Here is a 56,311-nt window from a genome sequence, read left to right on the forward strand (position 1 = left end):
TGCCCCAGCCCCGCTCCTTGATCCACGCCCCTGTTGCCGGGCGCTCTTATAGCGACAATGGAGCGGCGATCTCCGCCCACACGATCTTTCCCGAGCCGGCCGGACGTGTCCCCCACCGGGAAGCGATCAGGGATACCAGTTCAAGGCCACGACCGCCCTCGTCGTCAAAGTCCGCATGACGCCGCCGGGGCAGCCGTGGATCACCGTCCGCGACCTCCACGATCACTCTCGATGCGGTCCGGCGCAGCCGCACGGACAGCGGGGGCCGGCCGTGCACCAGCGCGTTGGTGACAAGCTCGGACATCAGCAGCACCACCGAGTCGGTGATGTCGGCCTCCACCAACCACATCGTCAGCAGGTCGTGGGCGTGCCCGCGGGCCTCGCCCAGGCCGGCCGGCCCCGCCGGTACAGCGATCTCGGCGAACCGGGCCGCCCCGCCTGAGTCGCTGTCGGCAAGTCCGACCAGCAGCAGCGCCACATCGTCGTCGTGGCCCTCCGCCCGGCCGAGCGCGGCCAGTGCGTGGTCCGCCCGGCTGCCCACCGATCCGCCCTGGCGCGAGAGCACCGCCGCCAGGTCTGACACCCCTGTGTCGATGTCACGATCCCGGCTTTCCACCAGTCCGTCGGTGAACAGCACCAGCAACGCTCCCCGGTGCAGCCGGACGGTGTATTCCCGGATGTCACCGCGGCCGAGGCCCAGCGGGGTACCGGCCTCCATGTAGAGCCGCGACACCAGCCCGTCCGGGGCGACGACCAGGGGCGGCGGATGGCCCGCGTTGGCGAGCGTCAGCAGGCCGGTGTGTGGTTCGACGACAGCGTAGATACAGGTCGCGATCTGGCCTTCGTCGATCTCGCAGACAATGCTGTCCAGCAGCGTCAGCACCTCGTATGGCGACAGTTCCAGGCGCGCGCAGGTCCGCACCGCGGTCCGCAGCTGACCCATGATCGCCGCTGCCCGGACCCCCCGGCCCATGACGTCACCGATGACCAGCCCCACCCGGCCCGCGCCGAGGTCGATGACATCGAACCAGTCACCGCCTACCTCGGTGTCGGCAACGCCCGGCACGTAGCGGGCAGCGATCTCAAGCCCCTCAGGCTCGGCCACGGTCAACGGCAGGAGACTGCGTTGCAGCGTCAGCGCGGTGTCCCGGCTGTGGCGATAGAGCTCGGCGTGTTCGACCGCGACCGCGGCGCGCGCCGCGAGTTCCTCCAGGAACGCCACGTCCGCCCCGGTGAACGGCGCACGGTCCCCGGCTGCCATGAGGCTGAGCACACCCGCCACCTGGCCGCGCAGGATCAGCGGCACAGCGGCGAGGGTGTGTGCCCCCACGTGCCGCATCCATCGGGCCATCTCCGTGGATGACAACCACGACGCGCCGCTCAGCGGCTCGATACGGCTGTGCCCGGTGAGCGCGGCGAGGGTGACCGGGCTGTCGTTCGGCCACGGACCGGTACGGGCCCGCGGCATCGGCAGCCGGGTGAGGCCGGGACGGACAGCGGCGGCCGCCCGCCGCAGGACTGGGGCACCCGGCGGCACGGCGGTTGCGCCGGCGGGTTCGTCCTGATCGCTTTGACCGGAGCCGGCCGGCTGGGTCGGCTGGGTCGGCTGGGTCGGCCCCAGCAGATACACCGCGCAGGAATCAGCGAGTTCGCCGACAACGACGTCGGTGAGTGCCCGCAGAGCCCGCTCGGGTTCGAGCGCGCTCGAGACCGCTCCGGTCGCGCGGGCCAGTAGTTCCAGGCGACGGCCTGCCTCGCGCGCGGCGCCCTCGGCGATCCGTGCCATCTCCTCCGCCCGGCGGCCCGCCTGTGCCTCGACGAGAACCCGCTCGAACAGCGTGGCGCGCTCAAGCGCCTGGGCACACTGGCCGGCAAGCGCGGTCAGGAAGGCGCGGTCCTCCGGCGAGAACTCGCGCGGCGCGCGGAAGCCGAAAAACAGCGCGCCGAACGGGGCGTCGGTGGTGGCCAGTGGAAGTACCGCCCACGCGTGCTCATCGGCATCGGTGACGCTCGCGACCAGCGCTGGCACAGGCCAGCGTCCGGCGAGTTCCGCCCGGCCGGACAGAAACAACGCGCGACCACCTCGAATGGCCTCCGACAGCGGGTGGATCGCGCCCAGGTTGATGTCAGACCAGCTGCTGACGAACCATGGCGGATAGCCGAGCAGGGACCGGAAGCGCAGGCAGCCGCTGCTCTGGTCGACCAACGCCACCCCCCTGCCGGCCGCGTCCAAGGCCTGCTGCCCGGCTTCGAGCACGACGGTGGCCACCTCGTCGACGGTCACTGCACGTGACAACGCGGCAGTGACGAGCCGCAGGCGCTCGTTCCATTCAGCCGCGCTCCGCGCACGCGCCGCCAGCGCGCTGTGGGCGCTGGCGATCGCGCGTGCCTCGGTGACGTCGCGGCTCGTGCCCACCCACTCGACCAAACGATCATCACTTGTAACCGGCAGGAGCCGCAGGGCGAGGATGTGATCCGTGCCATCCGCACCGGCGAGGCGGAACTCCGTCTCAAAGACGCCGCGCCGCTCGACCGCCTGCCGCCAGGCCCGCGCGACCCGGTCGCGGTCCTCGGCGTGCACCGCGTCAAGCCAGCCGAATCCGACGATCTCCGAACGCCGCTGGCCCGTGATCGCTCGCCACCGCGGCAGGTCGGCGTCCAGGCCGCCATGGGCATCCGTGTGGAAGACATCCGCGGCCACAGCCTCGACCAGCGCCTGGCACCTGGCCTCACCGCGGGCCGCCTCGCCGCGGGCGTCGCTCAACGCGGTGATATCCGTGGCGACGAAGGCCACGCCGAGCAGCGCGCCTCGGGCATCGGTCGCCGGGTACCAGCTGACAGTCCAGGTCCGCGGCGGCTGCGGGCCGTCGGCCGCGACACTGACCTCCAGGTCCACCACGGGATCACCGGTGGTGACCACCCGCTGAAGCACCTCGTCCATCTCGCGGCCGATGTCCCCCAGCAGTTCCGCCGTGGTGCGACCGATGTGCTCCGCGGCAGGGCGGCCGTTCAACCTGGCCAGGACGTCGTTGACCCGCACATAACGCCCCGCGGTGTCGTAGAGGGCGAGACCGACCGGCGCCTGGGCGACGAGCGCCGCCAGGAGCTCGACAGTCGGCTCCGCCGCGCCGTTCGTGCCCTCACCGCCAGCCGCTGGGCCGAGCCCGCGGGGCTCGCCATCACCGTCGTCGGCCCGATCGCCTGTCGACCCAGCCGACGAAGGTCCGGACGGCTCCTCGAGGAACGGCGTCGTCATGGGAAAAGATTGTGGACGGTGGGGCAACGTTGTGCTCAATGCCCTACCCCTGACATTTCCGGCCATCGTTTGGTTGCCACCCGGTCACGAACACGGCCCGCCATGGAGCTGTCCCGGGCCCGGGACAGCTCCGACGTCGCGTGCGGATCCGGTCACCTCCGGAGCATCTTCATGGACGTACCCGCTGGCGTCGTCCAGCCCGTGCTTTGGTGTGGGTGCCCACAGTTTGCGCGGCCCGGCGTCCGCGCGGGGCAGCCCGCGGCCCACGACGACCTCCGCGGACAACACCGTGACCGACGACTTCGAGACAATGACCGGGTTCAGCGTGAGGGATGCCACCTCCGGCAGGTCGTCCGCGAGCCGCGCGACCCGCATGAGCAGCAGCTCAAGGGCTGCGACGTCGACGGTCTCCGCTCCCCGGTAACCGAACAGCAGGGGGGCGGCCCGGACCGACCGCACCAGCCGTGCCGCGTCGGAGTCGGTGAGCGGCAGGATGTGGTGGGCACGGTCACCCAGCAGATCGGTGGCGGGCCCAGCCAGCCCGAAGGACACCAGCGGCCCGTATCGCGGATGCTCGAGGGAACCGACCACCACCGCGACCCCTGCCGGGGCCATCCGCTGCACGACGAATGACCCGCTGGCGGCGAGCTGTGCGTCACCGCCGTTCCCGTCACCGAGCCGCGCCAGCATCGACGACCAGGCGGTCCGCAACGCCGCCGGGCCGAACAGGTCGAGCCGCTGCCCACCGAGCTCGGGGCGGTGCCGATATGGGCGGGCACGCGCTTTGAGGGCCACCGGCCACCCGAGCCGTTCCGCGGCCAGTACCGCCTCATCAGCGGACGTGACCGTGCTGAACGGCTGGACGTCGATGCCGTAACAGTCGAGCAGATCGGCCACCCGGTCGTCGTCGATCGGACCGGAAACGCCGGCGAGCAGCGCACGGGCCGCCTTGGCCCGCCGGGTGATCTCAGGCACCGAGCCGGCCGGCTCCGCGCGCCACTCAGCGTATGAGACAGCCCGCACCAAGGCCGCCACGGCGCCCTCCGGCGACGGGTAACCCGGCACGCCAGCGAGATCCGGTGGTACCTCGGTGCCCAGAACCGTCGCGAGGACGGGCACGTCGACAACCTTCGCTGCGGCCGCGACCGCCCTCGCGACCGGGCCGGGTTCAGCCGGCGCCAGCCGCACCACCGTCGCGATCAGCGCGTCCGCACGGCCAGCCGCGTCGATGAGAACCTCGGTGAACGTCTCGGGCGGGGTGCCACCCGGCAGCAGGATCCGCTCCACCGCGAGCCCGGACGCCTCCGCGGCCTGGCAGGTCAGCCAGACCAGTGCCCGGGAGTCGCCGACGACCGCGACCCGCCGCCCGGCCGGCAGCGGCTGGGCGGTCAGCAGCAGCGCCACATCGAAGCCCTGGGAGATCCGATCAACCCTGATCACGCCCGTCTGGCGCAGTAACGCGTCATCCAGGGGCGAGCGGCCGCTGGTCACCACCACGACCGGCGTGCGCCGTCCGACCCGGCGGGCCAGCCGGGCGAACTTCCGCGGGTTGCCGAAGGTCTCCACGTGCATGAAGACCACGTCGGTGGCTGGATCCTCCTCCCAGAACTGCAGAAGGTCGTTGCCACTCACGTCGACTCGGTCACCCGCTGAGACAAAACAGGACAGCCCAACCCCGCGGGCAGCCGCCGCCTCCAGCAGCGCCGCGCCGAGCGGGCCGGACTGTGAGTAGCAGCCGACCCGCCCAGGGGCGGGCATCCGGCCTGCCAACGACGCGTTGAGCCCGGTGGCGAGGTTCTGGATGCCCAGGCTCGCCGGCCCCACCACGCGCATGCCGGATGCGCGGGCCGCGGCTGTGACCTCGATCTCCGCCTGGTAGTCGCCGAGGTCGGTGAGCACCACCAGACCGCGAACGCCCTTACGGCCGCACTGGTCTATGATCTCGGGCACGTTACGCGGTGGCACGCACACCACGGCCAGGTCCACCGGGCCGTCGATGTCGGCCACCGAGGCGACCGCCCGTACCGACGCGACCGCGCCCCCGACGTCAGCCGCGGCGGGGTTGACCGGATAGACCGGGCCGGCGAACCCACCGGCCAACAGGTGCCGGAAGACCGTGTGCCCCACCGCGTCGCGATCCCGGGAAGCCCCGATCACCGCGACGGACCGCGGGTGCAGCAGCCGGACGATCGACGCGGCCTCCGCGTGGTGCTCACGGGCACGCATGACGTCCACCGAGGTCTGCGTGGGTGCGATCTCAAAGGACAGCCGGACCGCCCCACTGTCCCACGCTCGTGACACACTGTAACCGGCGTCCAGAAAAACCCCGATCATCTGACGGTTCTCGCTGAGCACATCGGCGTCGAAACGACGGATCCCGCGTTCGGACGCAGCCGCCGCCAGATGTTCCAGCAGGACCGATCCGAGGCCGCGGCCCTGGTGGGCGTCTTCTACGAGAAAAGCGACCTCCGCGGCCAACGCCGGACGCCGCGCCCCCGGTGGCGGCTCCTCCGCATCCGTCCGATCATGTTCGGCCGCCGGCGCCGGTGCGCCCTCCCAGTGGGCGATGGCCACGATCTCGTCCCCGATGAGCGCGACCAACGCTCCACGCACCCACTGGTCGACAACGGTCATCCGCCGGATGTCGGCATCGGTGAGCGGCCCGCGTGCGCTGAAGTAGCGGAAGTAGATGCTGCGCATCGACAGACGGCCCCAGAACGCGCGCAGTCGCTCACCGTCACCAGGTACGACCGGACGAAGCCGGGCAGTACCCCCGTCGGCGAGGATGACGTCCGCCTCCCACCTCGCCGGGTAGCTTGCCCCGGCGTCGGCCCGCATCCCGTCGTCATGCCTCGGCGGCACGGTGTCACTCATCTGTCGACGAGGGGGTCGAGGCCATGCAGCGGAAGGATCTCTCGCCGGGTGGCCGCCACCGCCCGGTCCAGGGGGTCGTCCGGATCACCCTCGCCTGCTTCCCAGGGATGGAAGGCGATGTCGACGCCGTCGCCGAAACGGTCGGGCGCGGGACCGCCAGCGACGGCCGTGCCGGTGGCCTCCCGCACGCGGGCGTCAGCCGCGTGCCGCCACTCCGCCGGCAGCGGTCGCGAGCAGTCCAGCGGCACGTGGCCGGCAATGGCCAACAGGTGCGTCCAGGCGCGTGGCACCACCGACGCGAGCGCGTAGCCACCGCCCCCGCAGGCAACCCATCGTCCGCCGCACACTTCATGTGCCAGATCGTGCAGGGCCTGGTAGGAAGCACGCTGTCCGTCGACCGACAGTGTCAGATCCCCGAGCGGATCGAGGAAATGTGTGTCACACCCGTGCTGGGTGACCAGGATCTCAGGGGCGAACTCACGCAGCAGCACCGGAACCACCCCGCTGAACGCCCGCAGCCATCCGGCGTCTCCGGTGCGCGGCGGCAGCGCGACGTTGACCGACATACCGCTGGCCTCCCCCGCCCCGGACTCGTCCGGGAAACCGGTGCCGGGAAACAGGGTCCGGCCGGACTGGTGCAAGGAGATCGTCAGTACCCGTGGGTCATCGTAGAAAGCGGTCTGGACACCGTCACCGTGATGAACGTCGACGTCGACGTAGGCCACCCGAGCGGCCCCGTTGCGCAGCAACCAGGCGATCGCCACCGCCGGGTCGTTGTAGACGCAGAACCCACTGGCGGCGAGACGCATCGCATGGTGGAGCCCGCCCGCGGGAGCCACGGCATGGCCGTGCCGTCCCGTCCACACGGCGTCGGCCGCGGCCAGCGTCCCACCGGTAATCCGGGCGGCGGCGGTGTGCATGGACTCGAAGACCGGGTTGTCCGGTGTTCCCAGACCGAACATGGCCGCCAATCCGCGCGCGGCGTACCGCGGCGCCTGGCGCACCGCCTGCACGTACGCGGGGTCGTGCACAAGTTCGATCAACTCATCCGTCGCGAGCTGAGGCGACCGGACCGCCATCTGGGGGCCGTCCAGAACTCCGGTACGCGCGGCGAGGTCCATGGTCAGCTGGAGCCGCACAGGATGCAGCGGGTGTCTGCGCCCGAAGCCGTAGTCGGCCAGCTCAGAATCCCACATGACCAGCGTTGGCCCGGGATCACCACCGTCAGCGGAACCGTTCGGCCGCGAAGTACCGCCCATGATTCGACCCTACGGCGTGTTTCGGAAGCCGTCATTCGATCAGGGAGCCGCGTCCAGGTGGTTCCTGGCAAGGCCGCAGGCCACACCGATACCGGAGCTGTATCGGTGTGGCCGAGAGCGTAGCCAGGGGCCGCCTGGACGCGGCGAGCCGGACAGACGGCTTCCGAAACACGCCCCCAGGCCAACGGCGGGCCGATCATCCTCTGTAGAGCGACCGGCAATAGGGGATGCAGCGTCGCCAGCGGCACAGTCCGGCCAGTCCCACCGACCACGCCAACCAGGCCAACCAGGCCAAAGGCGGCGGCTGGTCGCACGGCGTGATTTTTTCGACGCACCCCGGCCGTCGAGTGGACCATTTCGGCCTCCCGTATTCGTTAGGGTCTGAGTCCGTGGCTGTTGGACACGATGATGAACACGAGATTGCGCCAGATGCCGGACCCAGGATGGATATCGCGGGACGGCGGCTGTGGACGCCATCTCCCCAGCGGGTCCGCGCCGCCGGGGTCACCGCCTATCTGGACTGGCTGGCCACCGAACGCGACCGGAAGCTGAGCGGTGCCACGGCTTTGTGGCAGTGGTCGGTGGACGACCTTGACGGGTTCTGGGACTCGATCTGGGATTTCTGCGCGGTCGAGGGCGAGCGGGGGGACGGCCCCGCCCTTGCCGACGCCCGGATGCCGGGCGCTCAGTGGTTCCCGACCGCCCGCGTGAACTATGCCGAGAACGCTTTAACGCGACATGGCCCCGCACCCGCGGTGATCGCCGTCCGCGAGGACTCGACCACCGCCGTGGTCTCCTGGGACGAACTTCGCCGCGAGGTCGCGGCAGCTGCGGCGGGGCTGCGGCGCCTGGGTGTGCGTCCCGGCGACCGGGTCTGCGCCGTGCTGCCGAACTGCGTCCATGCCGTGGTGGCCATGCTCGCCACGACCAGCGTCGGCGCGGTCTGGTCGTGCTGTTCCCCGGATTTCGGGCCCTCCGCCATTGCCGACCGTTTCGCTCAGATCACCCCTACGGTGCTCATCGGGGTGGACGGCTACACCTACGGCGGAAAGTCCTTTGACACGCTCGGCGCGCTCGGTGGCGTGGCCGACCGTCTGCCAGACCTGCGGGCAATGGTCGTGATTCCATACCTGGCCGCGGATGCCGTCGAGCGTGCCCACAAGGCCCACCTACCGGCTGTCATCTCCTGGGCGGACCTGCTCGCCGGCTGCGATGACCAGGTCCCCGCCTTCCACCGGGTCCCCTTCGACTCGCCACTGTGGATCCTGTACTCCTCGGGTTCGACCGGCCGCCCGAAACCGATCGTGCAGGGCCATGGCGGCATCCTGTTGGAACACCTCAAGTCGCTGGTGCTCCATCTCGATCTGGGACCTGACGATCGCTTCCTGTGGGTGACAAGCACCGGCTGGATGATGTGGAACCTGCTCGTGTCCGGCCTGCTGGCCGGGGCGACCGTCGTGCTTTTCGACGGCAGCCCGAAGTTCCCCGACCTGGGGACCCTGTGGCGGCTCGCCGAGGCCGTCCGCATCACCTGCCTGGGAGCAAGTCCCGGCCTGCTGGCCGCGTGTGAACGCTCGGGCATCGTCCCGCGGGAGATCGCCGACCTCTCCGCGATACGTACCATCGGTTCCACCGGCTCGCCGTTGTCCTCGGCCGGGTACGCCTGGGTGTACGACGCGGTCGGCTCCGACCTGATGCTCTCGTCGATCAGTGGCGGCACGGACATGTGCACGGCGGTCGCGGCGGGCCTGCCCACGCTGGCAGTGCACGCCGGGGAAATCTCCATGCGCGGGCTCGGTTGCGCGGTGAGCACCTTCGACGGCGACGGCAAGGAGCTCGTCGACGAGATCGGCGAACTGGTGCTCACCGCGCCCATGCCCTCGATGCCGCTCTTCTTCTGGGGCGACGATGACGGCTCGCTGCTGCGCGCGTCCTACTTCTCGACCTACCACGGCGTGTGGCGCCACGGCGACTGGGCCAGGATCACCCCGACCGGATCGGTGATCATATATGGCCGCTCGGACGCGACCCTGAACCGCGGCGGAGTCCGGCTGGGTACCGCCGAGTTCTACCAGGTGCTGGACAGCATTCCCGGCGTGGCGGACAGCATGATCATCGATACCTCGACCGCTGAGCGACCAGGTGAGCTCGTGCTGTACGTCGTGCTGGAGGACAGCGGAACGCTTACCGACTCCTTCATCAGCACCCTGCTGACGACGATCAGAAGGGAGCTGAGCCCCCGGCATGTGCCTGACCGCGTCGAACAGATCTCCGCGATTCCCCGCACCTACAACGGCAAGAAACTGGAAGTGCCGGTTCGTCGCCTGCTGCTGGGCGCAGCCCTGGAGCAGGCCGTCAGCCTCGGCATGGTCGCGAATCCCGAGGCGTTGCTGCCGTTCATCCCGCCCGCGGCCAGCTGACCGGCGGCGGCCGGCAGTCCTCGCCTTCGCCTTCGCGCCAAAAAAAGATCCCCTGCCCGGTGACCGGGCAGGGGATCTCCACCACGACGACGCACTACATCCCGGACGCGCTACATCCCCGGATGCGTCAGTCGAGAAACTCGCGCAACCTGCTCGCGACCGCCGGCTTACGCAGTTCGCGAAGGGTGTCGCGCTCAATCTGGCGAATCCGCTCACGGGTCAGCCCGAGACGGTTACCGACCTCGGCAAGCGTGTGCTGCTTGCCGTCGGCAAGGCCGAAGCGCAGCCGCATGACCTCACGTTCACGCGGTGTGAGCCCACTCAACACGCCCTCGATCTCGTCCTGCATGGCGCCGTAGGAGGCGGCGTCCGCGGGAGAGGTGGCATCCGCATCCTCGATGAAGTCACCGAGGACCGAATCCCCGTCGTCGCCCACCGCGGTCTCCAGGCTGACCGTGTCCTGGGCGTACCGGCGCAGTTCGACGACCTGCTCGATCGGCATGTCGAGCTCCAGAGCCAGCTCCTCGTCAGTCGGTTCCCGACCGAGTGTGGAGACGAGCTGACGCTGCAGTCGAGTGATCTTGTTGATCTGCTCGACGACATGGACCGGGATCCGGATCGTCCTGGCCTGATCGGCCAGTGCCCGACCGATGGCCTGCCTGATCCACCAGGTGGCGTAGGTCGAGAACTTGTAGCCCTTGGCGTAGTCGAACTTCTCGACCGCGCGGATCAGCCCGAGGTTTCCCTCCTGAACCAGGTCGAGCAAGGTCATGCCACGACCGCTGTACTTCTTGGCGACCGAAACCACCAGGCGCAGGTTCGCCGAGACCAGCTGCTGTTTTGCCGCATGCCCGTCCCGGACCAGAGTCCCGAGGTCGCGCCGCAGCGCCGGCTCCAGGTCGGAGTCGGTGTCCAGCTTGTACTCGGCAAACAGGCCGGCTTCGACCCGCTTGGACAGCTCGACTTCCTGCGCGGCATTGAGCAGGGGTACCTTGCCGATCTCGCGCAGGTACATGCGCACGAGATCGGCCGTTCCGGCATGCTCCGAGGTTGCGCGGGCAGCCGGCGCTCCACCTGTTGGCTCCTCCTCGTCGAGAACCTCGACGCCAAGGGCTGTCAACCGGGCAATCAGGACGGGAAGTAGTTCAAGACCGAGGTCAGCGGTCTCGAGCGCTTCGCGAAGTTCGGCGCGGCTCAATTCGCCGGATTCGCGCCCACGCGCGACAAGCTCGGCGACCTGAGTAACGTCGAGTTCGTCGGTATCATCGGGCACGGCGGCCAGGCCACGGCCGGGCACCGTGCGTGCAGGAGTGGCCGACCGGCGGGTGCGCCGCGTACTTGTGGCACGCGTACGCGGCTCGTCGGGGCGCTCATGAAGTTCCAGGGCAGGCAGCGTCATCAGTAGCAGATCCGAAGGTCGGTGCGGGTGGCGGGTCTTGGTGCTTGCACGTATGGGCAACGCCTGACGGCGTCCCTCCCATTCCGCGTTCAGACACAACCGGACGTAAGCGATCGCCGGGTCTACGAAGCAGTGTAGACCCTCGCTCTCGGGACGCCGCACCCGCTGTCGCGAAGACTACCCTGCGGACCGGCCGGTGTGTCGCGAATAACTAACTATCTCTTCAGGCCCGCTCTTCAGACCTCCGCAGCCACGATGCCAATACCGAGCCCAGGAACAACAAATCGCCAATACAGCACCAACCTCCATCGAAACCCATAAGGGTGGCTACGGTATGGCGCCGCACCCGCCGCACAGTGACCACTCGCGCCAAACAGGGGTCCGCTGATCAGAATTCGAGAGTGGTAGCGCGAGCGCGACGCGCCGCCCCAGCCATGGCCTAGCTGCAGCCGCTGGTGGAGCCACATTGCTCGCACACGTAGCAGCTACCGGCCGGCCGCATGGTCACCCCGCAGGTGAAACACAGCGGCGCGTCCACGGCGTTCTGCGCCGACAGCGACTCTCCCACCGGGACCTCCGCCGGCAACGACCCCCGCACCTGGACCGTCGACCGCACAACCGGGAAGGCATGCTCGTGCCCGGCCTGCCGCGCCTCCGTCATTGGGCCGGCCCCGGTCAACCGGTCAGCGGAGAGCTCGGCGCCGACCGTGTCGACCGGCTCCGGAGCTGACGCTACTGATGACACTGACGCCGACGCAGGCTCCACGAGAGCATCAGATACGTCCACCGCGCCCGGCCCGCCATACTGCCCGGTGAGCTGACGCGCCCGCTCCTGGGCGCTCAGCACACCGAGTTCCGCGCGGGTTTCCTGAGGCAGGTAGTCCAGCGCCAAGCGGCGGAAGAGGTAGTCCATCACGGACTGGGCCATCCGGACATCCGGGTCGTCGGTCATGCCGGCCGGCTCGAAACGCATGTTGATGAACTTGCGGACGTAGGCGTCCAGCGGGACACCGTACTGAAGCGCGATCGAGATCGCAATGGAAAACGCGTCCATGACACCTGACAGGGTGGAGCCCTGCTTCGACATCTTGATGAAGACCTCGCCGAGACCGTCATCGGGATAGGACCCAGCGGTCATGTAGCCTTCCGCGCCACCGACGGAGAAGGACACCGTCCGGGAAGGCCGGATCTTCGGCAGGCGGCGACGGACGGGCTGGTACTCCTCCGGCAGCCCGCCGACAGCCACCGCGGCTGCCGTGCCGGTGCCCGCGGCCGCTCCCGCGGACCTCTTCGCGCCACGCAGGTCGGACAGCGGCTGGCCGACCTTGCAGTTGTCCCGGTAGATGGCCAGGGCCTTCAGCCCGAGCCGCCAGCCCTCGAGGTAGATCCGCTCGACGTCCTCGACGGTTGCCGAGGACGGCATGTTGACAGTCTTCGAAATAGCTCCGGACAGAAACGGCTGGACCGCCGCCATCATCCGGATATGCCCCATGGGGCTGATCGCCCGCTCGCCGATCGCGCAGTCGAACACCTCGTAGTGCTCGCGGCGCAGGCCCGGCGCGTCGATGACATGGCCGTGCTCGGCCACGTACTCGACGATCGCCTCGACCGTCTCCTCGGCGTAGCCGAGAGCCCGCAGCGCGGCGGGAACCGTCTGGTTGACGATCCGCATGCTCGATCCGCCCACCATCTTCTTCATCTTCACCAACGCGAGGTCGGGTTCGATGCCGGTGGTGTCGCAGTCCATCGCCAGCCCGATCGTGCCGGTCGGAGGGAGCAGGCTGACCTGCGCATTACGCCATCCGTGCTTCTCGCCCAAGGCGTGCGCACGGGCCCATTCAGCGGCGGCCAGGGCGAGCACCCGGGCGTCATCCGCTCCGGCGTTGCGGACCGTGTCCGTCGCGGCGGCGTGCTTACGGATCACCCGGCGATGGGCCTCGGCGTTGCGCGCGAAGCCCTCGTACGCCCCCATGACGCCCGCGAGCTGCGCCGAGCGCCGGTAGGCCGCCGCGGTCATCAGCGCGGTGATCGCGCCAGCCATCGCCCGGCCGCCCTCGGAGTCATACGCGCGGCCTGTCGCCATGAGCAGCGCACCGAGATTTGCGTAGCCGATCCCGAGCTGGCGGAACGCCCGGGTCACCCGGGTGATCTCCGGGGTCGGGAAGTCAGCGAAACAGATCGAGATGTCCATCGCGGTGATAACCAGCTCGACGGCGGCGACGAACGCCTCCGCGTCGAAGGTCAGATCGTCGCGCAGGAACCGCATCAGGTTCAGCGAGGCCAGGTTGCAGCTGGAGTTGTCCAGGTGCACGTACTCGCTGCACGGATTGCTGGCGCTGATCCGGCCGGACTCCGGGCAGGTGTGCCAGTCGTTGATCGTGTCGTCGTACTGGATCCCGGGATCCGCGCAGTCCCACGCGGCCTGCGCGATGGTGCGGAACAGCGGCCGCGCCCCGATGGTCTCGATGATCCGCCCGTCGATCCGGGCCCGCAGGTGGAAGTCGGTGCCGTCGAGCACCGCCCGCATGAACTCGTCCGTCACCCGGACCGAGTTGTTGGCGTTCTGGTACTGCACCGAGACGATGTCACGGCCGCCGAGGTCCATGTCGAAGCCGGCGTCCCGCAACGCTCGGATCTTGCTCTCCTCACGGGCCTTGCTCTCGACGAAGTCGACGATGTCGGGGTGGTCGACGTCAAGCACGACCATCTTCGCGGCTCGTCGGGTCGCGCCACCTGATTTGATCGTCCCGGCCGAGGCGTCGGCTCCACGCATGAAGCTGACCGGGCCGGACGCGGTACCGCCGGAGGAGAGCAGCTCCCTGGACGAGCGGATGCGTGACAGGTTCAGCCCGGCACCCGAGCCACCTTTGAAGATCAGGCCCTCTTCCCGGTACCAGTTGAGGATCGACTCCATCGTGTCGTCGACGGACAGGATGAAACAGGCCGAGACCTGCTGTGGCGCCGAGGTGCCGACGTTGAACCACACGGGGCTGTTGAAGCTGAAGACCTGGTGCAGGAGCATCCAGGTCAGCTCCTGCGCAAAGACCTCGGCGTCGGTCTCCGACGCGAAGTACCCGTTCTGCTGCCCGGCGGCCGCGTAGGTGCGCACGACCCGGTCGATGAGCTGGCGCAGCGACCATTCGCGCGTGGCAGCGCCCAACGCGCCGCGGAAGTACTTGCTCGTGACGATGTTCGTGGCGTTCACCGACCAGAAGTCAGGGAACTCCACCCCGCGCTGCTCGAAGTTGACCGAACCGTCCCGCCAGTTGGTCATCACGACGTCCCGCAGCTCCCAGGTGACCTCGTCGTAGGGATGTACACCGGGTGACGTGTAGACACGTCCTACTTTCAGGCCGGTGGTCTTACCAGCGGGCCGGGTCGACTTCGTGCCGCGGGTCTCGGTCATGGCGCTCCTCGTCTGGCGGATACGGCATTGGGCGGCGACTAGGGCGTGTTTCGACAGTCACCTGGACGCGGCTCCCTGATCGAACGACGACTTCCGAAACACGCCGTAACCAGCTGGTGAACTACCTGGCCTGCGTCCGAAGACCGGCGATCGCGGTCTCGAAGTCCGCCAGGGAGTCGAAGGCCAGGTACACCGAGGCGAACCTCAGGTAGGCGACCTCGTCAAGATCTCGCAGTGGGCCGAGAATCGCTCGGCCGATCTCGTCCGAGGGAATCTCGGCCGCTCCGGACGCACGCAGCGTGTCCTCGACCAGCTGAGCAAGCTGGGCCAGCGCGTCCGTCTCCACCGGGCGGCCCTGGCACGCCCGGCGCACCCCCGCCACCACCTTCGCGCGGCTGAACGGCTCGGTGACCCCGCTGCGTTTGATGACCCGTAGTGATGCCTCCTCGATCGTCGTGAACCGGCGGCCGCAGGACGAACACGATCGCCGACGGCGGATCACGGCACCTTCCTCGGTCTCGCGGCTGTCGACAACCCTGCTGTCCGGGTGTCGACAAAACGGGCATCGCACGGACGATCCCCCAAGATCTTGATGACTTACACCTTCGTAACTACCACATGTTGTGGTGGACGATAGAGTCAGCCACCACGGCCTGGCAAACCCGCCGGCGTGTCCAACGGTCAGGGCAGGCGAAGCGCCTGACCCGGAACAAGATCGGTGGTGTCGAGCTGATTCATACCGGCCAGCCGCGCCACAACCACCCGGGTGTCACCCTCAGGCGCCAGCCCACGCGCTATCCCCCACAGGGTCTCCCCGGACTGGACCACATGAACACGCGCCGGCCCGCCGCCCCCACGCGACGAGGCCAACGAGGTCACCCGCGCGAGCGACAGGACCAGACAGAAGACAGCCGCGACGAGGACGACCAGGACCGCCCGACCTCTCCTGGTCAACCTCAGTGGAGGCTCAGCCGACCTCTCCACCACACACTCCTTCAACCTCCGAGATCGCAAACGACGAACATCCGTTCGATCGAACTCCCGATCGAGTTTCTACCGCACGACCCCGACGGAATCGCCACGACACGCTCGAACAGACGTTTGAGAAATTCGGTCACGGCAGTTACGGTCGTACCGATGAGATGTCGGTTGTGACCACCAGCGCCGGTTCCTGGCAAAACCACCGGGTCCGCCGGGAGCGGAGTCTGCCACGACCGCGAAACGAAGGAGAACGGCAGGTATGACCACCGACCCCAACCGCGCCCGACGTGGCCGGCCACCACGCGGCAGCGTGCGCGACCTGCCGGACGGGCCGGCGGACGCGTCGGGCCTGACCCCCCGCCAGCGCAAGGTGCTGGAGGTGATCCGCAATGCCGTCGAGCGCCGCGGATACCCCCCCAGCGTGCGCGAGATCGGCCAAGCGGTCGGGCTGACCAGCACAAGCAGCGTCGCGCATCAGCTCAGGATGCTGGAGGAGAAGGGCTTCCTACGGCGTGACCCCCACCGCCCGCGGGCCATGGAGGTACTTTCCGCGGACGCACCGGTCCGCCCGGCGGCACGTGACAGCCTCCGTCTCGGGGCACCAGCGACGCCGGCTGCCGGTGCCGACGGATCGGTGGTCCCGCCGGACGGCCGTCGCGACGCGGCCTACGTACCCGTCCTCGGCCGCATCGCGGCGGGCGGGCCGATTCTTGCCGAACAGGCGGTTGAGGAGATCTTCCCTCTTCCCCGGGAAATCGTCGGCGAGGGCACCCTGTTCATGCTACGCGTTGTCGGGGATTCCATGGTCGATGCCGCGATCTGCGACGGGGACTGGGTGGTCGTCCGGCAACAGCCGGTCGCGGACAGCGGCGAGATCGTCGCCGCAATGATCGATGGCGAGGCCACGGTCAAGACCTTGCGTCACCGTGATGGCCATGCATGGCTCCAACCACAGAACCCGGCCTATGCCGATATTCCGGGTGACGAGGCGGCGATCCTCGGCCGGATCGTCGCGGTTCTGCGCCGGGTCTGATCGTGGCTGGCTGTGCCGACCGGGAGAAAGCCGGACGCATGGTGGCGGTCGTCGGGCCGACCGCGGCCGGCAAAAGCGAACTCGCGATCGACCTTGCCGCCGTACTCGGCGGTGAGGTCGTCAATGCCGACTCCATGCAGCTCTACCGCGGCATGGACATCGGCACAGCCAAAGTACCGACGCGGGAGCGCAGAGACGTCCCGCACCATCTGCTTGACATCTGGGAAATCACCCATGCCGCTGACGTGGCGTCCTACCAGGCCAGAGCACGAACCGTCATCGACGATCTGCTGAGTGCCGGCCGGACCCCGGTGCTCGTCGGCGGCTCAGGGCTCTACATCAGGGCTGTCATCGACGACCTCAGGTTTCCTGGCACCGACCCGGCGGTACGCGCGCGCCTTGAACAGGAGCTGTCCGAACGCGGGGCGGCCGCGTTGCACGCCGACCTGACCGCGCGGGCGCCCAGAGCGGCTGCCGCCATCCTGGCCAGCAATGGTCGCCGCATCGTGCGCGCGCTGGAAGTGCTGGAGCTCACCGGCGGCTTCGCCGCCTCCCTACCGGAACACCGCGCGGTCTATGACGTCGTTCAGATCGGCCTCGACCATCATGACCTTGATATCCGAGTCGCCGACCGCGTGGCGGAGATGTGGGCTGCCGGCATGGTCGAAGAGGTTCAGACGCTCGCCGGTCTGGGCCTGCGGAAAGGACGCACCGCCTCACGCGCCCTGGGCTACGCCCAGGTCCTGGCGTGGTTGGATGGCGAGATCGAATCCAGTGAAGCCGCCCGGCTCGCGACAATTGCCGCGACGCGCCGATTCGTCCGCAGACAAAGGTCGTGGTTTCGCCGCGATCCCCGCATAATTTGGCTAGACCATCCCGACGTCGATCAGGTGGCGGGCATGGTCAGCTCAGCCTGACATGCGATGGGTACCGGCGACCCGTTCATCCCGGCGTCTGGAGACATCTGTGACCGCGCTCGAGCTGAACCTCGTCCCGGCCCTGTGCGCCGCATTCGACGACGGATCGTTGCAGCTGCATTACCAGCCCGAGGTTGACCTGCACAACGGGTCGGTCCCGGCAATGGAGGCGTTTCTGCGTTGGCAGCATCCCGATCGTGGGTTGATGCGCCCGTCACAGTTCATGCCGGTCGCCGAAGCGGCCGGCCTGTCCGAACAGGTCGGACGCTGGGTGCTGCGGACCGCCGTGACGGAGGCTCGGACGTGGCACGAGATGGCTTCAGGGACCATGATCCGCCCACCTCGCCTGTGGGTGAACGTCACTGCCGACCAGCTGACCAGGCCGGATTTCGCGGCCGAGGTGGAACACCTCGTGCGTGACCGGGGGCTGCCGCCGGGAGCCCTCGGGCTGGAGTTCACCGAACAGACTCTTGGGCTGGCGCACATCGGGGTCCCCCGCCTGTTGGCCCAGCTACGCTCGTTCGGGCCAGCGATCGGTGTTGACGGGTTCGGCACCTGGTATGCTTCGATGTCGACTCTTGATGTCCTGCCGCTGGACATGGTGAAGATCGACGGTCGGTTCCTTCATGCGATGCAGCGGGACCTGGAAGGTGAAGCCGTACTGGCCTCGATCATTACGCTGGCTCACCGACGCCGGCTGATGGTGGCGGCAGAAGGCGTCGACAGCGCGGTCATCGCATCCAGGTTGGCGGCGATGAACTGTGACCGCGGCGCCGGCCGGCTGTTCTGCCCACCCGTTCCCACCGACGACGCCCGGATGATCGCGCTCGGCCGCGGCCGGCCAGACCGGTGGCAGCAGCGATCGGGTCCATCCGCGGCGTCTTCCCGCCCCACGTCCCGCCACGCCGCCACCGTACCGATGCGCGCACCCGCCGGTGCCGGCTGAGTAACGGATCGACCATCCGCATGCAACCGTGTGTCAGAGAAGGGCAAATATGACGCTTCCCGCCGTTGAGGACACCATCCGCGACCAGTTCTTCGACGCCACCGGCGAGGGACTCGATCTCGTCGATCGAGCGGCCCTACGCCGAGTTCCGGGTCTGACGACCGAACTCGACGACGTCACCGAGGTCGAATACCGCCAGCTCCGGCTGGAACGAGTCGTCCTCATCGGCGTGTGGACCACCGGGACCGCCACCGACGTCCAGACCTCCATGACCGAGCTCGCGGCACTCGCGACCACGGCGGGCTCGGTCATCCTGGACGCGCTCGTCCAGCGCCGTGACACTCCCGACGCCGCGACATACGTCGGTTCCGGCAAGGCCCGGGAACTGAGCGAGGTCGTTGCCGCTGTCGGCGCCGACACCGTTGTCTGTGACGGGGAACTGACCCCCGGCCAGCTGCGCCAGCTGGAGGATGTCGTAAAGGTCAAGGTCATCGACCGGACCGCGCTGATCCTGGATATTTTTGCCCAGCACGCGACCTCCCGGGAAGGCAAGGCGCAGGTCGAGCTTGCTCAACTGCAGTACATGCTGCCGCGACTGCGCGGCTGGGGTGAGTCGATGTCACGGTCCGGCGGCGGCATCGGCACCCGGGGCCCCGGTGAAACAAAGATCGAAACCGACCGGCGGCGCCTGCGCGCGCGCATGACCAAACTCCGCCGGGAACTCGCCGACATGAAGACGGTCCGGGCGACGAAGCGGTCCTCACGGCAACGCAGCAGTGTACCCGCGGTCACGATCGCCGGATACACCAACGCCGGCAAGTCCTCGCTGCTCAACCGCCTGACCGGCGCGGGCGTGCTCGTCGAGGATGCGCTGTTCGCCACGCTTGATCCAACGGTACGGCGGGCCACACTCCCGGACGGCCGGATCTTCACCCTCGCGGACACCGTCGGCTTCGTCCGCCATCTGCCGCACCAGATCGTCGAGGCGTTCCGCTCGACCTTGGAGGAGGTCGCGGACGCCGATCTTCTCCTGCACGTGGTCGATGGTTCGCATCCCGATCCGATGTCACAGATTTCGGCTGTCCGCACGGTGATCAACGATGTCGACGCCGGTGACGTCCCCGAGCTGATCGTGGTGAACAAAACCGACCTGGCGGACCCGGCGGTACTGGCTCGGCTACGCCGAGAAATCCCAACCGCGGTCTTCGTGTCGGCCCGCACCGGCGAGGGCCTGACCACCCTGGTGGAGGCGCTGACCGAACATGTACCGCACCCCGCGGTTGACGTGCGTGTGCTGGTGCCCTTCGCCCGCGGGGATCTGGTGTCCCGGGTCTACGCCGACGGCGAGGTCCTCGATCTCGGGCACACAGCGGACGGCACCATTCTGCGGGCTCGGGTACCGGTCGGCCTCGCCGCCCAGCTCGCCGTGTTCCAGCTCGAACCAGCCTGAAAACGGATGGGCAAGCCGACCGGTCGAGCTCGTGTAGCTATGCCGCCCGCTGGCCGACGGCCTCGCGCCAGAAATCGATCAGCACCGCCGCGGTAGCCGGTGGATTTTCGGTCGCGGGTGAGTGCGCGGCGTCAGGGATCACTTCGTAGCGGGCACCGACACGCACGGCCATGTCCGCCTGCAGATGCGGCGGCCAGGCGTCATCGGCGATGCCGTGCGCAACCAGAACAGGCGCGGCGGCCTCGCGGATCACAGCCGCGAGCTCGCCGACCCGGTCAGGCTCGCCAAGAAGCTGCTCACCCATGACCCGCAGGCCAATGTCGCTGCTGGCGAAGAACCTGCGCTCGAGGAACTCCAAACCACCCGGTGGATAGACGGTGGTGTCCGCGACGCGCACCGCGGCCCACACCGCGTCGCGACCGCTGCGGTCGTAGACGATCCGCATGGCTCGCAACGCGATCCGGCGGGCGCCGACGATGCCCGCGGGACCCGAGCTGAGCAACACCAGGCTGGCCATGATCGAAGGCCGGTTAATGACCGCGGCACGGGCGACCAGACCGCCAAAGGAATGGCCGAGCAGATGCACCGGCCGGCCGATCTCGTCGACCACGCGCCCTACGTCCGCAGCCAGTGCCTCGACCATGCAGTCCCGTTCCGGATCGGCGGCCGGCGACTCGTACTGGCCACGCTGGTCGATCGCGATGACATTGAACCCCGCCTGCGCCAGCCCTTTCATGATCAGCAGATAGTCCTCCTTGCTCCCGGTGTACCCGGGCAGCAGGACGACCGGTGGATCAGCTGGTGAGCCAGCTCGCAGTGCCGCCAGACCCGCGTAGGTCAAGCGCCGCACTCCCGGTGGCAGTTCCGTCGACGTCAAGAGCATTACTAGTGACTCCCCCATTTCCAGCAGGCGACCACGTACCCCACACCGTAAGGCGCACCAACGTACTCAGCGTAAGATATCCATGACCGTTCGTGCGTGTCACTCGGCCTGGAAACAAGACTCGCGCCAGCCAGTACCTGCCACGAGGCACGGCCCGCCGCCATCAGCTCACGGGAGAGAGCGGGCTCGAGCCGCAGCAACCCGGGCGCGTCAGCCGCGGCCAACGCCGCAGCCACCGTGTCGTCATGAGCCGCGGCGCGTTCATCAAAGCCGCCGGGAGCGCCGACCGTCCGCCGCGCGCTGCCGTCCGCCATCACCAGGAACGCGACCCTGGCCGCACGTTGAGCCAACGTGACGCCGATGGTGGCAGCCTCCCGCGGGACGGTCATCGCGCTCACGCCGAATCCGGCCACGTCCCCCTGCCATGCCGTCTGTTCGAGCAGCCAGGCTCCGACCGTCAACGACAACGGCAACGTCGGCCGGTCCGGGCATTGCTGACCAGGTTGGCTTGCCTGTCCCAGAGTCACCGAGCGGGACACCCCGAAACCGGTCAGGGATCCCGACTGGCCGGCCGCATATGCCGCCGTTCGTGGGGCATCGCCGACAACCACGAGAAGGTCCGGCTCCCATGCGACCAGCCGACGAACGGCCTGGATTGCCGGTTCTCGCACAGCTACCGGCTCGCCTCGCGCCACCTCGGGAATGAGCAACGGTGGATGCGGGCAGGTCACCGCCGCGAGCAGCATTACCGGTGGCGCGTGGGCATACCGAGGTCGGTCAGCCGCCGCGTCATCCCGGTCTCCCCAGCATCGCTCGGTGTGTGCCGCGCGATCTGCCAGAGGTCACCCGCTCTGGTCCGTCGATGGGTCAGTGGCGGATCGTCCGCCACAAGATGGTGCGGCGCGCCTCTGGTGATCACAGTTTCGATCACATCACCGGGCCGGATCCCTGGGTCCGCGCTGTCGGAAACAGCCGGTGGCCGGAGGTGGACAAGCCGGCCGTCACGGGCACGGCCAGATCGTCGCCCGGTGGCGGCATCCTTGCGCCCCTCGCCCTCGACGACCAGTACCTCCACCCGCTGGCCGACGAGCATGCGGTTGGCCTCCCAGGAGATCTCCTCCTGAACGGCCACCAGCCGGTCATAGCGGTCCTGAACAACTGCCCGGTCCACCTGGCCGGCCATGGTCGCCGCCGGAGTCCCGGCTCGCTGGGAGTACTGGAACGTGAAGGCGCTGGCGAACCGCGCCTCGCGTACCACCTGCAGGGTATCGGCGAAGTCGGCCTCGGTCTCCCCAGGGAAACCGACAATGATGTCGGTGGTGATCGCGGCGTGGGGCAATGCCGCCCGCACCCGCTCGACGATCCCGAGGAACCGGTCCTGACGATAGGAACGACGCATCCGCCGCAGCACCGCGTCCGATCCCGACTGCAACGGCATGTGCAGCTGTGGGCAGACCGCCTCCGTCGCCGCCATCGCCTCGATCACATCGTCGGTGAAGTCGCGTGGATGCGGCGAGGTAAACCGGACCCGCTCCAGGCCATCAACCGTCCCGCAGGCGCGCAGCAGTTTCGCGAATGCTCCCGGGTCACCCAGTGACCGGCCATAGGAGTTCACGTTCTGGCCGAGCAGCGTAATCTCCAGAACACCCTCGGCGACCAGGGCATCGACCTCGGCGAGGATCTCCCCGGGCCGACGGTCGGTCTCCCTGCCCCGCAGGCTCGGAACGATACAGAACGTGCAGGTATTGTCACAGCCAACACTGATACTTACCCAGGCCGAATGATGGGCTGCCCGCTTGACGGGAAGTGCGCTGGGGAAGACCTCCAAGGCTTCAGCGATCTCGACCTCGGCCACCGCGTTGTGCCGAGCGCGCTCCAGCAGCACGGGCAGCCGGTGGAGATTGTGCGTCCCAAAGACGACGTCCACCCAGGGCGCACGTTCGGCGATCAGCCCGCGGTCCTTCTGCGCGAGGCAGCCGCCGACGGCGATCTGCATTCCCGGGTGACGCTGCTTGGCCGGAAACATCTGGCCGAGGTTGCCGTAGAGCCGGTTGTCGGCGTTCTCCCGCACAGCGCACGTGTTGAAGACCACCAGATCAGGAGTGACGTCAACGCCAATTTCAGCTGGCACGTAGCCAGCGGCCTCAAGCATGCCGGCGATGCGTTCGGAATCATGGACGTTCATCTGGCAGCCAAACGTCCGGACCTGATAGCTGCGGGGACTCACGCAGCCAGCCTACGGTGCGCAACCCGGACCTTCCTGGTCCGCCAGCCCCAATGCCGTCGAGGCCGGGGTCAGCGGCGGGGTGCGTGAGCGCGGGACCTCGCCGCCCAGGATGACGGAACGCCGCCGTCACCACCATCGATCATGGTAGAGACGGATCAGCGGGCAACCTCAACGGCGCGGGTCTCCCGGACGACGGTGACCCGGATCTGGCCGGGGTAGGTCAGCTCGTCCTCGATCTGCTTGGCGACATCACGAGCCAACATGTGGGCGGCAATGTCATCGACCTGGTCCGGGACGACCATCACCCGGACCTCACGACCGGCCTGCATCGCGAACACCCTTTCAACGCCCGGACGCCCAGCGGCGATCTGCTCGATGCGTTCGAGGCGTTTGACGTAGGATTCCAGGCTCTCCCGGCGAGCACCCGGTCGCCCACCGGAAATCTGGTCAGCGGCCTGGGTGAGAACGGCTTCGATCGAACGCGGCTCAACCTCGTTGTGATGCGCCTCGACCGCATGCACCACATCCTCGTCCTCACCGTAACGGCGGGCGATCTCGGCGCCGATGAGGGCATGGCTGCCCTCCACCTCGTGGGTCAGCGCCTTGCCGAGATCGTGCAGCAGCGTTCCCCGCTTGGCCAGAGCTGGTGGCAGCCGCAGCTCAGCCGCCATGATCCCCGCCAGATGGGCGGACTCGACGAGGTGCGCGAGAACGTTCTGGCCGTAGCTGGTCCGATACCGCAGGCGTCCGAGCAGGGCGATCAACTCGGGGTGCATCTCCGCGATCCCGGTCTGCATAAGCGCGTCCTCGCCAGCGCGGACGCAGCGAGCCTCAACCTCACGCCTGGCCCTTTGGTACTCCTCCTCGATGCGGTGTGGATGAATACGCCCATCCGAGACCAGGGCCTCCAAGGTGATTTTTCCGACCTCACGCCGCACCGGATCGAAACAACTCAACAGGACCGCCTCCGGCGTGTCATCGATAATGACATTCACCCCGGTGACCGACTCGAACGAGCGGATGTTGCGTCCCTCGCGGCCGATGATGCGGCCTTTCATCTCGTCGTTGGGCAGGTGCAGCACGGAAACGACCGATTCCGTGGTCGCTTCCGCGGCGACGCGCTGAATCGCCAACGTCACGATTTTCCGGGCCCGGTCCTCGCCCTGCTCACGAGCTTGCGCCTCAATATCGCGGACAAGCACGGCGGCATCTCGACGAGCATCGGCCTCGACAAGTTTGACGAGCTCGGCACGCGCCTGGGTCGCGGTGAGCCGGGCCGTGCTCTCCAGCGTCTGGCGACGCTCCTCCTCCAGATCAACAAGTTCAGCTCGACGCCTGGCGAGATCAATTTCTCGAGCGGCAAGATCACGATCTCGGGTCTCGAGCTCGCGTGCCTGCTCGTCAATCACGGCCGCGCGAACCTCCAGGCGCTGTTCGCGCTGGACGAGCCGAGCATCCTGCGCGTGGAGCTCGGATCGCAGTTGCCGCACCTCCGCCTCGGCCTGCGCCCGGAACGTCTCGACCGACTTGCGGCCTAATTCGCGTGCTTCCGCCTCAACAAGGGAGGCCCGCAACACAGATTCGGCCTCCGCCCGCTCCTGCACCGCCCGTGCCCCCTCCTCAGCCCGGCGTAGCAGTTCGGCGCCATCCCGCTCCGCCTGTTGGATGTCAAGAAGCTCGGCCAACTCCTCATGATCCGTACCGGGACGATGCGCCGTCAGCGCGCCCGAGCCCAATACACGAACAAGCAGTACGGCTATGACCACCAAACCCACGAGCAGGCAGGCCCCAAGCACAGCGAGGAGAACACCCATCGGTCCTCCTCCCGCTGCCGGCCATGGCCCGCAACTAGCGGGCCGGAGCGGCGAGGGGCCCACGAAACGGGCCGTTCCGAAACTTCAACCCGTGTCGTTGCGGACGGCCGGGTTGAGCCCAAACGAACGCGACGACGTCCACAGACATCGCGATCCGGGCCAACCACCCTCGTGTGAAGTTGTTTCACGCTATCGGAACCGCGTCACCGCGGGAGCCCTCTCACCTTCGGTGAGAGTAGGTCTGCGGCTCTCGAACGGTCAAGAAATGCTAGTCCTCCACGCTCCCCTCCAGTTCCTCCATGACCACCCGCAGCACCAGGTCCGAGGGATAGCCACGACGATCGAGTAACGCGGCCAGACGCCGGGCCCGCACCGGTGTGGGCAGGTCGTCCATCGCTGCCAGCCGGCGTCGTACCAGGCTCCGCGCGGTGGCCTCCTCGTCGTCGCCGTCCACGGCCTGCAGAGCCACCGACGAGATCTCCGGATCCACTCCTCGGCGCCGCAGCTCGTGAGCAAGAGCACGCCGACCGAGGCCACGGTTCACCTGGGCAGCGGAAACCAGCATGGCAGCGAACGCCCTGTCGTCCACCAGACCCACCTCGGCCAGGCGGTTCAGCACAACCTCGGCCACTTCTTGATCAATCCTATGACGATCAAGTACAGCGGCCAGTTCCGCGCGGCTTCGCGGACGGGTTTCAAGCTGGCGCAGGCATATCTCCCGCGCCCTGCCCATCGAGTCCGCCCCTTCTCCTCGATCACGATCCACAGCCGTCACCACCGGCTATGATCCACCATCGCCCGAAGATCGACAAAAAGATCAGCTCAGAGATCGGCTGGCGGCTGATCCGCGTCGATCGACGGCACCAGACCGAGCGTTTCCTTGATTCGCTTCTCGACCTCATTCGCGATGTCGGGATTATCACGCATGAAGGAACGAGCGTTTTCCTTGCCCTGCCCCAGCTGATCACCATCGTAGGTGTACCAGGCCCCCGACTTGCGGATGATGCCGTGTTCAACCCCCATGTCAATGAGGGAGCCCTCACGGCTTATACCACCGCCATAGACAATGTCGAACTCAGCCGTCCGAAACGGCGGCGCCATCTTGTTCTTCACAACTTTTACGCGGGTTCGGTTACCTACAGCATCCGTACCGTCCTTCAGGGTCTCGATGCGACGGACATCCAGCCGCACGGACGCATAGAATTTCAGCGCCTTCCCACCCGTAGTCGTCTCGGGCGAACCAAACATGACACCAACCTTCTCGCGGAGCTGGTTGATGAAAACAGCGGTGGTGCCCGAATGCGAAAGAGCACCGGTGAGCTTGCGCAGCGCCTGAGACATCAGCCTGGCCTGAAGGCCGACATGACTGTCGCCCATCTCACCTTCGATCTCGGCCCTGGGCACGAGAGCGGCCACCGAGTCGATGACGATGATATCGATCGCGCCGGACCGGATGAGCATGTCCGCGATCTCCAGTGCCTGCTCACCGGTATCGGGCTGGGAGACCAGCAGCGCGTCGGTGTTGACCCCGAGCTTGGTCGCGTAGTCGGGGTCGAGTGCGTGCTCGGCGTCGATGAAGGCTGCGATCCCGCCGGCGGCCTGGGCGTTCGCGACCGCGTGCAGAGCGACGGTCGTCTTGCCGGACGATTCCGGACCGTAGATCTCCACTATGCGTCCTCGTGGCAGCCCGCCGATGCCGAGCGCCACATCCAGCGCGATGGAACCGGTCGGGATGACCTGGATCGGTGGACGGGTTTCGTCACCGAGCCGCATAACCGAGCCCTTGCCGAACTGCTTGTCGATCTGTGCGAGAGCGTTCTCCAACGCCTTCTCACGGTCGAGTCCTGCCATGGGAGTCACTCCAGGCTGAGGTCGTCGAGTCTTGGCCACGTTGGTGACGGTAGGGGGCAGGTCCGACAGTTTCGAGCGCCGGGCCAGATCTGTGGACAACCGAACGGCCGCGGATGACGCGATCATGGCCTTCTCCCGCCGTCAGCGGCCCTGGCGGACCTGGACGCCTGCCATCCAGGATAGCCGAACACTCGTTCGATGCCATGGTCAACACGCCGCACATCCGGTCAACGGTCGTGCGCGGGTAACTCGAACTCGTCGCACACAGCCCGCCAGACATCCTTGACATCGTCACCACGGGCGAGGGCATCGTGCACCGTCACCCCACCGAGCCTGGCGACCACATGGTCGCGGGCAACCGACTCGGCATACCCGGTACCGAACTGTTTGTTCATCCGCGCCCAGAACTCGGTCAGTCGCACGCCTCTCAGTGTGTCGGACCGGCGAGGCAGACTCGGAACACGGCCGCCCGATCCCGGCTCACGTCGTCCTCAGGACCCACCCGGAGCCGCTTCCCGCCGCATTTGAGTCAGCGCTTGAGATCGCGCATACCCTCAGCGAAGGCGCGCAGCGTGGCGGTCTGGCGGTCAAGACTGTCGAGCTGCCCCGGCGTCAGCTGTGTCGACACCGTCGAGGCGAGCAGGTCGCTGGCGGCGGCCAACATGTTGTCCAACGCCCGCACCCCGGTGTTCATCGAGCTCACCAGCTCCGAGACCGTCGATATGATCTCGGTCCGACGATCGACGTCCGTGACCACCCGGGCCGCCGATTCGCACGCAAGAACACGCTGTGCCCGATTCCGGAGGGTGTCCACCACCTCCGCGGCTGATGCCATCGCCGTGCGGACCGCCTCGGCCGCGGGTCCCGGCGGCGACGCCTGCATGATCGCTGTAAGAGCGGCCATGGCGGCCTCACCACGTTGCATCGGCTCCGCCGCGGCCGATCCGGACAGTCGTGCCCGTGACAGCAGCGGCAGCGCCGACGGTGACGACGATACGGCGAGCTGGGCCTGTCGCCAGGCAAGGCCAGCGCGGGCCAACGCGCCGGCTCCCACCACCAGCCACCCCCAGCTGTCCTCCAGCACCGCCATCGTCGGCGCGGCGATGGCCACCCCGGCCCACAGCCGGGTGGACCGCGTTGCCCGCCGCCGACGTCGGTCATAAGCGCGAACGAGCCGTTGCTCACCGCGTATCAGGCGCTGGCGTTCGATGTCGGCGCGGAGCCGGTCCGGCAGATAGCTCACGAGCATCGCGTCAGGGCTCCAGTTGGTCCGGCGAAGGCCGGTCCGGCGAGCCCCTGTCGGCGGACAGTGCCGTGCGGATCTCCGTCAGGCGCTTGGCCGCCTTCGCATCCAGCGCCGCCCTGCGGATCTCCAGCATCTGGGCCTCCACGCCCTGGGAGGCAAGCTCGTGACGTCCCAGCGATACCGCGTAGCGCTGCTCGACCTTGTCGCGGACCTGCGCCAACGTCGGGGTGTCACCTGGCGGAGTCAGCTGGGACATTCCGTCGAGGGCCTTGCTCAGCTGCTCCTGCATGGCGGCATGCTCGATCTGGGTCAGCAGGCGCGCGCGCTCGGCAAGCTGTCCCTGCAACCGCATGGTGTTGTCCTCAACGGCGCGGCGGGCCTGCTCGGCCGAATAGGAAGCCTGCTGGTGGAGGCCTTTGAGCTCCGCCAGGGAACCTTCCGCGGCCACCAGCTGGCTGGCGAAGGCCTGAGCTGTCTGCTCGTGACGATCAGCGGCGACCGCGTCACCACTCGCGTTGGCCTTGTCCGCGAGCATGACGGCCTGACGCGCGGAGTCGGCCAGGTTCTCCACCTCATCGATCTGACGTGCCATCCGCATCTCCAGCTGCCGCTGGTTGCCCACCACAGCGGCGGCCTGGCCTACCAGCGCCTGGTGCTGCCGCTGGGCCTCGGTGATCGCCTGATCGATCTGTACCCGCGGATCGGCCTTTTCGTCCAGCTTCCGGTTCGCCGAAGCCGACAGGTAGCGGTAGAACTTGCGGACGACGTTCGCCATGCACCAATCGTCCCACGCCGACGCTGCGCAGCGAAGCCAGGGCGCGCCTGATCGATCTTCGACCACGCGGATGGATGCTCACCTCGAACAAGATCCATCAGACAGGCCCTAGGCGGCGCGCTCCACCACTGCGGTGGATGTACCGCCGCGTGCGGGCATGCCCGCCATCGGCGGCATACCCGTCATCGGGACACCAACCCGCGCCGGCCCGCCAACGGCGAACTCGGCGAGCTCCAGGTCGTCGCTCACCTCACGGAGCAGGTCGGCGAGACGGACACCGAGCGCGGCACAGATCGCGGCGAGCAGTTCCGAACTCGCCTCCTTCTGCCCGCGCTCGATCTCGGACAGGTATCCGAGCGAGACTCTCGCGGCAGAGGACACCTCGCGGAGGGTCCGATGTTGATCTTGACGGCGGCGGCGCAATGCCTCGCCGAGCATGCGTCGGAGCAGGACCATCGTGCCTCCTCCTTCGTCCTCAGGCTGGGCCTTACCGTATACCCGTCGTCCACCGGGATGGCCGGCCGTTGATACGAATGTAACTATGTAAGCAATCCGCGTCCACGATTCATCCCGGCTGGCATGGGTGAACTGCCAGGGTACGCCGAAGAGCGTCCAATGCCTGGACGACCGCGTAAGCACGGTTCCGTGGACGGTCCCCGGGCAGCTGAACGGACCTGGTCAGCGCGCCGAACGGCCCCACCATACCGATGTGCAGGGTCCCGACCGGTTTGCCCTCCAGCTCGGTGGGGCCGGCCACGCCGGTCACGGCGAGCCCGTGGGTTGTCCCGAGGAGGTCCCGGACGCCCGCGGCCATCGCCTCGGCCGCCTGCGTCGACACCGCGCCGCTGGTGGCCAGGAGCTCGGCGTCGACGCCGAGCAGCGACGCCTTGGCATCGGTTGCGTAGGTGACCACACCGCCCCGGAACACCGCGCTCGCGCCCGGGACGTCCGTGAGCCGCCCCGCGAGCAGACCGCCCGTCAACGATTCGGCAACCGCGAGCGTCTCCCCCCGGTCCGCGAGCAGCCGCAGGACCGTCCCCTCCAACGAGTCGTCGTCGACGCCGTAGAGCCCGATGCCCAGCGCGATCCGCGCCGCCTCCTCGACGGGTTCAATAATCTTGTAGGCTGCGGCCCTGTCACTGGCACGGGCACTGATCCGGATTCGGGTCTGGCCGTTGCTGGCGAGAAAAGCGATCGTGGGGTTGCCGATCGGGGCGAGCCGGTCGATCTCCCCGGCGAGGGCCTGGGCGACGACCGACTCCCAGACGCCGGCTGTCCGCAACACCCGATGTACCACAACCGCGGGTTCCCCGGCCCGGCGAAGCAGGTCCGGCAGGACCGACTCGGTGAACATCGGGTACATCTCGTGCGGAACGCCGGGCATCGCATAGACCACGCCGTCCATGATCTTCATACGGATACCGGGCGCCGTGCCCACCTCGTTGGGTAACGGCTCCGCGCCCTCGGGCACGTCCGCCTGCCGGTAGTTCATCTCCGGCGCCTGGCTGCCGGCGGCGGGGCCCTCCCGGGCAAGCGCCCGGAAACGCCGACGCAGCATCGCCTCCAGGAAGGCGTCCCGACGCAGGCCCACCCCGGCCGCCCGGGCGATTCCCTCACGGGTCAGATCGTCCTGCGTCGGCCCCAGCCCACCGGTCAGAATGACGGCGTCCGCACGGCCAAGACCCTCGGTGATCCTGGTCGCGATCATCTCGACATCGTCACCCACCACGGTGGACATCCTCAGCCGCGCGCCTACATCGGCAAGCTGCCGCCCCAGCCAGGCCGCGTTGCCGTTGACAATGTCCCCAAAGAGCAGTTCGTCTCCCACGGCCAGCAGTTCAACCCGCATCGCTGTCCTCCAGTACCTCTTCGGTGAGCCGCGCCGGCTGCCGCCGCAGGGCCAGTGCCCGGCCCACATAGTCCAGACCCGTGACGACCGCGACAAGCACGCCGAGAGCCAGCATGACCGCCCGGACCGAAGCACCCGCGCCTGCCAGCGGCAGCACATAAAGACCGATCGCGCAGTTAAGCAACAGGGTCTTCAGTTTGCCACCGCGACTGGCCGCCATCACACCACGCCGGATCACCCACAGCCGCAGCAGCGTCACGCCGATCTCCCGGACCGCGACCACGGCAGTCACCAGCCACGGCAGCTCGCCCAGCAGCGAGAGGGACACCAGCGCGGCACCGGTGAGCGCCTTGTCCGCAATCGGGTCAAGGATGATCCCGAAATCGGTGACAATGCTCCGGCTGCGGGCGACGTACCCGTCGACCTGGTCTGTGACCGCCGCGATCGCGTACGCGGCAAAGGCGGCCACCCGCCAGCCGGCGACGTGGCCACCAGCGGCGAACATCAACAGCACGAATACCGGAACGAGCGCAAGCCGCACGACGGTCAACGCGTTGGCCAGGTTCATCCGGCTGACAGCGGCACCCGGCTCGGGTGCGCTCACCCTGACACGGCATCAACGACGTCGACGAAATCAGCGATCAGATCAACGCCCTCAGTCGCCACCACCTTGGCACTCACCAGATCCCCCACTCGAAGGTCCCGGAGCTGCCCGGCCGGCAGCGCGACAGTGCATGCTCCGTCAACCTCGGGCTGCTGGTGAGCGGCCCGCCCATGGGCCACTCCATCGGCGACCTCTTCTACCAGGATGTCGACGACCGATGAGATCCGCCGCTCGGCCCGGTCGGCGGTCAGCTGCTCCACCAGGTCGGTGACGCGTTGCTGACGTCGGCGCACGGTAGCCGGGGCAACCTTGTCAGGCAGGTTGGCCGCCTCGGTCCCGTCCTCGTCGGAATAGCCGAAGACCCCGACCGCGTCGAGGTCCGCGTCGGCAAGGAAACGCTCGAGGATCGTCACGTCCGCCCGGGTCTCGCCCGGGAAACCGAGGATCACGTTCGAACGCGCCCCGAGTTCCGGGGCGAATGCGCGGGCCCGCGCCAACAGGTCGCTGAAGGCGTCCGCACCGCCGAAGCGGCGCATCCGCCGCAGCACCGAGGGGCTCGCGTGCTGAAACGACAGATCGAGATAGGGAGCGACCCCCGGTGTCGTCAGCATCGTCTCCAGCAGCGACGGACGTATCTCCGCCGGCTGAAGATAGACAGCGCGGACTCGCACGACGCCGTCGATCGCGGCCAGTTGGGGAAGCAGCTTCTCCAACGCCCGCAGATCGCCCAGATCCTTCCCGTAGGACGTCGAGTTCTCACTGACCAGGACGAGTTCCCGCACGCCCTGACCGGCCAGCCACTCGGCCTCGGCCAGCACCTCCTGCGGGAGGCGGGAGACATGCGAGCCACGAAACGCCGGGATCGCGCAGAACGCACAGCGCCGATCACATCCGCTGGAGATCTTCAACGGGGCGACCGGGCCGTCGGCCAGCCGGTGCCGCGGAACCGCTGAGGCCGATCCCGGCGCCGGCGATCGACGATCGGCCTGCCGCCGGTCCACCGGGGTGATCGGGAGCAGGGTCCGCCGGTCCCGCGGGATGTGTGCGCTCGGCGTCTCACCAAGCAGCACCGCGTCCAGGTGCGCGCCCAGCGCCGGATAGGCATCGAATCCCAGGACCGCGTCCGCCTCTGGAAGGCTCTTGGCCAGCTCCCGGCCGTAGCGCTCGGCCAGGCAGCCCACGGCGACCACCGCACGCGGGCCGCCGGCAGCATCACGCAGGTCGGCGGCGGCGAGCACGGTGTCGATCGAGTCCTTTTTGGCAACCTCGACAAAACCGCAGGTGTTGACAACCACCGCATCGGCTACGGCTGGATCGTCGACGACGCTCCAGCCGTCGGCGCCGAGCCGCGCCGCAAGTTCCTCGGAGTCCACATCGTTACGGGAACATCCCAAAGTGATCAGAGCGACGCGACGGGCGGGGCGATCGGGCACGATGTCAGGCTACCGGGACATCGGATTACCAACAGTGCAGTCTCCCGAAGCGCCGATGCCAAGACGGACGGTGACAACCTGGCCGGGGCTCCCGCTGGGCCCCAGATTCCGGCCGTTGCAGGACACGTCGACCGCTCCCGCGTTGCCCATTTTGATCTCCATGGAACGGGCTGCCGTGACCGTCCGGCTGTCACCGGGTTGCAGGATCTGTTGCAGCAGCACCCGCGCGCTCTCGTCTCGCACCTCCAGCCAGCTCGGATCACCGCGCACCGCCACGAGAACGCTCACCCCGGCCGCGGGAGCCGTCGGCGGCCGGGTGGAAGCGGCCGGTTGGGCCGGCATGGTCCCGACCTGCAACGATGGTGTGACAGTGGTGGTTGCCGCGCCCGGAACGACATCGGTGGAACGTCCGGACCCGCTCGGAGCCAGCAGAATGGCCAAACCGACCAGCAGACAGACCGAGAGCAGCGAGATAACCGTCGCCGGCCCCCGGCGGAAGCCCTGGCGGCCAGGCCCGCCCTTGGTGGTCAGCGGATCGAACCCCCGAGGCGGAAGCACCGGCCCCTCGGGCGGCCGGCCGTGGGTCTGATCATATTCGGCGATCAATGGTTCCGGATCAAGCATCAGTATGCGGGCAATGCTTCGAATATGACCGCGCGCATACACCGGACCACCGCATCCGGTGAAGTCCTCGTTCTCCATTTGCTGGATCAGCGTCACGCGGATACGGGTCCCGGCGCTGACCTCGGCAACGGACATGCCCCGTTCGCCACGCGCCGCGGCAAGCGCCGCGCCCACGCCAGCAGCGGACCGCATGGCCAACCTCCGCACCGGTCAGATCGGCAGTAGAGCCGAGTCTACGGTCGACAGCCGACAGCCGACAGCCGATCCAGAACGCTCAGCGCGACCGGCAGCAGGGGACGCGGCGTCGCGGGGCTGGGGCACGCAGCCCAGCCCCACTCCTTGATCCATACCTCCCGTTACCGGGCGCTCGTACTATCCATTACGCAGGGTTGTCAGCAAACCCTCGAGTTCGTCGGGCACAACCAACACATCCCGAGCCTTCGAGCCCTCGCTGGGCCCGACGATTCCGCGGCTTTCCATGAGGTCCATCAACCGGCCCGCCTTGGCGAAGCCCACCCGCAGCTTGCGCTGGAGCATCGACGTCGACCCGAACTGGGTGGACACCACCAGCTCGACAGCCTGCAGGAACAGCTGAAGGTCGTCGCCGATGTCCTCGTCGACCTCCTTCTTGGACTCAGCGCCGCCGGCAAACACGTCCGCGCGAAACGCCGGGGCCGCCTGTTCCCTGGTATGAGCGACGATTGCCGCTATCTCCTCCTCGGAAACAAACGCGCCCTGGATGCGAGCCGGTTTGCCAGCACCCATCGGCAGGAACAGCGCGTCACCAAGTCCAACAAGCTTCTCGGCACCGGCCTGATCGAGGATGACCCGGCTGTCCGCCAGCGACGAGGTTGCGAACGCCAACCGCGACGGCACGTTCGCCTTGATCAGCCCGGTCACCACGTCCACCGACGGGCGCTGCGTCGCCAGCACCAAGTGGATTCCGACCGCCCGCGCCATCGCCGTGATCCGGCAGATCGCGTCCTCCACATCCCGTGGGGCCACCATCATGAGGTCGGCGAGCTCATCGACGATCGTCAGGATATACGGATACGGGACGTACACTCGCTCCGAGCCTGGCGGCGCCACGATCTCGCCAGACCTGACCTTGCGGTTGAAGTCGTCGACGTGTCGAACCCCGCAGGACGCGAGATCCTCGTATCGGTTCTCCATCTCCTTGACAACCCAGGCGAGCGCGTCCGCAGCCTTCTTCGGGCTCGTGATGATCGGCGTAATCAGATGCGGGATCCCCTGGTAGTTGGTCAGTTCGACCCGTTTCGGGTCGACCAGCACCAGCCGCACCTGATCGGGAGTGGCCCGCGCCAGCACACTTGTGATCAACGTGTTGATACAGGTCGACTTGCCGGCACCGGTCGCGCCCGCGATGAGGATGTGGGGCATCTTTGCCAGGTTCGCGACGACATACCCGCCCTCGATGTCCTTGCCGAGGCCCACCAACAGCGGATGCGGGTTGCCGGTCGCCTCGTCGCTGCGCAGGACGTCACCGAGCGAGACCAGTTCCCTGTCCGTGTTGGGAATCTCGATGCCGACCGCGCTCTTGCCCGGGATCGGGCTGATGATCCGGACATCCGGGCTCTTCACGGCGTACGCGATGTTCTTGGTCAGCTGGATGATCCGCTCCACCTTCACCGCGGCGCCGAGCTCTACCTCGTAGCGGGTCACGGTCGGCCCTCGGGTGAAGCCCGTCACCCGGGCGTCCACCCGGAACTGGGAAAACACATCCGTCAGCGACGCGATCACGGTGTCCGTCGCGGCCGATCGCACCTTCGGCGGTGTGCCCTGTTGCAGCAGGGTCGGCGATGGCAGGGTGTAGTTACCATCTGTAGTGGCATCCGCCGTAGGCGCCACGAAGTGCTTCACCGCGGCCGGGTCGGGCAGCGGAGCCGGCACCGATCCGCTGTCCCGCACCTTCGGTGCCCTGCGTGTGGCGCCCGTCGCGGGCACCGGATCCTCAGTCACCGCATGGGCTGTCACCGCATGGGCTGTCGGCGCGTCGATGTCGAAGACGTCCGGGTCGGGCGCTTCTCGGGCACGGCGCCCGCGGTTCGTCCGGCGTCCCGCCTCGACCGGGGCTTCCTCGGCCGAGGCGACCCCCAGCAGATCATCCACAAGCTGGCGTCCCGCGACAGGCGCCGCCCGGCCCCCACCCGAGCGGTCATCGCGTTCGGCATCCGCGGGCGCATCATCGATGAGGAGGGTGTCCCACAGCTCCCGCAGCCGGTCAGGGACCGCCCGGATCGGCGTCTTTGTGATCACAAGAACGCCGAACAGGCTGAGCAGAAGCAGCAGAGGAGCCGCCAGGTAGGCGGTCACCGCACCAGCCAGCGGAGAGCTGGCGAGGAACCCCGCGAGCCCGCCCGCCCGTCCCATGGCGTTGTCAGCGGCGGCGAAGTCAGGAACTCCGCGCGCCAGATGCACGATCCCCAACGCGCCCAGTGCGAGCGCGGCCCAACCGATCAGCACTCGGCCTCGGCTGTCCGGATCGCTGGGACTGCGGACAAGCCTCCAGGTCGCGCCCAGGCCGAACAACGGCAGCGGCACCGCGCCCACACCGACCAGAAAGTGCAGCACCGCGGAGATGGCCCGGCCGACCGGCCCGGCCGCGTGAAACCAGACCGCCGCCGCCGTGAGGACAGTGGCACCAAGCGTGGCAAGCGCCGCGCCATCCCGCTGCTGGGCTTCGTCGATACGCAGGTCGCGGGCACCACGGCCGCTCCTGCGCACCAGGCTGCCCAGGAGCGCGGCCGCGGCGAGCCAGAGACGCGCCGTCAACCTGATCGCTTTTTGGGCGATCAGCAGTGTGAAGGGCCTCCCCGGCGTGCGCGGCGGCGCCTTCGCGGGAGCTTTCTTTTTTCCGCTCGGCTTTCCATTCGGCTTCCCGTTCGACCGGGATTTCGCTGGCGGACGCCGCGCGGGCGCGGCGCGGGGGACCGCCGTCCTGCTCTGGGCACGCGCACGCGTGCCACCTGCCCGCGTGGCCACGCGACGACGGTACCGGTCCGCGGGCATGACATCGGGCAACCACGACCTTCCGGGCGCGTCGCCCCCGGCCGGATCAGACCTCGACGACAACCGGAATGATCATTGGACGACGTCGGTACGTGTCGCTGACCCAGCGCCCGACGGTGCGGCGCACCAGTTGTTGGAGCACACCGACATCGACCGTTCCCGACCGCATCGCCTCCGCCAACGCGTCTGTGACCAGCCCGCGAACCTGCTCGAAGGCTTCACGGGTGTCGGAAAAGCCCCGAGCCGACAGCTCCGGGCCACCCACGACCTTCCCGGACGCCGCGTCGACCACGACCATGATCGTAATAAACCCCTCCTCGCCCAGGATGCGGCGGTCTTTCAGGCTCGGCTCACCAACGTCGCCAACCGCGAGCCCGTCAACGTAGACATAGCCACACGGAACCACGCCGGTGATGTTCGCCTGCCCATCAACAAGATCAACAACCATGCCGTCATCAGCCAGCACCACCCTGTCCGCGGGTACTCCGGTGGCCTCCGCGAGCGCACCGTGTGCCCGCAGATGCCGCCATTCGCCGTGCACCGGCATCATGTTGGACGGCCGGGTCGCGTTGAGGACGTAGAGCAGCTCACCGGCGGGAGCGTGGCCGGAGGTGTGCACCTTCGCCACCCCCTTGTGGACGACCTTGGCACCCCAGCGGGCCAAACCATTGATCACGCGGTAGACCGCGTTCTCGTTGCCGGGGATCAGGCTGGACGCGAGCACCACTGTGTCGCCAGCCTGGATCTGGATGGCGTGGTCGCGGTTGGCCATCCGGGACAGAGCCGACAACGGCTCGCCCTGCGACCCGGTCGAGATCAGACAGATGTTGCGGTCCGGCAACGCACCGACGTCCCGCAGATCGATCACAAGACCGGCCGGCACCCGCAGCAGCCCGAGATCACGAGCTACCCCCATGTTACGAACCATCGACCGCCCGACAAAGCACACCGAGCGGCCATGGGCCTCCGCCGCGTCGAGAACCTGCTGGACACGGTGCACGTGGCTGGCAAAGCAGGCGACGATGATCCGCTTCTTGGCATCCCGGAACACGCCGTCGAGCACCGGCGCAATCTCCCGCTCGGAGGTCACGAAGCCCGGCACCTCGGCGTTGGTGGAGTCGGACAGGAGCAGGTCAACGCCTTCCCGGCCAAGCCGCGCGAAACCACCGAGATCGGTCAGCCGGCCGTCAAGGGGCAGCTGGTCCATCTTGAAGTCGCCGGTGTGCAGCACCAGGCCGGCCGGCGTGCGGATGGCGACCGCCAACGCGTCCGGAATGGAGTGGTTGACCGCGAAGAACTCGCAGGTGAACGGACCGAAGCCGCGGACCTGCTCCTCCCGGACCTCGATCATAGTCGGGCTGATGCGGTGCTCGGCGAGCTTGGCCGCGGTCAGCGCAAGGGTGAGCCGGGAACCCACCAGCGGAATGTCGCCGCGTTCGCGCAGCAGGTAGGGCACGGCACCGATGTGATCCTCATGGGCGTGGGTGAGGACAACCGCGTCAATCGCGTCGAGCCTGTCCCGGATGGCGGTGAAGTCAGGCAGGATCAGATCCACACCAGGCTGGTCCGTCTCGGGGAACAGGACCCCACAGTCGACGACGAGCAGCCGGCCATCGAACTCGAACACGGTCATATTGCGGCCGATTTCGCCCAGCCCCCCCAGCGCGACGATGCGCAGACCGTCAGCGGGCAGCGGCGGCGGTGTTCCCAACCCGGGATGGGGATGGCTCACGCGGACCCCACCGTCGCGTTCACGTCCACGTAGAGGTCAACCCCGGCCGCGGCGAGGTCGACGCGCAATCGCTCGCGTTCGTCGTCGGTCGCGTCCACCAGGGGCAGGCGGACACCTCCGGCGGGCAGTCCAGCCATGTTGAGAGCAGCCTTCGTCATGATCACACCTTGGTTCCTGAATAGGCCCTCGTACGCCGGAAGCAGACCCATGTGCAAAGAACGAGCACGGACAGCGTCACCTGCGTCGAAAGCGTTGATCATCGCGTGGATCCGGCTGGCGGCGACATGCCCGACGACACTCACCACCCCGACGGCACCCACCGACAACAACGGGAGGGTGAGCATCTCCGTCCCGGAGTAGTACGCAAGACCCGTACGGGCAAGGACCCACGATGACGCCTCAAGATTGTCCTTAGCGTCCTTGACCGCCACGATCCGCGGATGCTCGGCGAGCCGTACCAGCGTATCCGTTGCCACCGATACACCGGTACGGCCAGGTATGTCGTAAATCATCACAGGCAGCCCGGTAACGTCCGCAACAGCCCGGAAATGCGCATACAGCCCGCTCTGCGGAGGCTTGTTGTAGTAAGGGCTCACCACCAGCAGCCCGTGCGCACCGGCTTTCTCCGCCGTGCTGGCCAGCTCCACCGTGTGCCGGGTGTCATTGGTGCCCACCCCGGCGATTACCGCGGCACGGGCACCGACTGCCGCGACCACCGCCCGCAACAACTCTTTCTTTTCCCAGTCAGATGTGGTAGGCGCTTCCCCGGTGGTGCCATTGACGACGAGAGCGTCATTGCCGGCGTCCACCAGATGTTTCGCAAGCACGGCGGCACCATCAAGATCAAGTTTGCCACCCGCGGTGAACGGAGTAATCATTGCGGTGATCATGCGGCCGAAGGGCGCTCGGGGCAACACTGACATGTCGGTCACCTTAGGGCGTGTTTCGAAAGTCATCTGTCCGGCTCGCTACGTCCAGGCGGCCCCTGGCCGCGTTCTCGGCCGCACCGGTACGACGCATCCGGTATCGGTGCGGCCCGCCCGCCTTGCCAGTAACCACCTGGACGCGGCTCCCTGGCCGGACGACGGCTTCCGAAACACGCCGTAGAGCGACCGGCAACAGGGGACGCGGGGCTGCGGAGCTGGAGCACGCGCCTCACCGCATCGCTGTCCATCCATCGCCGCGCGACGCACGGGCACCCCCGGCTCGTCGGTCGCCACCCACCACCTCCGGTGACTCCCTCCGCCGCCTTCCGATGCACGCACCCCAACCCCACTCCTTGATCCACACCCCTGTTGCCGGACGCTCTCAGTGCCCTGTCAGGCAACGTCCGTCTGCGGAACTTCGACGATAGGACTACGCCAAGTCGTCGGCATCCCGATGATGGCGGCGCGATAATGACGGGCCAGCCGCTGGCAGGCCCTCGGGCGGGCGCAGCATGTTGCGATCCAGCCTGGTCCACAACTCGATCCGGCCGAGCCGGACAAGGCCGCGCAGACCACCAGCACGCCAGGAGTCAACACCCACACCCTGACCGTAGTTCTTCGGCATGCCAACCATCCCGTCCTGGTGTCGACGATCAGTTTACCCTCTCGGCCGCTACGCGGTGGTGTGCCAGCCAAACGCGGCCCGCGCGCCAGCCGTGACCGCCAAGGCCACCAACAGGACGAGCAGCGCGAGCTTGAAAGGCTCGAGCACCCACGCCGCCAGACTGCTGCGCTCCCGGGTCAGCAGCAGCGAGGCCGCAAACGACGACGGTACAGCCACTACAGCGACCGCATTGGTATCCAGGCGGAAGGGCAGCACGGACAGCCCCACCGTAAGGATCATCAGAATCAGGATTGCCAGGTTCACCCTCGAGACGTCGCGCGAGACGCTGAGCCCCACAAGCAGCTTCGCGCGCGCCGGACGGCGCGCGTCAGTGGTGTAGTACGCGTACACCTCACGGTTTCGTTGAAGGTCTTCTACGAACATACGTTCGACAGGCTTATTGTACAAGTCAATCACGGCCGGATGGCGGATCTCAATGCTCGTGTCATCGGTCCCCACGCTGACGTGGTAACTCCCCGGACCGCCCGGATCAAGATCTACCAATGCGACCGGGTTGACAAGCCAGTTCCACAACGATTGATCACCACCGCGCAACGGGCTCCACCGGTCCAGGAGCGTCCGCCGCTCCTCCTGCATCTTGATCAGAGCGGGCCGATACGGATCAAGCGTCACCGCCGCGAGCGCCTCCCAGCGCCGGCCGTACTCGGCAACCGTCGACAGCACCGGGACGGCCGCGGCGCCGACGGCGCGCAACACGTGGATCCAGGCGACGAAATCGCGAAGGTACGCCTCGATGCCGGCCACGTCGATGTCGCCGGGCACACGAAGATCGCGACGTAGCTCCCCCACGGCCAGCAGCAGATTGTCAGCGCTGCTCAGCAGATCGGGCGGTTCAGCCAACGCCTCGCGCAGGATGGCCTCGGCGGCCTCGACGATGGCGGCCCACGACCGCACCGTCGCCTCCGAGACGCCCAGCTCCGCCTCCTTGTTGAGATACTCGCATATCGCCCGCGTGCCGAGTGACGCTCCGCGTCTGGGCACAAGTCCTGGATGGTTGCCGCTGAATCGGCCCGGCCGGAACCGGGAGATCGCGTCGATGACGAAGCGCGACGATTCCGACGGCGGATGACCAATACGCTCGGCCAGCCGGTAAATGAGATTACCCTGAGTCGTTATACTTGCCGGATAGGGCATCAGGTGGGCGTCCGAGCCGCCCGGCCCGAGCAGATTGAACGCGACCAGCGCCCGTTTCGGCATCGTCGAGATCGGCAGCAACAGCGAGACCTCGTCAGGTAACCGGCCGCCGGTACGGGTGAGCAAGCCGCGCGGACCGGCGACAGCGGTCAGCAGTGGGTCCAGCGGACCCCAGTTGACCGACCGCTGCAGCAGACAGCGGTTCGCGCTCAGGACGGTGAACTGATCCACCACCCGGCGCCGGAGACCCGCGTACTCCACGGGCGGGGCCAGCAGGGTCGCGGTGATCTCATCGATATCAGCAAGATCGATAAAAGTCGCGGTCTCACGACCGTCACGGCGGGTCCACTGTCGCCAACGCCCAACATTGCCCTGGCCAGGGTTACCCGGTCCGGCGGGCGGCGATGTAGCCACGGCGAGTGACAATACCCGAACCGCTCAGACCGGCATGAAAGTGCCGGTCATCGTTGTGTTTCGTCAACGTCGACGCATGGCGAGGCACTCGCGGACGCCGCGAGCGATCTCCAGGTCCTCGCGTGCCTCGACGACCAGTGTCCGGACTCGCGAACCCGTAGCGGTGATGTCGGCCTCGGCCGTGCCGGAACCAGTCTCGGTGCCGCGGTCGGTGCCCCAGGCAGTGCCGTCCTGGCCAGCGCCGGTGTGGGCCGCGTTGCGCTCGGGGTCGACAGCCACGCCGAGAAAACCGAGCCCCGCCACTGCGCCGGCACGCACCACCGCGGAACGCTCCCCCACCCCGCCGGTGAACAGCAGCGTGTCGAGCCCGCCGAGAGCCGCGGCCATCCCCGCGATCTGCGCGCGCAGGCGGTGCAGGTAGACCGCGAGAGCCAGCGAGGCGTCGGGGTCACCGACAGCGGCGCGGTCGACGACCGCACGCATGTCCCCGGTGCCGGCAAGCGCGGACAGACCCGACCGATGGAACAGGGCGTCGGTCAGGTCATCCACGGGCATGCCGACCGATGTCTGCAACCACAGCAGCAGGCCCGGGTCGACGGCGCCGGAACGAGTGGACATCACCAGACCGTCCAGCGGGGTAAACCCCATGGTCGTGTCGACGCAGGCACCATCGCACACCGCGGCCAGCGACGCTCCCGATCCCAGGTGACAGGTGACCACCCGGCTGCCCCGGGTCAGCAGCGCGGCCCGCTGGGACGCATAGGCGTGGGACAAGCCGTGGAAACCGTAGCGACGCACACCGAGCTGCTCGCGCCAGTACGCCGGCACCGCGTAGGTAGCCGCGGCCGGCGGCATCCGAGCGTGGAACGCGGTATCGAAGCAGGCGACCTGAACGACGTCCGGCAGTGCCGATCGCACCATGGCGAGCGTGGCCAGAGCCGCCGGCTGGTGCAGTGGTGCCAGTACGGTCAGCGCGCGCAGCTCCTCCGCCACCGGGTCGGTGACGACGACCGGATCGACGAACGCCGTGCCGCCGTGCACGATCCGGTGCCCGACCGCGCAGGGTAGGCCGGACGCGCCGAGACGGGCCAGGCCAGCGATGGCGGCGCGGACCCCGGCCGGCTCCGGCCAGCCCGCCCGCACGTCGAGATCAACCGATGCCAGCAGGCTGTCATCGGGCCCGAGCAGCCGGAGTTTCAGGCTGGACGACCCCGCGTTGACCACCAGGATGTTCAGGCACTCCCCAGGGGCATGGTCATGCATCATCCTCCCCCGCGAGCGAGCTGACGGCGATCTCCGTTCCATCGTCCAGGCTGGTCACCTGGAAGTCACCGAAAACATTCGGGGCGACCCGCTGAAGCTCACGCAGCGCGGCAATGGCCAGCGCCCGGATTTCGACGTCGGCCGCCTCGCTCGCCCGCATGGCGATGAAATGCCGCCACGCCCGGTAGTTCCCGGTCACCACGATCCGGGTCTCGGCGGCGTTGGGCAGGACGCTGCGAGCGGCCTGTCTGGCCTGCTTGCGCCGGGATGTCGGTACCGCCACGTCGGCGAAGTGCTTCTCCAGTCCGCTGAGGAGCCTTTCGTAGGCGTCCAAGGCGGTGGCGGTGGCCTCCGTGAACAGCTCGTGCAACCGAGGATCGTCGGCGATGACACCGGGCTCGACCACCGCGGCACCGCGCGCTGGAACATAACGCTGGGACAGCTGGCTGTAGGAGAAGTGCCGGTGCCGGACCAGCTCGTGGGTGAGGCTGCGGGAAACCCCGGTGACGTACATGGTCACCGTGGCGTGCTCCAGCACGGACAGATGCCCGACATCGAGGATGTGCCGCAGGTAGCCGGCGTTCGTGGCGGTGGCCGGATTCGGCTTCGACCAGCTCTGGTAGCAGGCTCGGCCGGCGAACTCCGCCAGGGCCTGGCCACCGTCCGTATCGGTGGTCCAGTGGACGTCGGCCGGTGGGGTGAACTGCGTCTCGGCGATAACCTGCACGCGCATGCCCCTACGGTAACCCGGCGCCTTCCGCCCGAAGAGGGAGCATCGGCACCGACCCGTGCTCTCGGTGACAGCAACGCACCGAACGGCCGACGAGGCAGGCCGACCGTGGTAGACCAGGATGGACGGTCATCCCCCAGTCGATCGTCCCTGGCGGTCGGGGGTCTTCCGCCCCCCGTCAACCCCCGGCCGCCCATAGGCACGCGGACAACGGCAGGGCCTCGCACGCGCTGGCCGGTCAGCTCTCCCGGCGGCGCAGTCTGGCCACCGCGTCGCGTTCCCGGGCGACGTCGGCCTGGCTCAGCGCCGCGTTGGTCTCCACCCGCACGGTGAGGCGACGGTCGGCCAGGCCTTCGTGCAACGCGGTCATCTCCAGGATACCGTCGAAGCCCATCCGGAAAATAATCTCGATGGGCGTGCCGGCCGGGAAACCCGGCGGAATCCCGGTGATATCCGCCTGCGCGATAATCTTCATATCCTCGACACGGGCCGGCTCGGCACCGCCGCGCTGTTCCACCAGCTGCAGAGTGATAACGTCCTGATCGTCGCGGACAGTACCGAAACCGCGCCGGACCATCACGGGAAGCCGGTCATTGCGGTGGACGAGGAACACCGCTGAACGTTCACCGAAACGGTCGAGCACGAGCACTCCGAAACCGCGGGATACGACGTTGACCACCTGGACCTCGACGGTGCGGCGAACCCGTTCGGCGGTGAGCCCGAAAGCCGCCGCGAGACGTCTGCAGGCGGCGGCCAGGTCCGCGGGCGCGGCGGCGTCCGATGTCGCGCCGTCGGTGAGCTGCCCCCGCGACACCAGGTCCGCGAGGACCAGCCGCTCGATGGCCTTCTTCTCCCCATAGAGAGCCGCCCCCTTGGCCACCGCGAGGTCAGGGTCACCCAGCTCGACCGGCACGCCGAGCTCCGCCCTGAGCCTACGGGCCACCGCCGGCATCCAGGCGGAGCCCCCCGCCAGCAGCACCCGGTCGAGGCGGGTGACGCCGCGAGCCCTGGCCGCGGTCAGCACCGAGCGGGTGATGATCATAGTCCGCTCCAGCAGCCCGGCCGTCAGCCGTTCGAGATCATCCCGGGACACCACCGTCTTCAGTACACGACCGTCGTGTTCGACCCCGACCGTCGTCTCCATCCGGTCGGTCAGGTCGCGTTTGGCCTGTTCAGCGGCCAGCAGCAGCGCCTGGGCCGCCACGGCGTCGGCCAGCGGGTCCGTGGCGTCCGGATGCGCGTCAAGGAACTGTCTGGCCAGGTAGCGGGCGAGCTGCTCGTCCCACTCGGACCCGCCGAGCCGCTGGTCGCCGTCAACGGCGACCACCGAGATCCGACGGTCGGCAAGCTCGACGACGGTCGCGTCGAACGTCGCGCCGCCGAGGTCGTAGACGAGGGCGACCTCCTCCTGCGCCGTTGTGCCGGCGAAGGTCGCCGCCGCGTCGAAACGGGCGAAACCGTAGGCCAGCGCTGCCGCGATCGGTTCGTTGATGACGTCAACGACCGACAGGCCCGCGTACTGCCCAGCGAGCACGGTGGCCCGGCGTTCCTCGTCACCGAAGTACGCCGGCACGGCGATGACCGCGGCGTGGACCGACTCTCCGCCGGCAAAAGCCGCCTCGCTGACGAGCGCCCGCAGGACAAGGCCGCTCACCGCGGCCGCGGACCACGCCCGCCCGGACGTCACAAACCGCCAGTCATGATCGCCCATTCGGCCTTTGACCAACGCACAGACGTCATCGGCGCGGGCGCGGGCAAGGCGACGGGCCGGTTCACCAGTGACGTAGTCGTCCGGTCCGACGAAGAGCACGACGCTTGGCATCGCGGTCACACCGCCGGAGAGCGCAATCACCTCAGGATCGCCCGAGGCGTTCATCCGGGCGACGCAGCTGTAGGTGGCACCAAGATCAATTCCGTAGACGACGGCCGCGCTCATCCCCGAAACGTATCGAGATCACACAGTGGACTGGATGCGTTCCAGCGCGATTGCGTGGCGCATCGCACGGCGTCCCCGACGGGTGTCGCCAGCATCGCCGTAGGCGACCGCGAGTCGATACCAGGCCTGCCAGTCCCGTGGCCGCGCCTCGACATCGGCACGGCGGCGGTTGAAGACCTCGTCGGCCGCGGTCCGGTCGATCCGGCCAGAGGGACGCCGCGGCAACGGTGCCGGTGGGCCATCCGGCTGATGATTATCAAGCAGGTGGCGTCCCAACCGCCCGGCCGCCCGCCCGAACTGCAGTTCCCGGACAACGACGGCCACCCCGACGACAGGCAGCAGCAACACGCCGACGCCGAGCCCACGGGCGGTCCAGCCGCTCTGGGTGAGCAACTGAACGCCTCGCCATCCGATCAGCCCAAGGTAGAAGACAACCGCCACGAGCAGAACACCGACAGTTAGCCGAGCCTTCACAGTTCGAGCAGGGCCGCCAAGCCCACAGTCAGGCCGGGACGCCCCGGAGTCCGGCGCACGCCGAGCAGCACACCGGGCATGAACGAGGTCCGATCGAATGAGTCATGACGCAGGGTCAAGGTCTCCGCGACACCACCGAGCAGCACTTCCTGATGGGCGACAAGACCGGAAAGCCGAACGCTGTGCACGGGAATCCCGCTGACCCGGGTGCCGCGGGCGCCGTCACGTGCCGACTCCGTGGCGTCGGGGGCCGGGCTGGCCCCGGCCCGCGCCCGCACCCGCGCGACCTGCTCCGCCGTGTGGACGGCTGTCCCGCTGGGGGCATCCAGCTTGCCGGGATGGTGCATTTCGATGATCTCCACTGACTCGAAGAACCTGGCCGCCTGGGTCGCGAAATGCATCATCAGCACAGCACCGACACCGAAGTTCGGAGCCACCAACACACCGAGACCCGGCCTGTCCACGAGCCAGCCGCGCACCGTGTCCAACCGGTCGTTGGAAAAACCCGATGTGCCCACAACCACATGCAGGCCCGCGTCAATGCACCAACGCAGGTTCGCCATGACGGTGTCCGGCCGGGTGAAATCGACGACGACATCGGCATCGCGCAGGCTGGCGAAGTCGTCCCCACGATCTACCGCCGCCACCAGCGTGAGGTCATCAGCGGCCTCCACGGCGGCGCGAACCGTCGCGCCCATCCGGCCCCGGGCACCAAGAACACCAACCCGGAGCGGGTCAGCCGCCGGGCTACCGGTGACCGCGGATACCGCGGTCACCGTGCGATCACGGATGTAAAATCATGATCGCCAAAGGGGCCGATCACGCCGAGAGCGAGTGGCCGGGCAAGCAGGTCGGCGGCGACGCCCCGGACGTCTTCGCGGGTCACCGCGTTCACCCGGGCAAGCACCTCGTCCACGGAGAGGAGCTCACCGTGCATGAGCTCGCTCTTGCCGATCCTGCTCATCCGCGAGCCGGCGTCCTCCATGCCCAGCACCAGCGAGCCTCGGCTCTGGCCCTTGGCCCGGGCAAGTTCGTCGTCGGTGATTCCCGACGCCGCGATCAGCTCCAGTTGCTCGCGGCAGAGCGCGAGAACCTCGTCCGCCCGCCGTGGCGCGCATCCCGCATAGACGCCGAACAGCCCCGCGTCGGCAAAGTGGGACGCAAACGAGTAGACGGAGTAGGCAAGGCCACGCTTTTCGCGGACCTCCTGGAAGAGCCGGGAGCTCATTCCCCCACCGAGCGCCGAGGACATGATCCCCATGGCGAACCGGCGGGGGTCCCGGCGGGACATGCCCACGGTCCCGAGCACGACATGCGCCTGCTCGGTAGGACGCTGACTGACCACGACACCGCGGGCATCGGGGTAGGCATAGGAGCCCCCACGCACCGGGGTGGGAAGGTCTGGGCCACCCAGGTGGTCGGCAAAGGCCGCCGCGACCAGCGCGAGCGTACGCTCATGGTCGATGTTGCCGGCGATCGCGATCACCGTGTCGGACGGAGTGTACCGGGAGCGGTAGTAGTCGGCGATGGTGTCGCGGCCCAGGCCCTCGATGGAGTCGATCGTGCCCAGCACCGGACGCCCGAGATCGGTGTCACCCAACACAGCCGCGGTGAAGACGTCGTGGACGACGTCGCTCGGGTCATCGTCGTGCATGGCGATCTCCTCGAGGATCACACCACGCTCCGCGGCCACGTCGTCAGCTGTTATCAGTGAGTTGCAGACCATGTCGCAGACCACGTCAACCGCGTCCGCGAGGTCACCGTCGAGCACCCGTGCGTAATAGCACGTGTACTCCTTGGTCGTGAAAGCGTTCAGCTCGCCGCCGACCGCCTCGATCGCGGAACTGATTGTCAGCGCGTCCCGGGACGGCGTGCCCTTGAACAGCAGGTGCTCCAGGTAGTGGGAACAACCGGCAGTCAACGGATTCTCGTCCCGGGAGCCCACGCCGACCCAGATCCCGATGGCGACCGACCGGACCGCGGGCACCTTCTCGGTCAGCACCCGCAGCCCGCCCGGTAGCACGGCTCGCCGGACGGTGCCGGACAGCAGCTCCTCGTGAAGCGTGCCAGCCGGCACCAGACCCGCGCTGGTCGTACCCGTCTCTGTCACCGGAGGCGGTCAGGACCCGGCCGGGACGCTGTCCGCGTCCTCGACCACGGGAGAAAGGCTGATCTTTCCACGGCTGTCGATTTCAGTGATCTCAACCTGGAGCTTCTGGCCGACCTGAACCACCTCTTCCACCTTCTCCACCCGCTTTCCGCCGGAAAGCTGCTTGAGCTTGCTGACATGGAGCAGCCCGTCCTTGCCCGGAGTGAGGGAGACGAACGCACCGAACGTCGTGATCTTCACGATGGTGCCGAGGTAACGCTCCCCGACCTCCGGCATCTGCGGGTTGGCAATCGCGTTGATCGCCGAACGGGCGCTCTCCGCCGACAGGCCGTCCTGCGCACCGATGTAGATCGTGCCGTCGTCCTCGACCGTGATCTCGGCGCCGCTGTCAGTCTGAATCTGATTGATCATCTTGCCCTTCGGGCCGATGATCTCACCAATCTTGTCCACCGGGATCTTGACGGAAATCACCCGGGGTGCGTGCGTGGACATCTCGTCCGGTCCGTCGATCGCTTCGGCCATGACATCGAGGATCGCCAGCCGCGCGGCCTTGGCCTGGCCCAGCGCGTCGGCAAGGACCGACGCGGGAATGCCGTCCAGCTTGGTGTCGAGCTGGAGCGCGGTGACGAACTCCCGCGTACCCGCGACCTTGAAGTCCATGTCACCGTAGGCGTCTTCGGCGCCGAGGATGTCGGTGAGCGTCACGAAGTCGTCGCCTTCATGGATCAGGCCCATGGCGATCCCGGCGACGGGGGCCTTGAGCGGAACACCAGCGTTCAGTAACGACAGCGTGCTTGCGCAGACCGAGCCCATACTCGTCGACCCGTTGGAGCCCAGCGCCTCGGAAACCTGCCGGATGGCATAGGGGAACTCGTCCCGGCTCGGCAGCACCGGCAGCAGGGCCCGCTCGGCCAGCGCGCCATGGCCGATCTCGCGCCGCTTCGGCGAACCGACGCGGCCGGTCTCCCCGGTGGAGTAGGGCGGGAAGTTGTAGTTGTGCATGTAACGCTTTGTGCGGTCGGGATTGAGGGTGTCGACCGTCTGCTCCATCCGCAGCATGGCCAGAGTGGTCACACCGAGGATCTGGGTCTCGCCACGCTCGAACAAGGCTGATCCGTGGACGCGGGGAATGAAGTCGACCTCCGCCGACAGCTCGCGGATCTCGGTGACCCCACGCCCGTCGATACGGACGCCGTCAGCGATGATGCGCTGACGTACCAGCTTCTTCGTCAGCGCCCGATAGGCTGCGGCGATCTCCTTCTCGCGGCCCTCGAACTGGCCCATGACCTTCTCCGCGGCCAGTGAGCGGACCCGCTCCAGCTCCGTTTCCCGCTCCTGCTTGCCGGCGATGCGCAGAGCCGCGGCAAGCTCGTCACCGACCGCGACCGACAACGCCTCAAGGACATCGTCGTGGTAGTCGACGAACAACGGGAACTGACGGGCCGGCTTGGCCGCCCGCTCGGCCAGCTCGCGCTGGGCCCGGCACAGCTCGCGGATGGCGGGCTTCGCCGCCTCCAGCCCCGCGGCCACCACGTCCTCGGTCGGTGCTGGCGCACCCGCGGCCAGCAGCGGAACCGTGTCCGGCGTGGCCTCCGCCTCGACCATCATGATCGCGACATCGGAGCCGTCCTCGAGCACGCGGCCGGCCACCACCATGTCGAAGGTCGCCCGCTCCAGCTCGGCATGGGTCGGGAAGGCGATCCAGTTCCCGTCCACAAAACCGACCCGGGTGGCGCCGACGGGGCCGGAGAAGGGCAGCCCGGCGAGCGTGGTCGACGCGCTGGCCGCGTTGATCGCGACCACGTCGTAGAGCGTGTCCGGGTCGAGGGCAAGAACCGTTGCCACGACCTGGATCTCGTTACGCAGCCCCTTGACGAACGACGGCCGCAGCGGACGGTCGATCAGACGGCAGGTGAGGATAGCGTCCTCGCTCGGCCGTCCCTCCCGCCGGAAGAACGAACCGGGAATACGCCCGGCCGCGTACATCCGTTCCTCGACATCCACGGTCAGCGGGAAGAAATCAAGCTGATCCTTGGGCTGCTTGCTGACCGTCGTCGCCGACAGCACCATGGTGTCGCCGAGATAGGCGACCGCAGCCCCAGCCGCCTGCCGAGCCAGCCGTCCCGTCTCGAACCGGATCGTCCGGGTTCCAGCCGCTCCGTTGTCGATAACCGCCTCAGTCGCGGTTGTCTGGTCCTCCACTCGAACCATTCCTCCTCTCCATCGGCCGGGTCCGCCTTGCCGAGGAGGCCGGCGCTCAGTAGAAGCCCCCGGGGATTCGCCACACGGCGTGCCCGGACACCACCACCGAGGACCGGCGGCTCGCGCCGTCACGGACCCGGTCACACAGTGGAGGCGACAGTCGCCTCCACATCCAGCTCCTACCGCCGCAGCCCGAGACGTTCGATCAACGACCGGTAGCGGTGGATGTCGGTCTTGGCGAGATAGTTCAGCAACCGTCGCCTCCGGCCGACCAGCAGCAACAGCCCACGCCGGCTGTGGTGGTCGTGCTTGTGCACCTTCAGATGTTCCGTCAGGTCGCTGATCCGCCGGGTGAGCATCGCCACCTGTACCTCGGGCGAGCCTGTGTCACGCTCGACCGTGGCGTAATCGGACAAGATCTTCTGCTTGACGTCGCTCGGGAGCGGCACGCGAAACCTCTTCCTGTCTGCGGGTGGATGCGCGCCCGGGGTCTGCCCCACCCAGGCTGACGGACACACCACACTCGTCTGGTGCCGAAGCTTACCAACCCCGCGAGCACCGCCCGCTCGGCTGCGATGCCGCCGGCAAGGACGTGATCTTACGGGTGGCAAGAACGTCCGCCGCTATCTGAGCAACCAGGTCGGTCACGGAGTCGAAACGCAGCGTCGGACGCAACCGCTCGGCGAACTCGAAGGCAAGGTGGGCGTCGTAGATGTCGTCGTCGAAATCAAGGAGATATGCCTCAACCCGCCGCTCGGTCCCGTCGAAAGTCGGGTTGCTACCAATGGAGATCGCCGCGGGATAACGCCTGCCCGGCCACACGGCGTGCCCCGCGTAGACACCGTCAGCGGGAATCGCCGCATAGGCGGTTGTCGCGAGGTTGGCAGTCGGATATCCGATAGTGCGTCCACGCGCGTCACCGTGCACCACGATCCCCTCCACTCGGTGGTCCCGGCCGAGCGCGCGGGCCGCGGTGGCTACGTCGCCTTCGGCGATGCAGGCCCGAATACGGGTGGAGGACAGCACGTGGTCGTCCTCTCGCAGGAGCCGGACGCCCTCCACCGCGAAACCGTCAGTCGCACCGTCACGGCGCAGGGCCTCCAGATTTCCGGCGGCCCGATGCCCATAGGTGAAGTTCTCCCCGACCACCACGGCACTCGGCCGCAACCGCCGCAGGAGCATGTCGTGGACGAACTCCTCCGGTGACACCCGGCTGAACTCCGGTGTGAACGGCTGGACGCACAACGCGTCGACCCCCAGCCGCCCCAGCAGCTCCGCCTTGAAATCCGCGGTGGTCAACAACGGCGGATGACTGCCCGGCCGGATAACCTCGGCCGGATGCGGGTCGAACGTGAGCACGGCCGCGGGCTGTCCGGCCCGGTGAGCCCGTTCCACCGCACGGCTGACGATCTGCTGATGACCGCGGTGGACACCGTCGAAGAACCCGATTGTCACAACGCCGCCGGGCCAGTCATCCGGCGTGTCTCGCACCCCGCGCCACCGCTGCACATCCGAAGCCTATCGGTGCCGTTTGCGGCTCAGGCACCGGCGAAGACCACCAGTGACCGGCAGCCGTCCGCAGCGTCGTGCGCAAGAGCGAGAACCTCGCCTGCCGGGCCGAAAACGCCGTACGTGCCAGGCAGCCCGTAAGGGGAAAGACGGCGGCCGTGAGATATCGCACGAGCGTCATCGGCACCCACCCGCCGACAGGGAAACAGCGCGGCGACGGCGTCCGGCAACGGGCGCAGTGCGCCGGCACCCTCCTCGGCCAGGGCTTCCAGGGTAAGCGCCCGCGTGAGATCGAACGGTCCCACCCGTATCCTGCGCAGGGCACGTAGGTGGGCGCCGCAGCCCAGCGCCGCGCCGAGATCGCGGGCGAGCGCGCGCACGTAGGTGCCGCTGGAACACCCGACAGCCACATCAAGATCACAACCGGTGCGGGCAAGCAGCTCGAACCGGCTGACCGTGACCCGCCGCGCCGCCAGAACGACCTGCTCACCCGCGCGTACCCGGGCATAGGCCCGTACCCCGTCCACCTTGATGGCACTGACCGCGGACGGCACCTGGTCAATCGTGCCGGTGAGAGCCCCCATGGCCGCGGCGAGCTCCACCGCGTCGACCGCGACCTCACCCACCGCGACAACCTCGCCCTGCGCGTCATCGGTGGTGGTCGATTCACCGAGGCGGATGGTCGCGGTGTAGGCCTTGTCGGTCAGGGCGAGATGACCGAGCAATCGAGTCGCCCGGCCCACCCCGAGCACCAGCACACCGGTCGCCATCGGATCAAGCGTGCCGGCGTGTCCCACCCGCCGGGTGCGCAGGGCCCGCCGGGCGCGGGCCACCACGTCGTGCGAGGTCAGCCCCATCGGCTTGTCCACCACGGCCAGACCGTCCACCCCGGCCGCGGTCGCGCCAGCCATCAGCCCGGCAGTCTGGGCGCGCGGACCAGCGCGGCACGCAGGGCCTGCATGGTCGGCTCCAGCGGTTCGGTGGAACTCAGCCCGGCCGCGAAACGGTGACCGCCGCCGCCGAGCTGGGTGCACACCGCGCCGACGTCGATGCCGCCCTTCGAACGCACCGAGACCTTCCAGGTGTCGGTGGCGTCCTGCTTGCAGACGACCGCCACCTCGGCTTCGGCGGCGGTCCGCACGATGTCGATCACACCCTCGATCTCGTCCAGCGTGAGACCCGCGCCGGTGAGGTCCGCGTACGCGCACCACGTCCACACCAGGTCGTGCTCAGGCTCCAGACTGGCCCGGCCGAGCAGCTCACCCAGTAGCCGCAGGTAGTTGAAGCGGTGCGTGTCCCAGACCGTACGAGTGATCAGATCATGCCGGATCCCGGTGCTCAGCAGCCGCGCGGCCAGCCGATGGACATCCGGCGTGGTCACGCCGTACCGGAACGAACCGGTATCGGTGACCAGGCCCGTGTAGATCGCGACAGCCAGGTCATGATCGAGGTCGATCCCGAGAGCGTCAATGACCCCGGTGACCATCACGCTGGTGGAGGCGGCGTCGGGGTCGATCAGATTGATGTCCCCGAACCGTGTGTTCGAGGCGTGATGGTCGATCACAACCGTTCGCCGTGCCCTGGTCGCAACCCGGCCCAGCGCCCCGAGTCTGGGCAGGCTTCCCGCATCCAGCGTCACCACGAGGTCGGGCGTCGCCGGGACCAGGGAGGGCGGGACAAGAAGATCCTGGCCAGGCAGAAAGCTCAACGAGCGGGGCACAACGAACGGGTCGCTGTCGAACGAGACCGATGCCCTGGCCCCGAGGGTGTGCAGCGCGAGCCCAAGGGCGATCGCCGAGCCCAGGCTGTCTCCATCCGGGTCAACGTGCGCGACCAGCAGGATGCTCTCCCCGCTCTGGGCCGCGGAGCGAATCGCCTCGACCGCACGCTCCCGCTGCTCACCGAGCGCATCGCCGGACATGGGCCCCGCCCGGCCCGGCCCCTCGCCCGCTGGGGGGACCGGGAGCAGAGACAGATCGGCGAGGCTCATCGCGTCGGTCATCGCGGCGTGTCCCCCATCATTTCCTCGTCGAGCTGATCGGAACCGAACCCGTCAGCACCGGACTCATCGGCGTCCACACGCGGCTTACGGTACGGGTCGGGTTCACCAGCCGGCCGGGCACCGTCCCGGACACCCGCCAGGCTCGCGTCCCGCTCCCGCGCGGTCAGAATCAGTTCCTCAAGATGGCGGGCATCGTCTGGCAACCGATCGTGAACGAAGGTCAGGGCAGGAGTGACCTTGACGCCGGTCTGCCGGCCAACCTGACTACGCAGCAGGCCCTTGGCGGACTCCAGCGCCCGCGCCGAGCCCAGCCGGTCCGCGTCGTCACCGTAAACCGTGTAGAAAACGGTGGCCTCGGTCAGGTCCGGGGTGACCCGGGCATCGGTCACCGTGACCATTCCCAGGCGCGGGTCCTTCACCTGACTTTCCAGCGCGGCCGCGACCACCTCACGGATACGCACCGCGAGCCGGCGGGCCCGAGCAGGATCAGCCATGGCTTCCTCCCGTCATTCCGACCGCGCCACCGATCGCGGTCCGTCCATATCCTCGTCGGAATCCTCGTCGGAGAGGTAGCGCATCCGCGCCGAGAGCAGTTCTATCTCCGGGCGCCGCGAGAGCAGGCGTTCACACGCCTGGACGACCTCGACACAATGGGCTCGATCCGCGGCGACCACGGCGAGCCCTATCTGCGTCCGCCGATGCAGATCAAGATGGCCGGTCTCCGCCGCACTCACCGCATATCTGCGGCGGAGCTCGGCCACCACTGGCCGGACTATCGACCGCTTCTCCTTGAGCGACCGAATGTCGCCAAGGAGAAGGTCGAAAACTCCCGTTCCGGTCCACATCGTCCGTGTCCTCAGGAGCGAGGAACCTCCCGCTGCTCGAAGGTCTCGATCACATCGTCAATCTTGATGTCGTTGAAGGAACCAAGCCCGATACCGCACTCGTAACCCTCGCGGACCTCGGTCGCGTCGTCCTTGAAGCGCTTGAGCGACTCGACCGTGAGATTGTCCGCCACGACCACGCCGTCCCGAACGAGCCGGGCCTTGGAGTTGCGGCGGATGATCCCGGAACGTACCAGGCAACCGGCGACGTTGCCGATCCGGGGAACCCGGAACACCTCGCGCACCTCGGCGGTACCGAGCTGGACTTCCTCGTAGACCGGCTTGAGCATGCCCTTGAGGGCGTTCTCGATGTCCTCGATCGCCTGGTAGATGACCGAGTAGTAGCGGACGTCGACGCGCTCGCGCTCGGCCAGTTCGCGTGCCTTGCCCTCAGCCCGGACGTTGAACCCGAGGATGACCGCGTCGGACGCGCTCGCCAGGTTGACGTCGTTCTCAGTGATGGCACCGACGCCACGGCCGATGATCCGCAACGAGACCTCGTCGCCGACATCGATCTTGAGCAGGGAGTCCTCCACAGTCTCGACCGAACCGGAGACGTCACCCTTGAGAATGAGGTTGAGCTGGGTCTTCTCGCCCTCCTTCATCCGCTCCAGGATCGTCTCCAGGGTCGGGCGTCCGCGGCTCATCGCCAGTTCGGCGTTTCGCTCACGCGCCTGGCGCCGCTCGGCGATCTGACGAGCGACCCGGTCCTCCGGAACGACCAGGAAGTTATCGCCCGCGTCGGGGACGCTGGTGAACCCCAGGACCTGCACCGGCCTGGCCGGGCCGGCCTCGTGCACCGGGTCACCGTGTTCGTCGAGCATCGCCCGGACGCGCCCGAAGGCATCACCGGCAACCACCGAATCCCCGACCCGCAGTGTCCCTCGCTGGACGAGCACGGTCGCAACCGGGCCGCGGCCTCGGTCCAGCCGGCCTTCGATCGCGACGCCCTGAGCCTCGGTACCGGTCGGGGCACGCAGGTCGAGGGCGGCGTCCGCGGTGAGGATGACCGCCTCGAGCAAACCGTCGATGTTGGTGCGGTTACGGGCGGACACGTCGACGAACATGGCGTCACCGCCATACTCCTCGGCGACCAGGCCGTATTCGGTCAGCTGCCCGCGGACCTTGAGGGGGTCGGCGCCTTCCTTGTCAATCTTGTTGACGGCGACGACGATCGGGACGTTGGCCGCCTGGGCGTGATTGAGCGCCTCAATCGTCTGCGGCTTGACACCGTCATCCGCGGCGACGACCAACACGACGATGTCGGTCACCTGCGCACCTCGGGCACGCATGGCGGTGAACGCCTCGTGACCCGGGGTGTCGATAAAGGTGATCTTCCGCTCGTCCCCATCGACCTTCGCCCGGACCTGGTAGGCCCCGATGTGCTGGGTGATGCCGCCAGCCTCACCGGCAACCACGTCTGTCGACCGGATCGCGTCGAGCAACTTCGTCTTGCCGTGGTCGACGTGGCCCATGACGGTGACAACCGGTGGACGGGCGGACAGCTCGATCTGATCGCCGTATTCGCCGCCGAAGGAGAGATCGAAGCTCTCCAACAGCTCCTTGTCCTCGTCCTCGGGACTGACGATCTGTACGTCATAGCCGAGAGTGACGCCGAGCAGCTGCAGGGTCTCGTCCGTGCACGACTGCGTCGCGGTCACCATCTCGCCGAGCTGGGTGAACACAACCTGGACGAGCGCGCCCTGATTGGCATCGATCTTGTCGGCGAAATCGGCAAGGGACGCGCCCCGAGGCAGTCGAATGGCCTGCCCGTTGCCGCGCGGAACCATGGCCCCCATGCGGGGAGCCTCCAGCCCGCTCTCCCATTCCTGCCGCTTTGCGCGCTTGGACTTGCGCTGCCGGCCAGGACGACCACGGCCGCCCGGGCCGAAGGCGCCGGCCGTCGTGCCACCGCGGCCCCTGCCGCCGGATGTCGGGCGGCCACCGGGACCGCCACCGGGAGCACCGCCGCCACCAGGACGGCCCGCGGCGCCCGTGCCCGCGCCAGCGGCACCACCGGGACGACCGGGTGC

At 68.0% G+C, this 56,311-nt stretch carries 45 protein-coding genes; 5 read left to right on the forward strand and 40 right to left on the reverse strand.

The genetic code is table 11. The features are described 5' to 3' along the window. Positions 1-46: 46 nt before the first annotated feature. The 3 genes from MJ797_RS09110 to MJ797_RS09120 all read right to left on the reverse strand — a co-directional run bounded on the left by MJ797_RS09110 (position 47) and on the right by MJ797_RS09120 (position 7,389). Positions 47-3,256: a SpoIIE family protein phosphatase gene (locus tag MJ797_RS09110; protein WP_239333660.1), complete on the reverse strand. Its 3,210-nt coding sequence runs from the start codon at positions 3,254-3,256 to the stop codon at positions 47-49. 84 nt (positions 3,257-3,340) lie between these two features. Continuing rightward, entirely contained in the window at positions 3,341-6,130 is a 2,790-nt protein-coding gene (locus MJ797_RS09115) for a bifunctional GNAT family N-acetyltransferase/acetate--CoA ligase family protein (protein ID WP_239333662.1), read from the reverse strand. After that, positions 6,127-7,389, reverse strand: a complete 1,263-nt coding sequence (locus tag MJ797_RS09120; protein ID WP_239333664.1) for an acetoin utilization protein AcuC — start codon at positions 7,387-7,389, stop codon at positions 6,127-6,129. Before MJ797_RS09120 ends, MJ797_RS09115 begins: the two co-directional genes overlap by 4 nt. Before the next feature lie 443 nt (positions 7,390-7,832). Between MJ797_RS09120 and MJ797_RS09125 the strand changes: the two genes are divergently transcribed. Beyond that, entirely contained in the window at positions 7,833-9,809 is a 1,977-nt protein-coding gene (locus MJ797_RS09125) for an acetoacetate--CoA ligase (protein ID WP_239333666.1), read from the forward strand. Between the two features lie 127 nt (positions 9,810-9,936). On the opposite strand, the gene MJ797_RS09130 is transcribed toward MJ797_RS09125, so the two are convergent. The 4 genes from MJ797_RS09130 to MJ797_RS09145 all read right to left on the reverse strand — a co-directional run bounded on the left by MJ797_RS09130 (position 9,937) and on the right by MJ797_RS09145 (position 15,598). Then, entirely contained in the window at positions 9,937-11,208 is a 1,272-nt protein-coding gene (locus MJ797_RS09130) for an RNA polymerase sigma factor (RefSeq protein WP_239333668.1), read from the reverse strand. 439 nt (positions 11,209-11,647) lie between these two features. After that, positions 11,648-14,614, reverse strand: a complete 2,967-nt coding sequence (locus MJ797_RS09135) for a vitamin B12-dependent ribonucleotide reductase (RefSeq protein WP_239333670.1) — start codon at positions 14,612-14,614, stop codon at positions 11,648-11,650. Positions 14,615-14,735: 121 nt separating this feature from the next. Then, a complete protein-coding gene (gene nrdR / locus MJ797_RS09140; protein WP_239308853.1) occupies positions 14,736-15,185 on the reverse strand; it encodes a transcriptional regulator NrdR in 450 nt (149 codons plus the stop codon). A gap of 110 nt (positions 15,186-15,295) precedes the next feature. Further along, positions 15,296-15,598, reverse strand: coding sequence for a LysM peptidoglycan-binding domain-containing protein (locus MJ797_RS09145; protein WP_239333672.1), 303 nt, complete (start codon positions 15,596-15,598; stop codon positions 15,296-15,298). Between the two features lie 256 nt (positions 15,599-15,854). Between MJ797_RS09145 and lexA the strand changes: the two genes are divergently transcribed. From lexA to hflX, 4 genes are read left to right on the forward strand one after another with little or no spacing between them, the layout of a single operon-like run. Further along, on the forward strand, positions 15,855-16,628 hold the full coding sequence (gene lexA, locus MJ797_RS09150) for a transcriptional repressor LexA (RefSeq protein ID WP_239333674.1): 774 nt from the start codon (positions 15,855-15,857) through the stop codon (positions 16,626-16,628). A 38-nt stretch (positions 16,629-16,666) separates the two neighbouring features. Further along, positions 16,667-17,545: a tRNA (adenosine(37)-N6)-dimethylallyltransferase MiaA gene (miaA, locus tag MJ797_RS09155; protein WP_239333731.1), complete on the forward strand. Its 879-nt coding sequence runs from the start codon at positions 16,667-16,669 to the stop codon at positions 17,543-17,545. A gap of 49 nt (positions 17,546-17,594) precedes the next feature. Beyond that, the gene (locus tag MJ797_RS09160) at positions 17,595-18,491 is read left to right on the forward strand and encodes an EAL domain-containing protein (protein WP_239333676.1); all 897 of its coding nucleotides are present in this window, start codon (positions 17,595-17,597) and stop codon (positions 18,489-18,491) included. A gap of 49 nt (positions 18,492-18,540) precedes the next feature. After that, a complete protein-coding gene (gene hflX, locus MJ797_RS09165; protein ID WP_239333678.1) occupies positions 18,541-19,941 on the forward strand; it encodes a GTPase HflX in 1,401 nt (466 codons plus the stop codon). 37 nt (positions 19,942-19,978) lie between these two features. On the opposite strand, the gene MJ797_RS09170 is transcribed toward hflX, so the two are convergent. The 33 genes from MJ797_RS09170 to infB all read right to left on the reverse strand — a co-directional run. Beyond that, on the reverse strand, positions 19,979-20,824 hold the full coding sequence (locus tag MJ797_RS09170) for an alpha/beta fold hydrolase (RefSeq protein WP_239333680.1): 846 nt from the start codon (positions 20,822-20,824) through the stop codon (positions 19,979-19,981). Between the two features lie 2 nt (positions 20,825-20,826). Continuing rightward, positions 20,827-21,555: a class III extradiol dioxygenase subunit B-like domain-containing protein gene (locus MJ797_RS09175; protein ID WP_239333682.1), complete on the reverse strand. Its 729-nt coding sequence runs from the start codon at positions 21,553-21,555 to the stop codon at positions 20,827-20,829. A 14-nt stretch (positions 21,556-21,569) separates the two neighbouring features. Continuing rightward, on the reverse strand, positions 21,570-23,051 hold the full coding sequence (miaB, locus tag MJ797_RS09180) for a tRNA (N6-isopentenyl adenosine(37)-C2)-methylthiotransferase MiaB (RefSeq protein WP_255738636.1): 1,482 nt from the start codon (positions 23,049-23,051) through the stop codon (positions 21,570-21,572). Positions 23,052-23,206: 155 nt separating this feature from the next. Beyond that, positions 23,207-24,865: a ribonuclease Y gene (gene rny, locus MJ797_RS09185; RefSeq protein ID WP_239333686.1), complete on the reverse strand. Its 1,659-nt coding sequence runs from the start codon at positions 24,863-24,865 to the stop codon at positions 23,207-23,209. A 268-nt stretch (positions 24,866-25,133) separates the two neighbouring features. Further along, a complete protein-coding gene (locus MJ797_RS09190) occupies positions 25,134-25,631 on the reverse strand; it encodes a regulatory protein RecX (protein WP_308128300.1) in 498 nt (165 codons plus the stop codon). Positions 25,632-25,687: 56 nt separating this feature from the next. Next, a complete protein-coding gene (gene recA, locus MJ797_RS09195; RefSeq protein WP_239333688.1) occupies positions 25,688-26,716 on the reverse strand; it encodes a recombinase RecA in 1,029 nt (342 codons plus the stop codon). 227 nt (positions 26,717-26,943) lie between these two features. After that, complete coding sequence (locus MJ797_RS09200) at positions 26,944-27,138, reverse strand: DUF3046 domain-containing protein (protein WP_239309924.1); 195 nt, start codon at positions 27,136-27,138, stop codon at positions 26,944-26,946. A gap of 107 nt (positions 27,139-27,245) precedes the next feature. Next, positions 27,246-27,965, reverse strand: a complete 720-nt coding sequence (locus MJ797_RS09205; protein WP_239333690.1) for a hypothetical protein — start codon at positions 27,963-27,965, stop codon at positions 27,246-27,248. A 4-nt stretch (positions 27,966-27,969) separates the two neighbouring features. Further along, positions 27,970-28,737, reverse strand: coding sequence for a PspA/IM30 family protein (locus MJ797_RS09210; RefSeq protein ID WP_308128301.1), 768 nt, complete (start codon positions 28,735-28,737; stop codon positions 27,970-27,972). Positions 28,738-28,845: 108 nt separating this feature from the next. Further along, complete coding sequence (locus tag MJ797_RS09215; RefSeq protein ID WP_239333692.1) at positions 28,846-29,193, reverse strand: helix-turn-helix domain-containing protein; 348 nt, start codon at positions 29,191-29,193, stop codon at positions 28,846-28,848. Positions 29,194-29,302: 109 nt separating this feature from the next. Next, positions 29,303-30,586 (reverse strand): competence/damage-inducible protein A, encoded by a 1,284-nt coding sequence (locus MJ797_RS09220; protein WP_239333694.1) that lies wholly within the window; start codon positions 30,584-30,586, stop codon positions 29,303-29,305. Then, on the reverse strand, positions 30,576-31,190 hold the full coding sequence (locus MJ797_RS09225; protein ID WP_308128302.1) for a CDP-alcohol phosphatidyltransferase family protein: 615 nt from the start codon (positions 31,188-31,190) through the stop codon (positions 30,576-30,578). The genes MJ797_RS09220 and MJ797_RS09225 overlap by 11 nt, the downstream gene beginning before the upstream one ends. Beyond that, complete coding sequence (locus MJ797_RS09230) at positions 31,187-32,623, reverse strand: MiaB/RimO family radical SAM methylthiotransferase (protein ID WP_239333696.1); 1,437 nt, start codon at positions 32,621-32,623, stop codon at positions 31,187-31,189. Before MJ797_RS09230 ends, MJ797_RS09225 begins: the two co-directional genes overlap by 4 nt. Positions 32,624-32,632: 9 nt before the next feature. After that, on the reverse strand, positions 32,633-33,439 hold the full coding sequence (locus MJ797_RS09235) for a helix-turn-helix domain-containing protein (RefSeq protein ID WP_239333698.1): 807 nt from the start codon (positions 33,437-33,439) through the stop codon (positions 32,633-32,635). A gap of 180 nt (positions 33,440-33,619) precedes the next feature. Beyond that, the gene (locus tag MJ797_RS09240) at positions 33,620-36,277 is read right to left on the reverse strand and encodes a DNA translocase FtsK (RefSeq protein ID WP_239333700.1); all 2,658 of its coding nucleotides are present in this window, start codon (positions 36,275-36,277) and stop codon (positions 33,620-33,622) included. 46 nt (positions 36,278-36,323) lie between these two features. After that, the gene (locus MJ797_RS09245; RefSeq protein WP_239309932.1) at positions 36,324-38,009 is read right to left on the reverse strand and encodes a ribonuclease J; all 1,686 of its coding nucleotides are present in this window, start codon (positions 38,007-38,009) and stop codon (positions 36,324-36,326) included. After that, positions 38,006-38,932 (reverse strand): 4-hydroxy-tetrahydrodipicolinate synthase, encoded by a 927-nt coding sequence (dapA, locus tag MJ797_RS09250; protein ID WP_239333702.1) that lies wholly within the window; start codon positions 38,930-38,932, stop codon positions 38,006-38,008. The genes MJ797_RS09245 and dapA overlap by 4 nt, the downstream gene beginning before the upstream one ends. Before the next feature lie 433 nt (positions 38,933-39,365). Beyond that, positions 39,366-39,560, reverse strand: a complete 195-nt coding sequence (locus tag MJ797_RS09255; RefSeq protein WP_239333703.1) for a hypothetical protein — start codon at positions 39,558-39,560, stop codon at positions 39,366-39,368. A gap of 48 nt (positions 39,561-39,608) precedes the next feature. Further along, positions 39,609-41,168, reverse strand: a complete 1,560-nt coding sequence (locus tag MJ797_RS09260; RefSeq protein WP_239333705.1) for a hypothetical protein — start codon at positions 41,166-41,168, stop codon at positions 39,609-39,611. A gap of 63 nt (positions 41,169-41,231) precedes the next feature. Beyond that, entirely contained in the window at positions 41,232-42,431 is a 1,200-nt protein-coding gene (locus MJ797_RS09265) for an acetate/propionate family kinase (RefSeq protein WP_239333707.1), read from the reverse strand. Then, positions 42,424-43,164 (reverse strand): FAD-dependent thymidylate synthase, encoded by a 741-nt coding sequence (gene thyX, locus MJ797_RS09270; RefSeq protein ID WP_239309937.1) that lies wholly within the window; start codon positions 43,162-43,164, stop codon positions 42,424-42,426. The genes MJ797_RS09265 and thyX overlap by 8 nt, the downstream gene beginning before the upstream one ends. 235 nt (positions 43,165-43,399) lie before the next feature. Further along, a complete protein-coding gene (locus MJ797_RS09275; RefSeq protein WP_239333709.1) occupies positions 43,400-45,097 on the reverse strand; it encodes an Hsp70 family protein in 1,698 nt (565 codons plus the stop codon). 18 nt (positions 45,098-45,115) lie between these two features. Continuing rightward, on the reverse strand, positions 45,116-45,571 hold the full coding sequence (locus tag MJ797_RS09280) for a hypothetical protein (RefSeq protein WP_239333711.1): 456 nt from the start codon (positions 45,569-45,571) through the stop codon (positions 45,116-45,118). Further along, positions 45,568-46,347 (reverse strand): 4-hydroxy-tetrahydrodipicolinate reductase, encoded by a 780-nt coding sequence (dapB, locus tag MJ797_RS09285; protein WP_255738642.1) that lies wholly within the window; start codon positions 46,345-46,347, stop codon positions 45,568-45,570. The genes MJ797_RS09280 and dapB overlap by 4 nt, the downstream gene beginning before the upstream one ends. After that, entirely contained in the window at positions 46,344-47,681 is a 1,338-nt protein-coding gene (locus MJ797_RS09290) for a pitrilysin family protein (RefSeq protein ID WP_239333713.1), read from the reverse strand. The genes dapB and MJ797_RS09290 overlap by 4 nt, the downstream gene beginning before the upstream one ends. A 9-nt stretch (positions 47,682-47,690) precedes the next feature. Beyond that, a complete protein-coding gene (locus tag MJ797_RS09295) occupies positions 47,691-49,883 on the reverse strand; it encodes a polyribonucleotide nucleotidyltransferase (RefSeq protein ID WP_374581825.1) in 2,193 nt (730 codons plus the stop codon). Between the two features lie 179 nt (positions 49,884-50,062). Continuing rightward, positions 50,063-50,332 (reverse strand): 30S ribosomal protein S15, encoded by a 270-nt coding sequence (gene rpsO, locus MJ797_RS09300; RefSeq protein ID WP_239309942.1) that lies wholly within the window; start codon positions 50,330-50,332, stop codon positions 50,063-50,065. A gap of 91 nt (positions 50,333-50,423) precedes the next feature. Continuing rightward, a complete protein-coding gene (locus MJ797_RS09305) occupies positions 50,424-51,392 on the reverse strand; it encodes a bifunctional riboflavin kinase/FAD synthetase (protein WP_239333717.1) in 969 nt (322 codons plus the stop codon). 29 nt (positions 51,393-51,421) lie between these two features. Beyond that, entirely contained in the window at positions 51,422-52,303 is an 882-nt protein-coding gene (truB, locus tag MJ797_RS09310) for a tRNA pseudouridine(55) synthase TruB (protein ID WP_239333719.1), read from the reverse strand. Beyond that, positions 52,303-53,394 carry a bifunctional oligoribonuclease/PAP phosphatase NrnA gene (locus tag MJ797_RS09315; RefSeq protein ID WP_239333721.1) on the reverse strand — a complete coding sequence of 364 codons (1,092 nt, stop codon included), beginning with the start codon at positions 53,392-53,394 and terminating at the stop codon, positions 52,303-52,305. The genes truB and MJ797_RS09315 overlap by 1 nt, the downstream gene beginning before the upstream one ends. Beyond that, positions 53,391-53,888, reverse strand: a complete 498-nt coding sequence (gene rbfA / locus MJ797_RS09320) for a 30S ribosome-binding factor RbfA (protein ID WP_239309946.1) — start codon at positions 53,886-53,888, stop codon at positions 53,391-53,393. Before rbfA ends, MJ797_RS09315 begins: the two co-directional genes overlap by 4 nt. A 12-nt stretch (positions 53,889-53,900) precedes the next feature. Next, on the reverse strand, positions 53,901-54,239 hold the full coding sequence (locus MJ797_RS09325; RefSeq protein ID WP_239333723.1) for a DUF503 domain-containing protein: 339 nt from the start codon (positions 54,237-54,239) through the stop codon (positions 53,901-53,903). An 11-nt stretch (positions 54,240-54,250) separates the two neighbouring features. Continuing rightward, the coding region (infB, locus tag MJ797_RS09330; protein WP_239333725.1) for a translation initiation factor IF-2 at positions 54,251-56,311 on the reverse strand (2,061 nt) is incomplete at its 5' end.

Origin of the sequence: Protofrankia sp. CiP3, from assembly GCF_917627345.1 — a bacterium.
Taxonomy (GTDB): Bacteria; Actinomycetota; Actinomycetes; order Frankiales; family Frankiaceae; genus Protofrankia.

What these genes read in the sequence shown, in the direction of transcription:
- MJ797_RS09120 (WP_239333664.1), bottom strand. Translation starts at nt 7,389, where the DNA reads ATGGGCGGTACTTCGCGGCCGAACGGTTCCGCTGACGGTGGTGATCCC.
- MJ797_RS09255 (WP_239333703.1), bottom strand. Translation starts at nt 39,560, where the DNA reads ATGCCGAAGAACTACGGTCAGGGTGTGGGTGTTGACTCCTGGCGTGCT.
- recA (WP_239333688.1), bottom strand. Translation starts at nt 26,716, where the DNA reads ATGGCAGGACTCGACCGTGAGAAGGCGTTGGAGAACGCTCTCGCACAG.
- MJ797_RS09235 (WP_239333698.1), bottom strand. Translation starts at nt 33,439, where the DNA reads ATGCGGTCCGCTGCTGGCGTGGGCGCGGCGCTTGCCGCGGCGCGTGGC.
- miaA (WP_239333731.1), top strand. Translation starts at nt 16,667, where the DNA reads ATGGTGGCGGTCGTCGGGCCGACCGCGGCCGGCAAAAGCGAACTCGCG.
- MJ797_RS09265 (WP_239333707.1), bottom strand. Translation starts at nt 42,431, where the DNA reads ATGCATGACCATGCCCCTGGGGAGTGCCTGAACATCCTGGTGGTCAAC.
- MJ797_RS09205 (WP_239333690.1), bottom strand. Translation starts at nt 27,965, where the DNA reads ATGCTCGTGAGCTATCTGCCGGACCGGCTCCGCGCCGACATCGAACGC.
- MJ797_RS09210 (WP_308128301.1), bottom strand. Translation starts at nt 28,737, where the DNA reads ATGGCGAACGTCGTCCGCAAGTTCTACCGCTACCTGTCGGCTTCGGCG.
- MJ797_RS09325 (WP_239333723.1), bottom strand. Translation starts at nt 54,239, where the DNA reads ATGTGGACCGGAACGGGAGTTTTCGACCTTCTCCTTGGCGACATTCGG.
- MJ797_RS09125 (WP_239333666.1), top strand. Translation starts at nt 7,833, where the DNA reads ATGGATATCGCGGGACGGCGGCTGTGGACGCCATCTCCCCAGCGGGTC.
- hflX (WP_239333678.1), top strand. Translation starts at nt 18,541, where the DNA reads ATGACGCTTCCCGCCGTTGAGGACACCATCCGCGACCAGTTCTTCGAC.
- MJ797_RS09130 (WP_239333668.1), bottom strand. Translation starts at nt 11,208, where the DNA reads ATGACGCTGCCTGCCCTGGAACTTCATGAGCGCCCCGACGAGCCGCGT.
- MJ797_RS09215 (WP_239333692.1), bottom strand. Translation starts at nt 29,193, where the DNA reads ATGGTCCTGCTCCGACGCATGCTCGGCGAGGCATTGCGCCGCCGCCGT.
- MJ797_RS09315 (WP_239333721.1), bottom strand. Translation starts at nt 53,394, where the DNA reads ATGACCGACGCGATGAGCCTCGCCGATCTGTCTCTGCTCCCGGTCCCC.
- MJ797_RS09110 (WP_239333660.1), bottom strand. Translation starts at nt 3,256, where the DNA reads ATGACGACGCCGTTCCTCGAGGAGCCGTCCGGACCTTCGTCGGCTGGG.
- MJ797_RS09240 (WP_239333700.1), bottom strand. Translation starts at nt 36,277, where the DNA reads ATGCCCGCGGACCGGTACCGTCGTCGCGTGGCCACGCGGGCAGGTGGC.
- rny (WP_239333686.1), bottom strand. Translation starts at nt 24,865, where the DNA reads ATGGGTGTTCTCCTCGCTGTGCTTGGGGCCTGCCTGCTCGTGGGTTTG.
- MJ797_RS09135 (WP_239333670.1), bottom strand. Translation starts at nt 14,614, where the DNA reads ATGACCGAGACCCGCGGCACGAAGTCGACCCGGCCCGCTGGTAAGACC.
- lexA (WP_239333674.1), top strand. Translation starts at nt 15,855, where the DNA reads ATGACCACCGACCCCAACCGCGCCCGACGTGGCCGGCCACCACGCGGC.
- rbfA (WP_239309946.1), bottom strand. Translation starts at nt 53,888, where the DNA reads ATGGCTGATCCTGCTCGGGCCCGCCGGCTCGCGGTGCGTATCCGTGAG.
- MJ797_RS09220 (WP_239333694.1), bottom strand. Translation starts at nt 30,586, where the DNA reads ATGCGGGTTGAACTGCTGGCCGTGGGAGACGAACTGCTCTTTGGGGAC.
- thyX (WP_239309937.1), bottom strand. Translation starts at nt 43,164, where the DNA reads ATGCGCGTGCAGGTTATCGCCGAGACGCAGTTCACCCCACCGGCCGAC.
- MJ797_RS09275 (WP_239333709.1), bottom strand. Translation starts at nt 45,097, where the DNA reads ATGAGCGCGGCCGTCGTCTACGGAATTGATCTTGGTGCCACCTACAGC.
- dapA (WP_239333702.1), bottom strand. Translation starts at nt 38,932, where the DNA reads ATGTCAGTGTTGCCCCGAGCGCCCTTCGGCCGCATGATCACCGCAATG.
- MJ797_RS09115 (WP_239333662.1), bottom strand. Translation starts at nt 6,130, where the DNA reads ATGAGTGACACCGTGCCGCCGAGGCATGACGACGGGATGCGGGCCGAC.
- MJ797_RS09170 (WP_239333680.1), bottom strand. Translation starts at nt 20,824, where the DNA reads ATGCTCTTGACGTCGACGGAACTGCCACCGGGAGTGCGGCGCTTGACC.
- truB (WP_239333719.1), bottom strand. Translation starts at nt 52,303, where the DNA reads ATGGCTGGCGCGACCGCGGCCGGGGTGGACGGTCTGGCCGTGGTGGAC.